46 protein-coding genes (2 of these 46 running past the window's edge) are annotated in these 57,671 nt (G+C 40.2%); 18 read left to right on the top strand and 28 right to left on the bottom strand.

The features are described from left to right. Positions 1–3,345, top strand: the 3' portion of a protein-coding gene (locus QOL76_RS14280; RefSeq protein WP_283413649.1) for an AsmA family protein. It extends 969 nt beyond the left edge of the window; 3,345 of the gene's 4,314 nt are visible here — the last part of the coding sequence; its start codon lies off the left edge, out of view; it ends in the stop codon at positions 3,343–3,345. Between the two features lie 246 nt (positions 3,346–3,591). Here the strand turns inward: QOL76_RS14280 and QOL76_RS14285 are convergent, their stop codons facing one another. From QOL76_RS14285 to QOL76_RS14315, 7 genes are all read right to left on the bottom strand, one after another. Continuing rightward, positions 3,592–9,843, bottom strand: a complete 6,252-nt coding sequence (locus tag QOL76_RS14285; RefSeq protein WP_283413650.1) for a beta strand repeat-containing protein — start codon at positions 9,841–9,843, stop codon at positions 3,592–3,594. Positions 9,844–10,101: 258 nt separating this feature from the next. Continuing rightward, positions 10,102–11,715 (bottom strand): LVIVD repeat-containing protein, encoded by a 1,614-nt coding sequence (locus QOL76_RS14290; RefSeq protein ID WP_283413651.1) that lies wholly within the window; start codon positions 11,713–11,715, stop codon positions 10,102–10,104. A 346-nt stretch (positions 11,716–12,061) separates the two neighbouring features. After that, a complete protein-coding gene (locus QOL76_RS14295; RefSeq protein WP_283413652.1) occupies positions 12,062–14,227 on the bottom strand; it encodes an autotransporter outer membrane beta-barrel domain-containing protein in 2,166 nt (721 codons plus the stop codon). 274 nt (positions 14,228–14,501) lie between these two features. Then, positions 14,502–16,304, bottom strand: a complete 1,803-nt coding sequence (gene rho / locus QOL76_RS14300; RefSeq protein ID WP_283413653.1) for a transcription termination factor Rho — start codon at positions 16,302–16,304, stop codon at positions 14,502–14,504. 206 nt (positions 16,305–16,510) lie between these two features. Beyond that, complete coding sequence (gene recO, locus QOL76_RS14305; RefSeq protein ID WP_283413654.1) at positions 16,511–17,200, bottom strand: DNA repair protein RecO; 690 nt, start codon at positions 17,198–17,200, stop codon at positions 16,511–16,513. A 209-nt stretch (positions 17,201–17,409) separates the two neighbouring features. Then, positions 17,410–17,994 (bottom strand): thymidine kinase, encoded by a 585-nt coding sequence (locus QOL76_RS14310; RefSeq protein WP_283413655.1) that lies wholly within the window; start codon positions 17,992–17,994, stop codon positions 17,410–17,412. A gap of 8 nt (positions 17,995–18,002) precedes the next feature. Then, positions 18,003–18,329, bottom strand: a complete 327-nt coding sequence (locus QOL76_RS14315) for a 2Fe-2S iron-sulfur cluster-binding protein (protein WP_283413656.1) — start codon at positions 18,327–18,329, stop codon at positions 18,003–18,005. 33 nt (positions 18,330–18,362) lie between these two features. Here QOL76_RS14315 and QOL76_RS14320 point away from each other — a divergent pair, with 33 nt between their 5' ends. From QOL76_RS14320 to QOL76_RS14330, 3 genes are all read left to right on the top strand, one after another. After that, positions 18,363–19,481 (top strand): hypothetical protein, encoded by a 1,119-nt coding sequence (locus QOL76_RS14320; protein ID WP_283413657.1) that lies wholly within the window; start codon positions 18,363–18,365, stop codon positions 19,479–19,481. 150 nt (positions 19,482–19,631) lie between these two features. Continuing rightward, positions 19,632–20,192, top strand: coding sequence for a Pycsar system effector family protein (locus tag QOL76_RS14325; RefSeq protein WP_283413658.1), 561 nt, complete (start codon positions 19,632–19,634; stop codon positions 20,190–20,192). A gap of 21 nt (positions 20,193–20,213) precedes the next feature. Beyond that, positions 20,214–20,789, top strand: coding sequence for an HD domain-containing protein (locus QOL76_RS14330; RefSeq protein WP_283413659.1), 576 nt, complete (start codon positions 20,214–20,216; stop codon positions 20,787–20,789). Here QOL76_RS14330 and rodA read toward each other — a convergent pair. The 5 genes from rodA to QOL76_RS14355 are packed head-to-tail and all read right to left on the bottom strand — an operon-like array spanning position 20,786 to position 26,245. Beyond that, positions 20,786–22,060, bottom strand: coding sequence for a rod shape-determining protein RodA (gene rodA / locus QOL76_RS14335; RefSeq protein ID WP_283413660.1), 1,275 nt, complete (start codon positions 22,058–22,060; stop codon positions 20,786–20,788). The genes QOL76_RS14330 and rodA overlap by 4 nt on opposite strands. After that, positions 22,060–23,862 (bottom strand): penicillin-binding protein 2, encoded by a 1,803-nt coding sequence (mrdA, locus tag QOL76_RS14340; protein ID WP_283413661.1) that lies wholly within the window; start codon positions 23,860–23,862, stop codon positions 22,060–22,062. Before mrdA ends, rodA begins: the two co-directional genes overlap by 1 nt. Continuing rightward, a complete protein-coding gene (locus QOL76_RS14345; RefSeq protein ID WP_283413662.1) occupies positions 23,862–24,383 on the bottom strand; it encodes a rod shape-determining protein MreD in 522 nt (173 codons plus the stop codon). The genes mrdA and QOL76_RS14345 overlap by 1 nt, the downstream gene beginning before the upstream one ends. After that, positions 24,373–25,209: a rod shape-determining protein MreC gene (gene mreC, locus QOL76_RS14350; protein ID WP_283413663.1), complete on the bottom strand. Its 837-nt coding sequence runs from the start codon at positions 25,207–25,209 to the stop codon at positions 24,373–24,375. The genes QOL76_RS14345 and mreC overlap by 11 nt, the downstream gene beginning before the upstream one ends. A 7-nt stretch (positions 25,210–25,216) precedes the next feature. Further along, positions 25,217–26,245, bottom strand: coding sequence for a rod shape-determining protein (locus QOL76_RS14355; RefSeq protein ID WP_091695686.1), 1,029 nt, complete (start codon positions 26,243–26,245; stop codon positions 25,217–25,219). Between the two features lie 319 nt (positions 26,246–26,564). Between QOL76_RS14355 and QOL76_RS14360 the strand changes: the two genes are divergently transcribed. The 5 genes from QOL76_RS14360 to QOL76_RS14380 all read left to right on the top strand — a co-directional run bounded on the left by QOL76_RS14360 (position 26,565) and on the right by QOL76_RS14380 (position 33,425). After that, positions 26,565–27,041 (top strand): ribosome maturation factor RimP, encoded by a 477-nt coding sequence (locus tag QOL76_RS14360; protein ID WP_283413664.1) that lies wholly within the window; start codon positions 26,565–26,567, stop codon positions 27,039–27,041. 5 nt (positions 27,042–27,046) lie between these two features. Beyond that, positions 27,047–28,291, top strand: a complete 1,245-nt coding sequence (nusA, locus tag QOL76_RS14365; protein WP_283413665.1) for a transcription termination factor NusA — start codon at positions 27,047–27,049, stop codon at positions 28,289–28,291. 62 nt (positions 28,292–28,353) lie between these two features. After that, the gene (gene infB / locus QOL76_RS14370) at positions 28,354–31,245 is read left to right on the top strand and encodes a translation initiation factor IF-2 (protein WP_283413666.1); all 2,892 of its coding nucleotides are present in this window, start codon (positions 28,354–28,356) and stop codon (positions 31,243–31,245) included. A gap of 384 nt (positions 31,246–31,629) precedes the next feature. Then, positions 31,630–32,175: a hypothetical protein gene (locus QOL76_RS14375; protein ID WP_283413667.1), complete on the top strand. Its 546-nt coding sequence runs from the start codon at positions 31,630–31,632 to the stop codon at positions 32,173–32,175. 143 nt (positions 32,176–32,318) lie between these two features. Beyond that, positions 32,319–33,425 (top strand): hypothetical protein, encoded by a 1,107-nt coding sequence (locus QOL76_RS14380; RefSeq protein ID WP_283413668.1) that lies wholly within the window; start codon positions 32,319–32,321, stop codon positions 33,423–33,425. Positions 33,426–33,436: 11 nt separating this feature from the next. Here QOL76_RS14380 and QOL76_RS14385 read toward each other — a convergent pair whose 3' ends face one another. After that, positions 33,437–35,071 (bottom strand): carbon starvation CstA family protein, encoded by a 1,635-nt coding sequence (locus tag QOL76_RS14385; protein WP_283413669.1) that lies wholly within the window; start codon positions 35,069–35,071, stop codon positions 33,437–33,439. A 226-nt stretch (positions 35,072–35,297) separates the two neighbouring features. Between QOL76_RS14385 and accD the strand changes: the two genes are divergently transcribed. The 7 genes from accD to QOL76_RS14420 all read left to right on the top strand — a co-directional run bounded on the left by accD (position 35,298) and on the right by QOL76_RS14420 (position 42,412). Then, entirely contained in the window at positions 35,298–36,140 is an 843-nt protein-coding gene (gene accD, locus QOL76_RS14390) for an acetyl-CoA carboxylase, carboxyltransferase subunit beta (RefSeq protein ID WP_192347777.1), read from the top strand. Positions 36,141–36,272: 132 nt separating this feature from the next. Beyond that, positions 36,273–37,574 carry an NADH:ubiquinone reductase (Na(+)-transporting) subunit F gene (gene nqrF / locus QOL76_RS14395; RefSeq protein ID WP_283413670.1) on the top strand — a complete coding sequence of 434 codons (1,302 nt, stop codon included), beginning with the start codon at positions 36,273–36,275 and terminating at the stop codon, positions 37,572–37,574. Positions 37,575–37,658: 84 nt separating this feature from the next. Next, positions 37,659–38,810: a formimidoylglutamase gene (locus QOL76_RS14400; RefSeq protein ID WP_283413671.1), complete on the top strand. Its 1,152-nt coding sequence runs from the start codon at positions 37,659–37,661 to the stop codon at positions 38,808–38,810. Positions 38,811–38,897: 87 nt separating this feature from the next. Beyond that, the gene (locus QOL76_RS14405) at positions 38,898–39,125 is read left to right on the top strand and encodes a cytochrome b5 domain-containing protein (RefSeq protein WP_283413750.1); all 228 of its coding nucleotides are present in this window, start codon (positions 38,898–38,900) and stop codon (positions 39,123–39,125) included. Beyond that, positions 39,126–39,968, top strand: coding sequence for an ROK family protein (locus QOL76_RS14410; RefSeq protein ID WP_283413672.1), 843 nt, complete (start codon positions 39,126–39,128; stop codon positions 39,966–39,968). A gap of 86 nt (positions 39,969–40,054) precedes the next feature. Further along, a complete protein-coding gene (gene murQ / locus QOL76_RS14415) occupies positions 40,055–40,867 on the top strand; it encodes an N-acetylmuramic acid 6-phosphate etherase (RefSeq protein ID WP_283413673.1) in 813 nt (270 codons plus the stop codon). A 216-nt stretch (positions 40,868–41,083) separates the two neighbouring features. Next, complete coding sequence (locus tag QOL76_RS14420) at positions 41,084–42,412, top strand: pseudouridine synthase (protein ID WP_283413674.1); 1,329 nt, start codon at positions 41,084–41,086, stop codon at positions 42,410–42,412. Positions 42,413–42,542: 130 nt separating this feature from the next. Here QOL76_RS14420 and trxA read toward each other — a convergent pair whose 3' ends face one another. From trxA to QOL76_RS14470, 10 genes are all read right to left on the bottom strand, one after another. Further along, entirely contained in the window at positions 42,543–42,848 is a 306-nt protein-coding gene (gene trxA, locus QOL76_RS14425; protein ID WP_283413675.1) for a thioredoxin, read from the bottom strand. Between the two features lie 65 nt (positions 42,849–42,913). Beyond that, positions 42,914–43,456, bottom strand: a complete 543-nt coding sequence (locus tag QOL76_RS14430) for an OmpH/Skp family outer membrane protein (protein ID WP_283413676.1) — start codon at positions 43,454–43,456, stop codon at positions 42,914–42,916. Positions 43,457–43,563: 107 nt separating this feature from the next. Next, the gene (locus tag QOL76_RS14435) at positions 43,564–44,094 is read right to left on the bottom strand and encodes an OmpH/Skp family outer membrane protein (protein ID WP_283413677.1); all 531 of its coding nucleotides are present in this window, start codon (positions 44,092–44,094) and stop codon (positions 43,564–43,566) included. A gap of 91 nt (positions 44,095–44,185) precedes the next feature. Next, on the bottom strand, positions 44,186–46,882 hold the full coding sequence (locus QOL76_RS14440; RefSeq protein ID WP_283413678.1) for a BamA/OMP85 family outer membrane protein: 2,697 nt from the start codon (positions 46,880–46,882) through the stop codon (positions 44,186–44,188). A 7-nt stretch (positions 46,883–46,889) separates the two neighbouring features. Then, entirely contained in the window at positions 46,890–47,675 is a 786-nt protein-coding gene (gene uppS, locus QOL76_RS14445) for an undecaprenyl pyrophosphate synthase (protein WP_283413751.1), read from the bottom strand. 35 nt (positions 47,676–47,710) lie between these two features. After that, complete coding sequence (gene porG / locus QOL76_RS14450; RefSeq protein ID WP_283413679.1) at positions 47,711–48,460, bottom strand: type IX secretion system protein PorG; 750 nt, start codon at positions 48,458–48,460, stop codon at positions 47,711–47,713. Positions 48,461–48,564: 104 nt separating this feature from the next. Then, the gene (locus QOL76_RS14455) at positions 48,565–49,440 is read right to left on the bottom strand and encodes an NAD kinase (RefSeq protein ID WP_283413680.1); all 876 of its coding nucleotides are present in this window, start codon (positions 49,438–49,440) and stop codon (positions 48,565–48,567) included. Positions 49,441–49,443: 3 nt separating this feature from the next. After that, the gene (locus QOL76_RS14460) at positions 49,444–50,109 is read right to left on the bottom strand and encodes a CBS domain-containing protein (RefSeq protein WP_283413681.1); all 666 of its coding nucleotides are present in this window, start codon (positions 50,107–50,109) and stop codon (positions 49,444–49,446) included. 92 nt (positions 50,110–50,201) lie between these two features. Beyond that, positions 50,202–51,401, bottom strand: a complete 1,200-nt coding sequence (gene chrA / locus QOL76_RS14465; protein WP_283413682.1) for a chromate efflux transporter — start codon at positions 51,399–51,401, stop codon at positions 50,202–50,204. A gap of 3 nt (positions 51,402–51,404) precedes the next feature. Further along, positions 51,405–52,382, bottom strand: a complete 978-nt coding sequence (locus QOL76_RS14470; protein ID WP_283413683.1) for an isopenicillin N synthase family dioxygenase — start codon at positions 52,380–52,382, stop codon at positions 51,405–51,407. A gap of 75 nt (positions 52,383–52,457) precedes the next feature. On the opposite strand from QOL76_RS14470, the gene QOL76_RS14475 reads away from it, so the two are divergent. After that, on the top strand, positions 52,458–53,225 hold the full coding sequence (locus tag QOL76_RS14475; protein WP_283413684.1) for a hypothetical protein: 768 nt from the start codon (positions 52,458–52,460) through the stop codon (positions 53,223–53,225). A gap of 39 nt (positions 53,226–53,264) precedes the next feature. After that, a complete protein-coding gene (gene serS, locus QOL76_RS14480) occupies positions 53,265–54,539 on the top strand; it encodes a serine--tRNA ligase (protein ID WP_283413685.1) in 1,275 nt (424 codons plus the stop codon). A 79-nt stretch (positions 54,540–54,618) separates the two neighbouring features. Here serS and QOL76_RS14485 read toward each other — a convergent pair whose 3' ends face one another. The 5 genes from QOL76_RS14485 to QOL76_RS14505 all read right to left on the bottom strand — a co-directional run. After that, positions 54,619–55,002: a DUF3037 domain-containing protein gene (locus tag QOL76_RS14485; RefSeq protein WP_283413686.1), complete on the bottom strand. Its 384-nt coding sequence runs from the start codon at positions 55,000–55,002 to the stop codon at positions 54,619–54,621. Beyond that, the gene (locus QOL76_RS14490) at positions 54,980–55,774 is read right to left on the bottom strand and encodes a HipA family kinase (protein ID WP_283413687.1); all 795 of its coding nucleotides are present in this window, start codon (positions 55,772–55,774) and stop codon (positions 54,980–54,982) included. The genes QOL76_RS14485 and QOL76_RS14490 overlap by 23 nt, the downstream gene beginning before the upstream one ends. Before the next feature lie 49 nt (positions 55,775–55,823). Continuing rightward, entirely contained in the window at positions 55,824–56,705 is an 882-nt protein-coding gene (locus QOL76_RS14495; protein ID WP_283413688.1) for a bestrophin family protein, read from the bottom strand. Positions 56,706–56,781: 76 nt separating this feature from the next. Continuing rightward, positions 56,782–57,387: a dephospho-CoA kinase gene (gene coaE, locus QOL76_RS14500; RefSeq protein ID WP_283413689.1), complete on the bottom strand. Its 606-nt coding sequence runs from the start codon at positions 57,385–57,387 to the stop codon at positions 56,782–56,784. Further along, on the bottom strand, positions 57,380–57,671 hold the end of the coding sequence (locus QOL76_RS14505; RefSeq protein ID WP_283413690.1) for a CdaR family protein. Its footprint extends 671 nt past the window's final position; only the last 292 of its 963 coding nucleotides appear in the window; its start codon lies off the right edge, out of view — the gene reads right to left on this strand; it ends in the stop codon at positions 57,380–57,382. The genes coaE and QOL76_RS14505 overlap by 8 nt, the downstream gene beginning before the upstream one ends.

The raw sequence follows: 57,671 nt of genomic DNA on the forward strand, positions 1-57,671 counted from the left end.
GTTCAGGAATTATCTGTCAATAATGGGAAATTCAGTACCTATAGTTTGGTAGATACGCTCAAAAATCGAATTGATATTCAGAAGCTTGACTTCAAGATGATTAATTTTTATTTGGGAGCTGATGAATCCAGAAAATCCAATCAATTTTTCTATGGCGAAGATGCGGCAATGGATATTCAAAATGCAGACTTGTATTTATCAGATGAAGTTCATGTGATCTATGGAGACAGAGTGAGTGTTTCTTCGTTCAAGGATGAGATTATCGTGGAAAATATCCGGATAGAGCCTAGGGAAGATGCCTTGAAAAGTGGACAGGCAAATCACATCATGAGAATTTCCCTGCCTAAACTCGCGTTAACGAAAGCCAACTTGAAGCAGCTATATAATGAGGGCGTTTTTAACGTTGATGAAATGCTCATTCAGTCTCCAAAGGTGGAAATAACAGAACTTAGACAAAGCAAAGAGAATTCAGAGGGTGTGCCGGTGAAGGAGCTTTTGACCGGGTATATGGATGAGCTTGCTATCGGAAAAATGGATCTTAGAGATGGGGAGGTTCAGTTTAAAAATGATAAAGGTGTTCGAAGTGATGATATTGGTTTTGAGAAATTTGACCTATTGCTAGAAAAAGTCTTTTTACAACCGAATTTGTACAGTGATGTCAGAAACCAATTCCTAGCGGAGGAGATGGTTCTTAGTTTAGATAAGTACAGATTGAAATTGCGAGATAACCTGCATGTGTTTTTGGCAGACAGAGTCTTGATAGATAGTAAGAACTCACGTGTTGTGGTGAGTAATTTCACCCTAAGACCCGAAAATCCAGATTCAGTACAAACCATTCTGGATTCCTATGGTAAATCTGTGATTTTGGATATTTCAGTTCCGGAATTCCGTGTCGAGGGCATAGATTTAATGTCAGTTTACATGGATGAGAAGCTGATCATCAATCAAATTCTTGTCCCTTCTCCGGTGGCTAGTCTCACTCGTTTTAGAAAGAAAAATGCTGGATCTGCTGCGTCCATAACTACTAGTCAACTGGAATCATCAGATGAAATTAAGGAGTTGCTGACATCCTATTTTTCTTCCATTCAAATTGATTCCATTAGTTTCAGCGATGGACAGGTTCAATACAGAAATTTTGCTGGTAAGAAAGATTTAGCCTTGAGTGAAGACAGTCTTTCATTGAGTCTAAAAGGATTTTACCTTGAAAGAGGGCTTGAGAAAAGCCCGGATAGGACATTTTTTTCGGATGAAATTGACTTGAAATTAAGAAAGTATGATTTCAGTGTAGCGGGAGGGAATTATAAGGTAGATACTGACGGACTTCGCTTTAATTCTCGCTCTAAGACCATAGAGATTGAAAACCTTACGCTGAGTCCAAGTAACTCGATAAGCAGTAAAATCGCATTATCTTTAAAATTGCCCAGAGTTTCTTTTGAAGGGGTAGATATTGAATCTTTTTTGTTTGAAAATGAGCTACAGCTAGAAAAACTTGCAGTGGATGGAAGTACGATTAATCTGGAGATTAATCGGGATTTTCAGAGGGAGAAAACTGGAGATGTAGCTGGGCCAGTTACTGAAAAAACACTTCCAAAATCTATTCAACTTGTTTCTATTGGAGCAATAGAGGCTACAAATTCTAAATTGAGTTTGAATTACAGAGTAGGGGAAAGTGGGTTTGAATCTATACAAACCGATTTTGACTTAGAGATAAAAGGCTTAATCTTAGATTCTGCTGCAAATGCGAGGGAAGATATTGCAGGCTTGTTTGATGAGATCAGCCTCAATCTCAATGATTTCTCCTATGCATTGCCGGATAGTATCCATACGATACGTTTCTCAAATTTCTTTGTTGATAATACAGCAGACGAGACGATTTTCTCAAATTTTGAAATTATTCCTAGTAACACTTTTGGCAATCCAGGCTCGCCCATATTTTCTGCCAAAATCGATGAGTTGGGCGTGAGGAATAATAGAATCAGAGATATTCAATCAACAGGCATAGTTGACCTGACTCAGCTTCGTCTACTAAATCCTAAAATCAATGTATATCTTGATACCGCCCAAAAATCTCCTAAGACTAAAAAATCATCAGGTAACTCTAGCCCAAAAAATCTAGGGCTAATTGAGTCGGTATTGCTTCAGGATATATTAATCAATAATGGAGATATTAGAATTCATAACAAGGAGAGTGGTCAGATTCCAAAAATGGCATTTCATAAAGTCAATTTTGGATTACAGGAACTCAACTATGATCTGATGAATAAAAATGCAGAGCTGAGTCCTCAGTTTCTGCTGGAAAAGGACCTGAGTCTTTCTATTTCAAACTATCAAATTTATACAAATGATAGCATGAATAAGTTGAAGCTCGGAAAAGTAAGATACCTGGATAATACCATCGTCATCGATAGTATTTATTTCCAGCCTGCTTTTGGGCGCTATGATTTTTTGCGTAGAAAAGGGTATCAGGACAATGCAATGGATGCTTTTATTCATCAGATCAGGCTTGAAGACATAGATTTTGATTCTTATTTCATAAATAAAAACCTGAAAGCCCATGCTTTAAGAGTTAATGGTTTTGAGGTGGATGTTTTTAGAGATAAGAGAATCCCACTAAAAGAAGGTGTAATCAAACCTATGCCTCAAGCATTAATGCAGAACTCCCCATTTGATTTAGAGTTTGATTCTGTGATTTTGAATAATGGGGTTATACGATATCAGGAGTTTGCTCCAAAAGCTATGCTCCCGGGTTCTATAAGGTTCGAAGAGGTTAATGCTTCTATAGCTCCTTTTGTGATGCGCAAGAGTAGTGAGGAGTTTCCATTGAAGTCCAGTATGTTGTCAGCCACTGCGAAACTTATGGGAGAAGGGGATGTTAAATTAAATGCAAATATGTTTTTTGGCGCACCGTACCCTATGGATGTAGATGTTGAGCTGGGAGAATTCGATCTTTCTCTTCTTAATACTATGCTTGCGAATAATGTTTTTCTAAAAGTGGTAGATGGGCGTGTTACTGACGGAAAGTGGAATTTCAGAATGGATGATGATGTAGCTAGAGGCAAAATGAACTTTAGATATGAAGATCTAAAGATTGAGTTTTTGGATTCTTTGACCTTAGAAAGGGGTAAAGGAAAACTTGGGATCATGACCTTTCTGGCAAATGCATTTACAAAAAGTAATAATCCCAGAAAATTCTTTAATCATCGGGTCATTTCTCGGGTTTACTTCGAGCGGGATAAATCCAAATTCATTTTCGGGGGCTGGTGGCGTGCTACTTTTAGTGGCTTGAAGGGAAGCATAGGACTAGGACAACCAAAAGTACCAAAGCGAAAAGAGGAAGACGAGTGATCAGCTTTCAGTGGTCAGTCGCAGTTTTCCGTTGTTAGTATATTTTCTTTTGTATGATGCAAATAGCTTTTCTGGTTGACAATTTTACACTTAGAGATAGAAGATTGGTACTTGAAAACTATGTTCAAAGTCATGTTTCTTAGGAGATTGGAAAAGGAGTGAAGAGGTACCATTGCTAATTACAAAACGAAAAGCCCTTATGAGATTAATTTCATAAGGGCTTTTCTGATTTATCTACTAAGAGTTTTACCTTCTTAGGATTTTGAGTTGTTCGCTTTGTGGTCCCCAGATTAGTTGAACAATGTGAACCCCTGGGGCTGCTTTTTCTAGGTAATCATTGACAACTAGACTTACCTCTTCTACTGATCTGACAGAATAGGAGTTGAAGACTCCTTTTACATCTGATATTTTAATATGTATTTGCTCGTCTCTAAAGCTTCCTCTGTCGAGTAGATCTACTGTAACGTAGTTTCCTGGACTACTTGGGTTAGGATAAACCACCCAAGTGGATTGGCCTTTGAGTCCTTTCACTTGAATCGACCGAGTAACACTATACGCAAATGACCCATCCACATCGATTTGTTTCAATCGATAAAGAATATTTCCTCCTGCTGCTGGTAGATTTGTGTCCTCAAATTTGTATTCAGTAGGAGAGTCACTGTATCCTTGACCTGTCACTTCTCCGATTTTAGTCCAAGAAGTCAAATCATTAGATGTAGCTCTTTCTATTTCAAATCTATCATTTTCCCATTCTTGGGAGGTAGCCCAAGTGAGTTCGCCGGTTCGGTTGTCAGGGTTGTATTCAGCTTTGAAATAGAGGTAGGATACTTCTAGGATGCGGTAGTTGAAGAAAGAAATATAGACGACTCCATTTCCTCCTTTTCCACCTCCGTTGTATCCAGCGCCTCCACCTGACCCGGAATAAGGTACACCAGGGTATCCAACTCCTCCGTTTGCAGTAACAATTAAATTTCCATCACCTCCTAATTTCTGTCCACCAGCAATACCACCTATTCCAATTTTATCAGTACCATTGAATAGAGCTCCTATACCTCCTCCCCCGGCGCCATAGTTTATTATTGTTCCACCAAAGTTTATCGAAGCACCTTGCCCCCCATTTCCCCCTTCACCTTGCCCTTGCCCTGCGGCCTTTCCATTTTGACCTATTGCCAAAGCAGGGTCAGTATTTATTCCACCTCCGCCACCACCTGCTATTGCTGTTTGTTGATTATTTTCACCATTCCCTCCTGCTCCGCCTGCATATACCAACCCTCCAGTACTTCCTGCCGAGTTTGGAGTCCCTCCATTTCCTTTACTTCCACTATTGGCGGCTCCACCACCACCAGCAGCTCCTATGTTCCCTACGTAATTTCCAGTTGATGCTGATGCTCCACCTCCACCTCCAATAGCAGTCATAGTTATACTGCTTCCATTTACTGAGCCTGTAAATGATGATGAAGAACCATTTGCTCCTTTGATATTAACGCCTGTTGAACCCACCCCTCCTATGCCTGTTGTAATTGTATAATTTGATCCAGCAGGCATTCCGTATGGATTGGAAATGCTATAAGATTGAGTTACTAAGGAGCCTGCTCCACCACCACCACCACCATTTCCAGAACCGCCACCGCCACCGGCTCCACCTACTAGTACAGAAAAGTCAGTTAATCCTTCAGGTGCATTCCAGACACCATCACAGATATATCGAATAATCGTGGTTCCTGTAGTTGCTCCATCATCTACATATTCCACACAATCAGTTTTATTAGCATCAGGGCAAGAATAAGATATTCTTATTTGCCCCTTATTACCCGAGTTGTTTGAGTCGCCTCCTTTTCCAATTGTTGATCCTAAAGGGCCTCCTGCATTGCCCCCAGTAGATATAGTTCCATCTGCTCCATTGGAACCTCCTGGGTATCTTGAGTCTGTTTTTCCTCCATTTGCATTTCCTGCTCCAGATATACCGCCTTCTGCATATAGCAAACTATTGCCAATTTGATTTGCAATATTAGAGTCTCTTGTTACATAGGAAGTTCCACCATTTACTTCCTTGCTTCCTCCTGCACCTACATAAACTGCTATTGCTTCACCTGGGGTAACTGAAATAGTTCTAGTAGAATAGCCGCCACCACCGCCGCCTTTTTTACCAGCTCCGTTTTCTCCTCCTCCTCCGCCGCCATATACCTGAATGGTGACGCTGTAAATATTAGGTGGAACATAGAATGTTGTATTTGTTGTAAAAACGGCTGAGCATGCTCCGAAATAGGTGGTTGGAGGAGAAGCTGATAGATCAACCCAACACGCATCTGTTATTTTTCGAATACTTACGATTTGAACTGTATAGGTATCTGTAAGACTATTAATTGGGGTAATACCATAACTGCCTCTTCCATTGTTTATTGTGAAATTACTAGATGTAGTAATTGGGCCAAAAGAACCTACACCTTGAGCTATTTGATATTGTACTTGATATGTGCCATTTGTCACAAGTAGTGGATCGGCATTAACAGTAACAGTTGCGGTACCACCAGCGCTGGTGGCCGATACAGAAGATACAGAAGATAATTGATAATTTGGTGTCACATCAATTGTTCCTGTTGCAGGACCTGTAACACATGTTCCGGTCAAAGGAATAGAATAGGAATAAAGGCCAGTGGTAGTTGCTGTACCAGAGAAAGTAATGGTGTTTCCAGAAAATGTAGCAGAAATACCTGGTGGTAAACCATTAACTCCAGGTACTCCAGGTCGATCAATCGCCGTGACACCTGAGGTGGTTTGAGTAAATGGAGTTAGAGCTGGACTACTTATACAAACGCTTGGGAAAGCTACGGATGGAGCAGAAACTGTAGCTAGAGGATTTACCAAAACTGTATAGTTTTTAGTTGGTCCAGGACAACCATTTGCGGTTGGAGTAATTATATAAGTAACTGTGCCTTGCGTTGTTCCGGTTGTAGTGATAGTTTGAATTGGTATCGGTCCGGAACCACTTGCTGTAAATCCAGAAACGCCTGCTGTTGCACTAGCTGTCCAAGTAAAAGTGGTCCCTGCCACACCTGATGTAGGTGTTACTGCAGTTGTACTGCCACCACTACAAATGGTTTGTGATAACGTTGAGTTTGTGACGGTTGGTTGTGGGTTCACCAATACCGAATAATTTTTAGTTGGACCAGGACATCCATTTACAGTCGGAGTAATTACATAAGTTACTGTTCCTTGTGTTGTTCCAGTAGTGGATATAGTTTCTATTGGAATTGGTCCAGATCCACTTGCCGTAAATCCAGAAACGCCCGCCGTTGCACTAGCAGTCCAAGCAAAGGAAGTTCCCGCTATTCCAGAATTAAGGGTGACTGCTGTTGTACTTCCACCAGAACAAATGGTCTGTGATAATGTCGAATTTGTTACCGTAGGTAAAGGATTTACCGTTACCGTTATGGTGTATGGAGCACCTGGACATGACCCTGTTGTAGCAGTAGGTGTAACAATATATTGAACTGTGCCAGTTGTTGTATTGGTTGGATTAGTTAAAGTTTGATTGATGGTTGCACCTGATCCTGCACTTGCTCCAGTTATCCCACCTGTGATAGTTCCAATCGTCCAAGAGAAGCTACTCGGAGCACTTGCAGTCAATGAAATATTTGGACCTGTTCCGCTACAAGTAATTGCTGTAGCTGGATTGGTTACAGCTGGTGTTGGATTTACCGTTACAGTTATTGAGTAGGGAGCACCTGGACATGACCCTGTTGTAGAAGTAGGTGTAACTATAAATTCAACTGTACCAGCAGTTGCATTGCTCGGGTTAGTTAATGTCTGATTGATGGTTGCACCTGATCCTGCACTTGCTCCAGTTATCCCGCCTGTGATAGTTCCAATCGTCCAAGAGAAACTACTTGGGACGCTTGCTGTCAATGAAATATTTGGACTTGCACCACTACAGATACTTGCTGTAGCTGGATTTGTTACAGTTGGAGGTGCATATACTGTAAATGATCCAGAGACTTCTGTAGGAACAGTTCCACAATTACTTGAGGCTAAGGCATAATAATAAAAGGTGCCTATTTCGTCAGATAAAGGGGTGTAATCCTCGCTAATAGCCCCTGATATTAAAGTTCCCCCGCTGTTAGAGGCAGTAGTATTTTTATACCATTGATAGCTTACACTCCCTTCCCCAGATGCTAATACTGATAAAGTTGGGAATGCTTCTCCTAAACACTTCGATTCATTAGACGTTGATGGGGATGTGTCAATTACAGTTTTAGGAGGGTTTACTCTAAATTCACCTGAAACAGTTGATGTTTCTGTTCCACAATTTCCTGTAACAACTACGTAATAATAGGATATTCCTTCAGTGGTGGAAGGTGGAGTAAAGGTGGCGGAAGTTGCTCCAGCTCCAGGGATTGCAGTTCCTCCTGTATTTGTCTGTGTTGAATTGCTATACCATTGATAAGTGAGATCACCGCCAACTGCAGTTACCGATAAAGGATTGAATCCATCCCCAAAACATTCAACTCTATCGGAGGTGTCTGGTTGAGTGGTTATAGCTGTTATATGATCTACTATAAATGCACCTGATATATTTGAGGTGGCAACTGGACCACAATCGCTGTTTACGACCACATAATAGTATAAAGTCCCAATTGTAGAAGCATCAGGAGTATAGGTCGGGGAATCAGTTCCAATAGGCGATCCTCCAGAATTCAGAGGATTTGTATTACTATACCATTGGTAAAATAACGTTCCTGTACCGCTAGCAGTAACTGAAATTGGGGAGAAGGATGTTTGACCAAAACAAGCTGATTGAGCTACTAAATTTTCGCTATCAATTGAAGTTGCGGGGTTAACAGTAATTGTACCGGTAGCATTAACTCCGGAGCTAAGGCATCCCTGAACAGGGATCGAATAATTAAAAGTACCGGAAACGGACGGTGTACCGAGGATTGTAATTGTGTTTGCAGACCATGAAGCAGTAACACCAGTCGGCAATCCGGTAGGTGCTCCAATCCCGGTTGCATTTGTAGTAGCATGAGTAATTGAAGTTGCTAGAGGGGAATTGACACAAAGAGTAGGAGCTGAAGAAGCTGCGGCAACGGTTTGGTTTGGGGTAACAGTAATTGTACCGGTGGCATTAACTCCCGAGCTAAGGCATCCCTGAACAGGGATTGAATAATTAAAAGTCCCGGAAACGGACGGTGTACCGACGATTGTGATTGTATTTGCAGACCAGGAAGCAGTAACTCCCGCAGGCAATCCGGTAGGTGCTCCAATTCCAGTTGCATTTGTAGTAGCATGAGTAATGGAAGCTGCTAGAGCAGTATTGATACAAACAGTAGGAGCCGAAGAAGCTGAAGCTACTGTTTGGTTAGCAGTAACAGTAATTGTACCGGTGGCATTAACTCCCGAGCTAAGGCATCCCTGAACAGGGATTGAATAATTAAAAGTACCGGAAACGGACGGTGTACCGACGATTGTGATTGTATTTGCAGACCAGGAAGCAGTAACACCAGCAGGCAATCCGGTAGCTGTTCCAATACCAGTTGCATTTGTAGTAGCATGAGAGATGGAAGTTGCTAAAGCAGTATTGATACAAACTGTAGGCGCTGAAGAAGCTGCGGCTACGGTTTGGTTTGGAGTTCTCGTGATAGTTCCAGTTGTAGTTAAACTGACTCCGTATGAGGTTGTTACCGAGATTGTGTAAATGCTGGTAGTTGTTGGGTTTCCTGTAATCGAAATTATACCTGTACCACTATTGTAAGACGAGGTAACTCCTGTAGGTAAGTTTGTAATATTTACTGTAGGCGATCCTGTTGGTGCACTGTAAGTAATTGTAGTGATAGCAGTTCCAGTACAAACTGTTTGAGCGTCTGTATTTGTGGCGGAGGTTAGGGCTATATATGAAATTCTAATTTGACCTAGACCACCAATAGGCCTTGTATTATTTCCATTTCCAGATCCACCACCACCGCCTCCTGAAGGATTTCCAGGTGAACCTGCTCCTCCTGCTCCAGCTCCTCCAGTGCCCCCACCATTTGCAGTATTCCCCGCATTTCCCCCATCTCCTCCGCTATTTCCGCTTCTAGTATAACCATCTAATCCACTTATAATTGATTCATTGCCAATAGTTGCTGTTCCTCCAGTCCCGGAAGCCCCTGAATTATCGCCACCTTTTCCTCCCCCACCAGCTGAAACAAGTGCTGGCCCAGATCCAAAAGTTGTAAGACCTCCTGCAGAGTTGTTTCCTCCAGAACCTACTACATAAGGGTATGAAGCTGCAAATGGGCCTGTAATTGATGATCTTGCGTATGCCCCGCCGCCCCCGCCAGCACCTCTGTCATTTCCCCCTGATCCACCGCCTCCCCAAGCTTCTACCTTCATAACCTTAGTATTAGCAGGAACAGTAAAAGTAGTCCCAGTAGTTAAAATTCTAGGGTTTTGCCCATAAGCATTCCAGCCGATCGAAATCAGCAAAAGAATTAGTATGCTTTTGAGTAGCTGTTTAACCATATTTTGAGGTTATGAGCGAAATGAATTTTAACACTATAAAAATGTATTTCAAATATAGTGATTTTTATTTATTTGAATCCTCATATTTACTATAACTGCCTATAAATAAAAGTCTTCTCAAAGTGGGGAATAATAAAGCATTCAGGAAAAGTACTGTTTCCTATTCGAAAAATGGGTGTATTCCATTATTATCTTAAAACTGGAAATAAAAAAAGCCAATCTATATGCAGATTGGCTCTTAATAAAAGAATGATTGTATTATTTCAATTTACCTTCTGTATCGGTGAAATTCCCAATAATTTGTGCGCCGCTATTGATCGTAACTGTACCATAAACTGTAATCGTATTGCCTTCACCTAGGAATTCCAATGTGCCTCCACTGTTTAGTCTCAGGTCACCGTAGATCACCGTGCTTCCATGCAATTGAAGTTTGGATTGGCTATTAATGTTAAGGGAAGTATTTTTATTGTACTGTCCAAAAGCAAAAGACCCGTTAACTGTCATCAATCCATTACTGTTGACATTCAAATTTTGCTCTATAGCTAACGAACCACAGAATAAGAATGTACCTCCGATGTTGACGTTTTTCAAAACAGAGGAGCCAGCATAAGCTTGGGATTCGTTGCTGTTTACATTCAAGTTTGCATTGCCGCTATAGGCAGATAGACCTTCGCATGAGGTATCAGCAGGTGCTTCAACTTTATTGATTTTTAAAATCTGAAGGCCACCAAATCCCGTGGCTACAAATACAAATTCTTCCTCATTTCTTACAAAATTTGAAGATCCATCCAGGTCTAATACACCAAATTGCTTAATTGAAGCTAGATCGGAAACGTCTGAAATTGAGATTCCAGCGGCTCCATTGGCCATAAATAACAGGTTGTTGTCCACTGATACTGCATTGGTAACGATATCGCCTTCGGCTACATCTTCTGGGCGAATTGGAATAGCTAGTTTTTGCACCAAACTACCATCTACCATTTTGTAAATACCTGCACCATTTGCGCCTTCAGAGACGTAAAGATTACCATTGTCAATGTCCATCGTTCTTTTTGCGCCAGCTACATCTAGCGTAAGCGGGATAGAAACTACTTCAGAAAGACTGTTCGGATCCAGAATATGAACACCTGTAGTACCACTTAGTACAGCTAGTTTGTCGGTTCCAAAGGCTACAGCTCTTAAATCAGTAATTTCAGAAGAATTGCCTAAAGTTTGCGTGCCATCAAATAAGCCTATAACTCCATCATTTCCACTGGTTACAGCAGTACTGGAATTGGTATTCGCTACATCGGTAGCAACAAAACCTGGTAGAGAAGTATAGACAAATTCTGAGGTGAATCTCCCACCTGAAACAGAAACTGTGATCAAGTTTGCCGGGGAAGTAACTTCATCATTTTCGTCGATATTAACTGCGGCAGCTAAGTAGAGCTTTCCATTCTTATATTCAAGAGAGCTGATATCAGTGTCTGTAAAGACTGCCTGCTCAGTGATCACAGGGCTATAAATATTTGTAATATCGAAAATATCAACTGCCCCTAAGTAAGTATCTCCTTCAGTATTATAAGCTACATAGGCATAATTACCGTCTATATCTACGTGTGTTGCTTTAAGAGTTTTACCATCTAGAACTGGTGCGTCCACTTGAGAAACTAGAATAAGAGGTAAATCTGTCGCTTCTTCGAGAACCCTTCCTTCAGGAGCATTTGGATCAATCAGGCCAATGACACCGGCATTGTCTAAGTTCACACGTGCTGTTAGTGATTGACTATCGGAATTAATAGTAATCGGACCATCATTGATGGGATTCGAAGTGTCATTACAGGAGTAAAGAGCCATTGCTAGCGCAAGGCCAAAGACTAGATTTTTTTTCATGATTTTTAAAATAGAAGAAGAGCTGTATTTGGTCTATTAAAAACTGTTTTTCAAATAGTGTATTTAGAATTTTATTTCGAATGAGTGTAGCTATTAGACGATCATATCGAAAAATAGATTCATTTGACACAAAATTGAAATAATATTTTGATTTATATCAATAGCTAGGATAGTTATTTTCAACTCTCAATTTTTGGTTATGAGAGTTTAGCTGGTGTTTTTCTATTGCTTTATTTTTGTAAAAGGCTCGGAAAAAGAGCTCAAATATTCGAAGAATTCCTATTAGGAAGATGATGGTTTTAAGATTTGGAAGAGAGGGGGATTAAATGTTCGGGGTGATCTACTGCTAATTCCGTAGCAATTTTATTTGCTGAGAATAAGAACCCCAGCGAATATCAAGTATATAAATACCTGCTTTCTTATTTCTCATCCATTCTGAGACTACTTGCGTAACCTCTTCCGGGGAAGTAAGTATGGTAGATTTACCATCACCCAGCATATTGACTAATCGTATAGAGATAGATTGGTCCTGATAATTTTGAAGTTGTGTAAGTTGTACACTTACATCAGATCCTGACGCACTTGGGTTAGGGTAAGCTACCCAAGTTGAATTGCTATGAGTAGCTTCTACCTGAATTGCTTTTGTTCTGCTGTAGCTATATTTACCTGAGAAATCTACTTGCTTTAATCTGTAGAATATGTTTCCTCCCGATAGAGGAAGATTAAAATCAGAAAAGTTATATTCGACAGGCTTGCTTGAGTAGCCATTTCCTTCAATTCTCCCAATAGTTTCCCATTCTTTTACAGAATTTACAGCCCTTTCAATTTCGAAGTGAGAGTTTTCCCATTCTTTTGAGGTGGACCATTCTAAAAGAACGGATCTATCTTTAGATTGGTAAGTCGCCATGTAATACAAAAATTCTACGGGTAAAATTCTACATCCACCATAATAGGCAGGAGAGGAACCGACACTAACTCCACTAGAGCCAGAACTAGGAAAGGACCCAGTAATCGAACCAGCAGGTAATCTTTGATCACAGATTACTAATTGACCTGTTCCGGAAACGCCTATATTCCCGCCACTCTTAGTAAGGTTGCTAGTTATTAGAACATCCGCATTATCATTCACGATAAATTGAGCACCCCCTACATTTGGTAAACTAACGTTTCCATCGAATGTAACATAGGCATTATCATTCATTCTGATCGGACTTTCTACCGAAGTGTTTCCACCAACATAAAAATTAACATCATCATTAATGACTAGTTCGCTAGCGACATTTGGTAGAATTAAATCTTTTTTGATGTTAACCGAAGAAGATCCATTTACATACATTGGTTTATTTAGTGTTAGAGTGCCTCCTACTGAAAGGTTGACATTATCTGAAAGAGTAATTGAATTATTTCCATTATTTTCAGTTTTGAGATCGCAGGAAATGTTTATTGTGCCATTATCTTCAGCAGTAATGTGCTTATTTATTGAGGCGCTTCCAGTAACATCTAATAAGCCATTCCCGATAATCTGAATTCTTGTTGGGCTAGCACCTCCGTTATTTCCTACTATTAATGAGTTTTTACATTCACTTACAGGATTTAGATTGGTTCCAGTCCTAAAATTCCCTTCAATATTTAATTGAGATACACCGCTTTGCAAATCTGTAATATCTTTAACATTAAAAATGGTATTAACCCCAATGTTTAAGTTACTTGCAGTACCGCCATTATTTTGGAATTCCAAATTATTTACAGAAATAGTTGCGTTTGGAATGAGGTTACCTGGGTTTGTGACATTTATGATTGTGTTTTTTGAAATTGAAAGTTTTTGGCCAACGGTCAGAGAAGCTGCTCCACTAATAATCACAGACCTAACTGTATTGTTATTATAAAAAGTTAAATTATTTGAAAATGTGGAAGTTCCATTTAGAGTAATTGTGCCAGATATTGTGGAAGAATTAGTGACATTTAATATACTTGCTGAAGTATTGTCAAAAACCATCCCTGAGTTATTGTTATCAAAATTTAGGCTGCCAAGGTTTAATGTCCCTGAGTTTGTGACTAAAGTGCCGTCGTTAATTGTAAGGTTGCCAGTACCTATGCCAGAATTTAAATATGCTGATCCATTACTTAATGAAAAATTACCACTAAAGGATCCATAATTTTCGAAAACGCTATTTGTTGATGTTAGGCTCCAGTTGATACTAAAACTTCCACAATTAATGATCCGCACATTATTTCCAATATTCGTTAAATTTCCAGTGAAATTTATACCCGAAGGGATGTATAAAATTAAACCTGATATGTTTTGCATATTTATAGTGCTACTTCTGTCAGCCCCCAAACAAACTACATCGCCCGAGGATAGAGAGGCAGGAATTGCACTATTACTGTTTAAAGTTCTTGCGCAGCCGCCAAGGCTAGCTACATTTGGACAACTTTGCCCCCACGCATCCCCACCCCAAAACATTTGGGCGCAACAAAAAATCAGAAAAACGAATAGGATTCTATTCTTCATCAAGGTACTAGTTGGGTTTTAGGGCTAGGGTGAGCCCAATTGTTTAGTGATTAAGCTATTAAGGGTAGTGCAAAGGTAGCTAGACTTTTTTTGATATTTCAATATTTATACTTAAAAATGTATTTCATATACATTTCATTGATTTGAATTATCTCAGGAAACACTTAATTATTTTAAGATCTACTTGTTTTCCCTGCAATTTGGATTAGACAGGAATCAAAAAAGCCCTTGAATTGTTCAATTCAAGGGCTTGAGAAAATTTTAATAAGGGGTTTTACCCATTCATGCTGATCAAAAATTCAGCATTATCTCTGGTTCCCTTCATTCTTTGTAAAAGGAATTCCATAGACTCCTGAGAGTTCATATCGCTCATCAGCTTACGAAGGATCCAAACTCGTTGCATCTCTTCTTTGTCCATCAATAGATCCTCACGACGAGTACCAGAATTAAGTACGTCGATAGCAGGATAGATTCTTCTATTGGATAGCTTACGATCCAATGCAAGTTCCATGTTACCAGTTCCTTTGAATTCTTCAAAGATTACCTCATCCATTTTAGAACCTGTTTCCACAAGAGCTGTAGCGATGATGGTTAAAGAACCGCCATTTTCTACATTACGAGCTGCACCAAAGAAACGCTTTGGCTTATGGAGTGCATTTGCGTCTACACCACCGGAAAGGATCTTTCCTGAACTTGGTACCACCGTATTATGGGCTCTGGCAAGTCTGGTGATGGAATCCAAAAGGATTACCACATCATGACCTACTTCCACCATACGCTTTGCTTTTTCCAAAACTATATTAGACACTTTCACATGTCTATCGGCTGTCTCATCAAATGTGGAAGATATCACCTCAGCATTTACAGAACGGGCCATATCAGTCACTTCTTCAGGACGCTCATCGATCAACAAGATCATCAAGTGTACTTCCGGGTGATTTCTAGTAATCGCATTTGCGATCTGCTGTAGCAATACGGTCTTACCAGTTTTTGGCTGAGCGACGATCATACCTCTTTGGCCTTTTCCTATAGGAGCAAACAGGTCTACAACTCTAGTGGAGAATTTATCTCCTGAGGTAGATAGGTTTAATCTTTCTTCAGGGAAAAGTGGAGTGAGGTATTCGAAAGGAACGCGGTCTCTGATTTCGTCTGTAGTTTTACCGTTTACGGTAGCGATCTTTAAGAGAGCAAAATACTTTTCACCTTCTTTCGGAGGGCGAATGGATCCTTTGATATGATCTCCTGTTTTTAAGCCAAAAAGTTTTACTTGGCTTGGCGATACGTAGATATCGTCTGGAGAAGCTAGGTAATTGTAATCCAAAGAGCGAAGGAAGCCGTAGCCTTCTTGCATCATTTCTAGCACACCTTCATTTTCGATCACTCCGTCAAATTCACGTGGATTTACACCAGGACGTCTTCTATTGGAATGAGGCGTAGTTTCAGCTGAAGGAGCCATCACCTCGTCTTGCGACTTGAAGTTTCTTCTTCTTGGAAGTTCCACTTCTTGCTCAGGCTTTGCTTGTGCTGGTTTATTTGCTGGCTTGTCTTCCTTAGTATCAGAAGTAGATTCTACTTCTTCAACGGCTTTTCTTCTTGGTCTGAAAGTTTTTGGCTCATCCCCAGTTGACTCTGCTTGAGGCTGTGGTTTTCTTTCTGGACGCTCTTGTTGACCTTCTTTTTTAGCTTTCCAATCTGGCTTTTCAGGCTTCGTTTCTTTGTTTCTAGGCTCCGGAGCTTTTTTAGGCTCTTCTGCAGGAGTTTCTTCAGCTTTTGGAATGGCCGTTACATTTTGTCTCTTAAACTTAGGCTTGTATTCCGGTTCTTCTACTGGCTTTGTGGCTGCCGCAGGTTTTGGGGTCTCTGCGGGTGATGCCGGGGCTTTTGCTGCTTCTGGGGTTTCAGCGGCAGAAGGTTTCTTTTTAGGCAATGATTGCTCTGGGGTGATAGCTTGCTGATCGAGGATAGCATAGACGAGCTCGTCTTTCTTTAGAGTTTTGCGGTTTTTGACACCTAACTCCTCAGCGATTTCCTTCAGTTCAGATAATAACCTGAGTCTGAGTTCTTCTATGTTGTACATAAAGAGGGGATGAAATAAATAAAATGTAGTAAATGCGGTATTTGAGATCGTGGATGAATTTCTGAGGTAAAAAGATCTGCAAGAAATACTCAAGTCAAAGTGGGCTGACTTGCTCATTCACGGTGATGTCACAATATTAACCTATGCGTTTGTATTAAGCAAATAATTATTAATCATAGAGCGCTTTTTCACCTATATAATTGGCTTTAGCTATTTATTTGCCTCAGAATAGCTAAGGATTTCCAGTTTCCAGGATTATCTAAATGCTGACTGTAAAAGTCCAATAGATGATCCAAAAGCTTTTGGCGGAGCGATTTACTTATTTTGGTTTCATTGGAAAATGAATCGCGCATCAGTGCCGTTAGGTAATTCTCCGCTAAAGTGAGCTCTGATACTGAGAAAGGTTGAGACCGGCTTTCTGCTAAAAAACCTGTAGCTTCTTCTGGCGCAAAACCCAGAAAACTGGATTTCTCAATCAGAAAAACCAAAGGGAATTGCCCAAGATGAACTTCTTTACTGTCCAAATGAAGAATGCATTCTTTCAAGAAATCAAATAGTGTCTCATTTTGATAATTCTCATAAATGGACTTGCTGATGACCTCGGTGATGAAAAGCGCAATACCTGTTCTAGTAAAATCAAATGGGATAAGTTGGTGGGCTCGGTGTAATTGCGCCTCGGATATACGCTGTAAACCGCCATTATCTTTGTCATAAACGACAAGTTCAAGCAAAGTCAGCGGTTGATATAATGCTGTTTTCGATTTGTTACCTTGAGTCCGTACTCCATTTACCAAATAGGATTTCAGGCCCAGTTCGCGAGTAAAGATCTTCACGATAATACTCGTTTCCTTATATCGAATGGCACTGAGAACTATCCCTTGGGTCTTTTTGAGCATTGGATGTAATAAAAGAATTTCTTTTCTGATTTTTTTACTGCAATGCCATTGAGTTCGCAGAGCAGGCCGCGAAGGATTGCGTGTCCTGAATTTATACAAATACTTGAAGTCTTCTTTGAGCGAACATCTTTGTGCTCTTTGGGTGTCAGCGGTGAAAAATCAATTATTTGATAACTCAGAACACCGGTCACCCGACACCCAGCATCCTGTTACTTTTTATCCTCATAAAAACACTTTCTGCAGCGAGCTTCATAGCTTTCTTTCTCTCCCAAAACCACTTTTTCTTTAGCATCCGAAAGGCGGAAAGAGAAAGCGGCAAGGTCCCCGCATTTCATACAGATGGCATTTACCTTGGTTACATATTCTGCAATTGCCATCAGCTTTGGCATTGGCTCAAATGGATTTCCTTCAAAATCCATATCCAATCCTGCTAGAATTACACGCTTTCCCTGCACAGCAAGCTTTTGTGCAACGGCAACAATCTGTTCATCGAAAAACTGTACTTCATCTATTCCCACCACATCGCAGTCCCCACTTAGTAAGAGAATATCATCTGCGAAGTTGACTGGAGTGGATCTTATGGAGTTTTCATTGTGCGAGACCACATCGTTTTCATCATAGCGCTTGTCTATGGACGGCTTGAAGATTTCTACCTTTTGCTTTGCGATTTTGGCACGATTTAGCCGACGAATCAATTCTTCCGTTTTTCCAGAAAACATGGACCCACAAATCACTTCGATCTGACCTTTATTTCCTGAGGACTTTCGCTTACCAATTGAAGGTTCTATAAACATGCCTTATTCTATTCGCTATATTCTATATGTGGGAACTTATTGAAGTCACCAACTCGAACAACAATTTCACCTGATTGAAGTTCGGCTTGGCATGCTAGTCTTTCTCCCACTCTTAATCTTCCTTGCTGTAGGAAATCAAGTTCTGGTTTGGTAGGAGGGGTGAGGTTTTCTTCACCTGATTTCAGAATGATTTTGCAGGTGGTACATCTGCCTTTTTTCCCACATGCATGCATCCAATCGATACCGTTTTCATGAATAATTTCGATAACTTTACGAGGAACGCTAATGGAATTAATTCTCAGATTAAATAGATTTTCTATGACGATATGAGGCATTTGTTCGTTGACTTTTGTAAACACCACTCTTCAATGACTACTCAAATTAACAGCAATTATTTAGAAAAATACGCCGAAGATTATGCCGCAATTGTTTGTGGGCAGTTTTTCGCTTCCAAACAATACATGACTGGACAAGATATTGTTCAGTTAACTAACAGTGCACAGGTGAATTTCTTTGTTATCAAAAGATTATTCGAGCTGTGGCAGGGAGAACTCGAAAAACTCAAGAGTAACCCTTATTTTGATTACCGGGATATCACGGTTCATGAGGCACTTACAGAGTTCATGAACGTGCTTTCACGAAGAATCAAGGTAGAGAAAGAGCAGCTTCAGCCGTTGTTAGAAACTGCGGTGAGTCAGGCAATTCAACTTGCAACTGATCCAGTTACATTTTACCAAAATGAGATAGCTAAAGCTCCTGCGGGGCATATCAATGAATTTCTGAAGGAAAATAAAAAGTATTACAAATGGCATGCTCAAGTTATTTCTTTTTTAATAGATAAGGCCGGATTTGGTCATGATGAAAGTGCTTACCTACGAGCCATTGCAGCAAATTATCAGGCAATCAAAGAATCTTTAGAGTCTGTGAATTTGCTTCTCGCGACATTTGGAGATGTAAAGTCATTTGATTTAGATGCATATTTAATTCAGGAAACTGTAGAGCCTACACCCACTTTCAATCCATCAACTGAAATTACTAAGGAGCAGGAATCTAGAAGTTCATTTTTTGATGAGGTAGAAAATGAACCTCCAGTTAGTAAGCCAATTAATTCCGGACCTGAGAGATTAAATGAGCCTGAGCCTGTCAAGGTTGAAGAAACACACTATACTAATGGTGCTGCGGGAGCATTAGATCCTTATAACCTCAAGGTTAAGTTCGAAACCCTCTCTTATAAAGGTATGAAGGGTATTATGGGTGAACTGTCTGAAAGTGTAGCCATCAATCAGCGTTTTATGTTTACCAAGGAGCTATTTGATGGAAATGCAGATTTGCTCAAACATGCATTAAAATCCATCGATAAATGTGATTCATTTGAAGAAGCGATTACCCTAGTAAATTCCCGCTATGTGGGTGAGTTAGACTGGAAACCTGAGACTGAGCCAGTACAAGAGTTTCTTTTGCTGGTGTACAGAAAGTTTGAAGTTTGATGAAATATTGAAATAAAGAGAACAAAGAGCTGGTTTACAGCTCTTTTTTGATTTTATAAAATGAAATCCCCTTAATTTATAGGAATTGCTTAATTCACAGATTATCTTGTTTTTACCTATTGATATGGTAGAGTAAGCTTTTTTTAATCAATGCGTAAGAAACTTCAAGACCTGAAAGACCTTCCTCCATTAGATCCGGGCATAGACGCCGTGGATAATTATTGGTACCTAATCATGTATTTGCGTGATTTAATCAAAGCTTCGGAGATCAAAGCTGGCTTAGTCTTGTCTTTTTATGGCTTGTTGATGAACGTATTTTTCCAATTTTATGAGCATTTGATCGAACTAGCCTCTTCAGACTACTTGACTTATGGCTTCATGGGCACTTGGTTTGTGTTTAGTGTCATTTCTATTTATTATAGTTTTAGATGCTTTATGCCTCAGATAGAGGCTAATTATGATAAGAGTGTATTCTTTTTTGGAAATATAATTTCTTCCTATGGCCCTATCAAAGAGTATGTGAAAGAGTTGGAGAATGTGAGTACAAATAGACGTCCACTCTTTGATCAGTTAGGAGAGCAAGTGTATATCAACGCCAAAATCACGGCAACAAAATTTAGAAATGTCAATCTTTCCGTACGATACTTATCATTTAATATTGGCCTAGTGTTTGTTTTTATACTGTATTACGCAATAAAGACCGCCTTTTAGCCTAAAGCCTGTTTCAATTCCATGAAAGGATATCGAATTCTTCGCAACCGAGTTTTATCTGATCTTGAAGCAAATTTGCCCAAGACATTGACTTACCATGCGCTTGAACATACGCTTGATGTGTTAAATGTTTGCAATCAATACATCAAGCGTGAAAAGATACCCTATAAAGAAAGGTATCTATTGAAAGCTGGGGCGATCGTCCATGATATGGGATTTCTCAAAGGTGCAGCAAACCATGAAGAAGTGGGAGCAGGGATGGCTGAGATCATTTTAAATGATTTAGGAATGAACCAAAGAGACATTGATGTGATCAAAGGATTGGTCATGGCGACAAAAATCCCGCAAAACCCTCAGAGTCATTTGCAACGAATCATCTGCGACGCTGATTTGGATTATTTAGGCAGAAATGATTATCCGGAAATTTCTCAGAAATTATTTCAGGAATTAAAGAATATGAACGTGATTTCTACAGCCAAACAATGGAAAGATCTTCAGATTAATTTTTTGAAAGCACATAAGTTTCATACACCGTTTGCTATCAAGAATAGAGAACCAAAGAAACAAATTTGGCTGAAAAAACTTTTGGACTCTTAACCCATTCTTCCTAGCTGAAGTGCTCTGGCACTATCCATTTTGATGAAGATGAAAAGCAAAATGGTAAATGACCATAGAGAAGACCCTCCATAACTAAAGAAAGGCAAAGGAATACCCACAACAGGAAAAAGTCCGATAGTCATGGCTATATTGATCATGAAGTGGAACATCAGGATAGAGATTACACAATAACCATAAATTCGGTTGAATCTATTTTTTTGGCGCTCGGCCATAAATACTAATCTGGTAAGCAAGGTGACAAAAAGCGCGATAACTACGAAGCTTCCCAGCCAGCCAAACTCTTCTCCCAACGTACAAAAGATGAAATCTGTATGCTGCTCTGGAACAAAGTCGAACTTAGTCTGAGTCCCCTGCAAATATCCTTTTCCTGCTAGTCCTCCAGATCCAATCGCAATTTTAGATTGGGTCACATTCCAGCCAACACCTAAGGGATCAAGATCTGGGTTGAACAGAACCATTATTCTGTTTTGTTGGTGTTCTGGTAGTTTGGATACTACAAAATCGAGACTGTAAGTAAATGCGATTAACCCAAGGCCAATAACACTAAACCCTATAATTTGTTGTGGGGTCTTTTTCCCCATTAGGATGAGTATCACGACGATTACTACGATCGCACCTGCCAAGTAAAGATTGTTTTCAATGCCTAAAGCAAGTAAGGCTATTGCAATGATGCCAATGCCCAGCACGTAATATTTTTGCGGAAGTCCTTCTCTATAGAACATGATAAGCATGGAGAAATAAACCATGGCTGTCCCTGTATCTGGCTGAAGAATGATCAATATTATAGGCAATAAAAGCACACCAAATGCCTGCAATTGATATTTAGTTTTGGAGAGATCAAAGGTAGGTCTCTCCATAAACTTGGCTAGTGCAAGGGCTGTCGCAAATTTGGCAAACTCTCCAGGCTGAATACGAAAGGAGCCAAAGCCAATCGTGAGTATCTGCCCATTTACTTCTTTTCCAATAAATGGAGTGAGTAGCAGTAATACCAGCATTACCAGGTATATGGGAATAGCAAGATTTTCGAACAATCGATAATCTGCTGCCATGATGACAATGATGATGGCTATCGCTGTACCGATCCAGACGAGTTGAATGCCAGAATTGATCGAAGTATCGAAGATGCTTTTGTCCACTTGGCCATCATAGACAGCTGCGTATATATTAAACCAGCCTATCATCACCAATACGAAATAGATCATAACGGTGATCCAGTCCACCCGATTTATGTTAATATCCTTTTCGCGCATTAGTAAATGAAATTTCCAGCTATTACATATTCTTCAAGTGCAGGTCTGGATATGCTGTCTTTTAGGTATTTTTCTATCATGAGAGAGGCAGTACTTGCCGCAGCTCTACCACCCCAGCCTGCATTTTCCACATAGACTGCAATAGCTATCTTGGGATTGTCTTTAGGAGCGAATGCAATGAATACAGAGTGGTCTTCTCCGTGAGGATTTTGGGCAGTTCCAGTCTTGCCTGCAATCTGGATATCCTTCATTATGGCTCGGGTCGCCGTACCATATAGGGCTTCGGCCATGGCATCTTGTACCATATCGAAATGATGAGCATCTACGCCTACTTCGTGCTTGATTTGATATTCTAATGGTATTTTGGTGTTGTCGCCGTCAATTGCCCGAATCAAATGAGGAGTATAATAGAACCCTTTATTTGCAAAGATTGCAGCCAAATTTGCCATTTGAAGAGGGGTTACTAAAAGCTCACCTTGACCAATGGATAAAGAATAAATAGTAGAATATTTCCAGCGGCCTTCTCCATAAACTCTATCGTAGTATTTACTTGATGGTACATCCCCAATTTTTTCATTTGGCATATCCACACCCAGTTGACCACCAAGACCGAATTTCAAAACATGGTCGCGCCATGCATCTAGACCAATTTTGGTGTCCTTAAAAGTATTGCTGGAAATTTCCTGATTGATGATTTGACGGAAAGCTTGATGATAATATGGGTTACAGGAGTTTCTAATGGCTCCGAACAGATTGACAGGTGAAGGATGATTATGACAGGCAACCAAAGATTTGTTACAGGCAAAAGTGGTTTCGGGGGTAAGAATTCCTTCCTGTAGACCAATCAGGCTTTGTACAATCTTGAAGATAGATCCTGGAGGGTAGGTGGCCATTATCGGCCGATTGAAAAGTGGTTTTGTCTCCAGTTTATTTAGTTCCGTGTAATTTTTTCCAAAATCCGAACCAGTTAGACTATTTGGATCGTAAAATGGGGCAGAGATCATGGATAGTATTTCACCGGTTTTTGGCTCTATCGCAACTACAGATCCGGTTTTTCCCATCATGAGCTTTTCCCCGTACTGTTGCAGCTCCATATCAATGGATGAGTTGATGTTATGACCAGCCACTGAGGCCGTATCATATTCACCATCCTTGAAAGGACCTTTATCGATCCCACGCACATTGACCATTTTGTATTTCACGCCCTTCACACCGCGAAGTTCATCTTCATAGAATCTCTCCATACCGCTGAGGCCTACATAGTCTCCTTGGACGTAATATCCCGAACTATCCCGTTCCAGCTGTCTGCCACTGATCTCACCGATATAACCAAGAGCATGTGATGCGATAGGATTTGGGTAGGAGCGTACCGATCTAGTCATAATGAATAGACCTGGGTAGTCAATTAGAAAGTCTTGGATTCTAGCAAATTCATTGGTTGATATTTGCTTGATAAAAGTGGAGGGTTTTACAGAGCTATATTTTCTTGCTGCCTGATAGGATTCAATCAGTTCTTCTTTAGTAATCTTAAACAGTTCTAAGAAACGTGTAGTATCACCTACCTCAAATTCCTTTGGAACTATCATCAAATCAAAAATCGGATTATTGTAAACTAGAAGTTTCCCTTTTCTGTCATAAACTAACCCACGATAAGGATGGTCGACTATTCGTTGAATAGCATTCCGCTCAGCTCTTTTCATAAAGCTGTCGTCCATCACTTGTATCATGAAAAGTTTAGTCAGAAGGACAGCTCCTACCAAGAAAACAAAGATGATTATTACTACGGGCCTTTGGTCGTTCATCAGATTCCTCTCCTGCGTTTGAAGAACAGTAGTTGTACAATTATAGCCAAAATGACTGTAAATATCGAGGAGAAAAGGCTTTTGTTTAATACTCCAAACAATCCCCCTGTGCCCCATTGATCTGCAGTGAAAAACAACAGTGAAAATGCAAAAACTAATGGTAATGAATAGCTTATATACCAACCTATTCCCATTTCACGTAAAGTAGGTGTGTTGCTGTCATCATAGCCTCCATTTGGGCTAATCGCCTTTAGCCAGTAGGGACGAAGAAACGCTAGGAGCGTAGCGGCAGCTGCATTGAGGCCAAGTGTGTCGTAAAAGACATCAATCAATAACCCTAGCCCAAAGCTGATCAAGATTAATGTAAAGCTTCGTATACTAATGGGAAAACTCAATATAGCCAATAGATAAATGAAGCAGAATGCCACACCAAAAAGAGCTACATTTTTCAATAGCAAAATCTGTACAGTGCAAAGGCAAATCACCAGAAAAACAAAGGTGATTAGGTTTCTAAAATTCATTTTCTATTTCGGATTGCTGTTGCAAAGAATCTATTTCGTTTAATTGACTGTTTTCTACCAAATAGACATAATGGGCCTTGCTGAAGTCAACACTTAAATTGACAACTATATCCAAATAGTTAGGATCTGCCCCTTGATTGACACTCTCGATGATTCCTACTAAAATTCCCTCAGGAAATACTGCACTGAATCCCGTTGTAACGATTGTGTCTCCTGGGTTGGCAGTCACATGCCTTGGAACATACAGGAGTTTCGTTTTATTGGAATTTTTCCCATCCCACTTTGCCGTACCAAAGGAATCGTTGTTTTTGATCTTGGTCGAGAGGTTCAATTCTGTATTCAATAAGGAGAAGGCGACCGAATAATTTTCTGAAACTGATTTTATTCGTCCGATTACGCCTTGGTCATTGAAAACGCCCATTCCAGGTTTTACGCCGTCTTTCGAACCCTTGTTCAGAGTCAGGTGATTTTGTGCAAAACGTAAGGAATTGCTTATGATTCGGGCTCCCTTAAAGTCGTATTGTGCCTCAAATGCTGAATCCAACTCTAATGTCAAGCTATCAGGGATGGCATTGATTGTTTTAAGTTGTTCAAGTAATAAAGCGTTTTGACTTAGGAGCGCTTCATTATCTTCCGCAAGGGAAAAGAAATCCACTACGTCTGACCGGGTTTTGAGAACTGTTCCGGTTAGTGCATTTGAACTATTGAAGAAAGCTGCACCCTGAGGGGAATTATTGGAGACAATTAAACTTATCGCCAATACTTCAAGCAAAACAAATAAGAGAAAAGACCTTAGGCTATAAAGGAATTGAAGGATGCGTAGCATTCGGGGTTTAAGTCATCAATACTGTTCGGAAATTCTGTACGTTTTTCAAGGCAGTGCCTGTTCCTCTCACTACAGCTCTTAGTGGATCCTCTGCGATGTGAATTGGAAGTTTTGTTTTCTGGTGCAGTCTTTTATCAAGACCTTTCAGTAATGCTCCACCTCCCGTAAGGTGAATTCCATTGTCATAGATATCTGCAGAAAGTTCAGGCGGCGAAATCTCCAATGCTTTCAAAACTGCTTCTTCGATTTTCGAAACGGATTTGTCAAGAGAGAATGCAATTTCAGAATAAGAAACTTTAATCACCTTAGGTATACCTGTCATCAAGTCACGACCTCTGATTTCATAATCCTCAGGAGGCTCGTCCAATTCAGTCAAAGCTGATCCGATGGCTATTTTCACCTTTTCTGCAGAGCGCTCACCAATCAGCAAGTTGTGCTGACGGCGCATGTAGTCTAGGATATCTTTAGTAAAGGTGTCACCAGCAACGCGGATAGATTGATCTGCCACAATACCAGAAAGTGCGATCAACGCGATCTCAGTAGTACCGCCTCCTATATCCACGATCATGGATCCCATCGGCTTCTCTATGTCGATTCCAATACCAATTGCGGCAGCGATCGGTTCGAAAATCATATATACTTCTTTTGCGCCAGCATGCTCTGCAGAGTCACGTACCGCTCGTTTTTCCACCTCTGTGATACCAGATGGAATACAGATCACCATGCGGTGGGACTGCGGGAATAAGCCTTTTTTCTGACCCGGGATCATTTTGATCAAACCTCTGATCATTTGCTCTGCGGCATAGAAATCAGCGATTACCCCATCTTTCAATGGCCGGATAGTTTTAATATTTTCATGCGTTTTCTCATGCATGTTCATTGCTTCCCTACCTACCGCTAATACGCGATTGGTGGTTTTATCAATTGCAATAATTGAGGGTTCGTCTACTACAATTTTATCTTTATGAATGATCAGGGTATTTGCGGTACCGAGGTCAATTGCAATATCACTTGAGAAAAAGTCAAATAATCCCATTTTTAGGTATTGATTGTATTTACTGGAGTTAAGAGTTTAATATACTACGCTAAGTATTCATATTAAACGGGGGTCGACAAAATTATTATCTTAACGGGACAAATTTGATAGAATCAGGATATTTTTTGGTAACAATATTAAATGAGTCTAAGGCAGACTTAGTTTGTCGGACTTTTCTAATCTGAAATGAAATCTAATTAACTCTAAATCTTGATTTATTTACCTCATTGTTTTTAGTGTAAAATTATTTTACCTTTGCGTCGTATTCGAAAGTTTCTGGAGGGGACACCATATGGTCCCCTTTTTCATTATGTATACTATGACTGAATTGAAACAAGCTATCGAAGAGATCGTAGAGAAGCATCTTCCGGATGAAAATCATTTCGTAGTCGAAGTGAAATTATCTGAGAAATCAGGGAAAACGCTCCTCAACATCCTTTTGGACGCTGATGAAGGTGTTACTATCCAGGCTTGCGCTAAGCTAAGCAGGGCGGTTTCGGAAGAGCTGGAGGCAAAAGATATGATGCCTGAAGCTTATATTCTTGAGGTTTCTTCCCCAGGGCTAGATTTTCCTTTGAGTAGTAGAAGGCAATTTCAGAAGAACATCAACAGGGAGCTTAAGATTTCTTTGACTTCGGGAGAAGAAATCCAAGGTAAACTATTAGAAGTATCAGAAGCTGGTGTGAAGCTATTAGTGAAACAGAAAAAGGAAAAAGGCAAAAAAGCCACCGAAGAGGAAATTTTTCTTCCTTTCGAAGAGATGAAGAAATCAATTGTACAAGTATCTTTTAAATAAATCAAATGGATGCCAAAGTCTTAATAGAATCCTTCGCTGAATTTGCGAGATCTAAAAATGTGGATCGACCTACTATGATCCGTATCTTGGAAGATGTGTTCAGAGCGATGATTCGCAAGAAGTTTGAAACTGATGAGAACTTCGATGTGACGATTAATGCTGATCAAGGTGACCTTGAGATATTCCGTATCCGGGAAATTGTTGACGACAATTCTGAAGATATATGGGATTTAGACAAAATCAGCTTTACTGAAGCTCGTAAAATCGAGCCTGATTTTGAGATAGGAGAAGAAGTATACGAGAAAATTGAGTTGGAAGCTTTTGGAAGACGTGCTGTGCAGATGGCTCGTCAGACATTGATTCAAAGAATAAAGGATCTTGAAAAAGATTTACTTTATAATAAGTATGAGGAGTTGGTAGGTGAGATTGTAAGTGCTGAAGTTTACCAGATTCTAGGAAGAGAAATCCTGTTGATGGACGGTGAAGGCAATGAACTTATTTTACCGAAAGCTGAGCAAATTTCTAAAGATCGCTTTAGAAAAGGTGACACCGTGAAGGCTATTGTGCACAGAGTGGACATGTCTAATGGAAACCCTAAGATTATACTTTCCAGAACCTCACCGGTATTCTTGGAGCGTTTGTTCGAGAATGAAGTGCCTGAAGTGTACGATGGATTGATTACAATTATAAAGATTGTAAGAGAGCCAGGGGAAAGAGCAAAAGTTGCGGTGGAATCTTATGATGATCGTATTGATCCAGTAGGAGCTTGTGTGGGAATGAAAGGATCTAGAATTCACGCTGTGGTAAGAGAATTACAGAATGAAAATATAGATGTGATCAATTACACTGAAAATCTGGATTTATATGTCACTCGTGCTCTGAGCCCAGCTAAAGTATCTTCCATCACTGCGAATGAAGAAACAAAAAGATTATCTGTATTCCTTAAGCCAGACCAAGTTTCCTTGGCAATTGGCAAAGGAGGATACAATATCAAACTTGCCAGCAGATTGGTTGGTTATGAAATTGACGTATTCCGTGAATTGAACGAATACGAAGAAGAAGATGTCGATTTAATGGAGTTTGTCGATGAAATCGACAGCTGGATTATCGACGAATTAAAGAAAACAGGTTTAGATACTGCTAAAAGCGTATTAAGCTTGACTAAAGAGGACCTGACTCGTAGAACAGAGCTTGAAGAAGAAACTGTTGACGAGATATTCAGGATACTCGGACAAGAATTTGATCAATAAAACGGGAACTAACCCCCGTTTAATACCCTAATTATTTAAGATTTCGAAAGAAGTTTTTGCTTATGTCAGAAGAAAAAATGATGCGTTTAGGCCAAATAGCCAGAAAACTCAACGTGGGAACGGCAACCATAGTTGAGTCTTTGGCCAAAAAGGGCTATGAGGTGGAGAATAATCCGAATTCAAAAATCAACATGAGTCAAGTTGAGATGCTGAATAAGGAGTTCAAATCTTCTGCCCTAGATAAGGAGGAGGCATCGCACCTCTCGATAGGGAAGCGCCATGAGCCTATTTCTATAGAGCCTGAAACTCCAAAAGAAGAGCCAAAGCCTGCTGCTGCACCTGCACCAGCTCCTGAACCAAAAGCACAGGAAGCGCCAAAACCAGCAGCTCCAGCTCCAGCTCCCGCGCCTGCTCCTCCAAAAGCAGCCGAAGAGCCAAAGCCCGCTCCTTCTTCAACGCCTACTCCGTCTGCCGATACGGAAAAAGTTTCTACAGAAGCTCCAAAACTAGAGGGTATTAAAGTCTTGGGTAAAATTGACCTGAGTAAGAATACCAGTTCGGTTCCTAGACATAAGCAACAGCATGGCCAGAATAAGCACGGTCAAAAGCATGGTGATTCTAGGAAGCCGCAACAAGCGCCTCAGCAGAATAAGCCTCAGCCAAAGCCAGTTCAGGAAGATAAAAAGCCAATTGCTCCTCAGGCACCACAGGTGAAAAAGGAACAGCCAAAACCTGCACCGCAGCAGCCTGCAGCTCCAGTGCCGCCAGTAGCTAAGGATCAGGTGATTTCTGCAAAAGCAGATTCATTGAAAGGACTTACTGTTTTAGGTAAAATAGAACTTCCTGCGGATCGACCTAAGAAAAAAGGAGGTCCAGTAGCTTCTTCTGACGAAAGAGGAAGAGATAAGAAGCGGCCACGTAAACGTATTGATAAGCCAGGAGGGCCAGGCCAAGGTAACCGCGCAGGTGGTGGCCAAGGAGGGCGACCAAACCAAGGTGGTGGAAACCGACAAGGAGGAAACCAAAGAGGAGGGGCTCCTGTTAGAGCTCAGAAAGCTGAGCCAACTCAAAAAGAAATTCAAGATCAAATCAAACAGACCTTAGCTCGTCTTCAGGGCAAAAGCTCTGGAGGAGGAAAAGGCAAAAGTCGTAGAGACAAGAAAGCCGAAAGAGAGAGAGACGTAGATTTTGAAGCGGAAGAAACAAAAATCTTAAAAGTAACGGAGTTTATCTCTGCAAACGATTTGGCAGCATTGATGGATTTATCTGTTAATCAGATTATTTCTGCGTGTATGTCACTTGGGATGTTTGTGTCGATCAATCAGCGTTTGGATGCAGAGGCAATTACAATTATTGCTGACGAATTTGGCTATGAGGTGGAATTCACCAAATCTATCGAAGACGAAGTCGAGGTGGAGGAAGAAGATTCTCCGGAAGAATTGGTTGAAAGAGCTCCGATCGTAACCATTATGGGTCACGTCGATCACGGTAAAACTTCCTTACTAGATTACATCCGTATGTCCAAAGTGACTGCAGATGAGGCAGGAGGAATTACTCAGCATATTGGTGCTTATGATGTAATGACCAAAACAGGTCATAAGATCGCTTTCCTAGATACCCCGGGTCACGAAGCATTTACAGCGATGAGAGCACGTGGTGCAAAAATCACCGATGTGGCGATTATCGTGATTGCGGCTGATGATAGCATCATGCCTCAGACTAAGGAAGCTATCAATCACGCTCAAGTAGCTGGTGTACCAATGATTTTCGCTATCAACAAAATTGATAGACCAAATGCTAACCCTGCAAAGATCAAAGAAGAGCTTGCGAACATGAATCTCTTAATAGAGGAATGGGGTGGTAAATATCAGTCTCAGGATATTTCAGCTAAGACGGGTGAAGGTGTGGATGATTTGTTGGAGAAAGTTCTCCTTGAATCTGAGGTATTGGAGCTTACTGCGAATCCTGATAAAAATGCTGCTGGTACAGTAATCGAAGCATCCCTCGATAAGGGACGTGGATATGTATCTACTATCATGGTTCAAGCTGGTACATTAAGAATCGGTGATATTATCCTTGCAGGTCAGCATCACGGTCGTGTGAAAGCGATGTTTGATCACAAAGGTAAGAAGCTGAAAGAAGCCGGACCATCTACGCCAGTTCAGGTGTTGGGTCTTGGTGGAGCTCCTCAGGCAGGTGATATCATAAAAGTTTACGACACTGAGCGTGAAGCTAGAGATATTGCCAACTCAAGAGAGCAGATCCAGAGGGAGCAAAGCTTAAGAACTAAGAAGCATATTACGTTGGATGAGATCGGTCGTCGATTGGCAATCGGTTCATTTAAAGAATTGAATATTATCATCAAGGGTGATGTGGATGGATCAGTAGAAGCACTTTCTGATTCCCTACTGAAGCTTTCTAAAGATGAAGTGAAAGTAAGTATTATCCACAAAGGTGTGGGGCAGATCTCCGAATCGGATGTCTTGCTAGCTTCTGCTTCTGATGCTATTATCCTTGGATTCCAGGTAAGACCATCTTCCAACGCTAAGAAATTGGCAGAACAGGAAGAGATTGAAATCAGACATTACTCGATCATCTATGATGCGATCAACCAGATCAAAGATGCTATCGAAGGTATGCTTGAGCCAGAATTTGAAGAAGTGATCACTGGTAATATCCAAGTTCGTGAAGTATTTAAAATCACTAAAGTGGGTACCGTTGCTGGTTCTTACGTTACTGATGGCTTCATTACTAGAAAGAACAAGATCCGCGTGATCAGAGATGGTATAGTAATCCACGAAGGCGAGATCGATCAATTGAAGCGATTCAAAGATGATGTAGCTGAAGTGAAAGCTGGATACGAATGTGGTATTTCGATCAAAGGTTTCAATAATATTGAGATTGATGATACTATCGAAGGCTACGAAATGAAAGAAATCAAGCGTAAGAAATAATTTCGCTTAGATATATAGAAAAGAAAGGGACAGCATTGCTGTTCCTTTTTTAGTTTTACGGCATGTTATCAGCGGTGTATATTCTTCTTTGGATACTGTTTTTCTTTTGTCTTGCCAGTCTAGTTGCCGGTTTGATACGGCCCGTTTTTGTATTATGGTTTTTGGATAGAATGAATCGCCTTAAAGTCCTAAAATTTTACGGATTATCTTCTTTAATACTTTTAATGATTCTGATGCTGGCGAAATATTATTTTGTCTGATTTATTTGTATAGTAAATAATTTGGCTTTTGTGTTTATTGAGGAAATTTATCGTTATTTTTTTTAGGTAACGTTGGTTTTGCAAATTGAATAGTTTTATTTTTCGAATTGTAATAAACCCAGAATTGAAGAATCACGTTTCCATATTTCTTTTACTTTGCTTTGTGATGTACCACTTTGGGTACTACGCATTTTATTTTTCCTACGATTCGCATCTGGAACGTAAATGGGAGGCTATAATTTTTAGTGAAAGCTCTCTCGTACCTGAAGAAACTTTAATGGAAATCCCACTTTCTGCACCCTATATGGCTAATCAGGAGGAGTTTCAGCCCACAAATACTTCCTTTGAGAAGGATGGCCAATTCTACCGGGCCATCAAGCAACGCTATCAGAATGACACTTTGCAAGTGGTGGTAGTACCAGATACCGCTCGTGGAGTACTAGATACTACGGTGAAAAAGTGGATTTCCTTCCTGACCAGCGATGAACTTCCTCAAGATCAAAATGGTAAATCTCTGCTTCAGCTTTTAGTCAAAGACTATCTTCGGGCAGAGAAATTTGCAATGGGAAACATTACTACCAGTTTTGATTTTGTTTCTCCTGGTTTCACTTCCATCTATTATAGTAATCCTTTTTTTCAACAAGTAAGTCCTCCTCCCCAGTTAGGGTAATTTCTTATTTCTCCTGCTTGAAGACCTTACCAGATATAGTTCTGGATTGTTTGTTATACCCTTTTGTTAAAACGATACAGTTAGTAGGGTTTGGTTTTAGTTTAAGCACACTTAAAAATTCACAAGAAATTACTCTATTTACTATGAAAAAATACTCTATACTTACCCTATTCATACTTACATTTTACTCTGCTTCTTTTGAGTTATATGCTCAAGGATGCGTTGCTATTCGCCAGTTTTCTGGACTCGGAAATGCTGTCGGTCAAGGAAATATCCTCAATAAAGGGGAGTGGAACGTAAGTGCCAATTACCGTTATTTTAAGTCATTCAGGCATTTTCGTGGGACGGAAGAAGAACACAATCGTCTAACAGATCACACTGAAGTGATCAATAAGCAACATGGGCTGGACATCAATATTAGCTATGCATTCTCAGAGCGGCTGTATGGGATTGTTTCCCTGCCCTTACAATACAACGAGAGAAGTTCGCTTTACGAGCATAATAGAACTGACAGGCATACGTCCTATTCTAAAGGTTTTGGTGATATGAGGATAGGTGCTGGTTACTGGTTGCTTTCTGGCGAAAAAGCTCAGAAGGGCAATACTGCAATTGGCCTTGGAATCAAATTCCCAACTGGAGATTATGCTGCTACAAGTACATTCTACAGAGGTCCTGAAAGCACACCGACGGAGATGACTGTAGACCAATCCATCCAATTAGGAGATGGTGGAACTGGTTTAATTGTTGATTTTCAGGGTCTTTGGAATATCGGGAGCACTAACTTCTGGTACTACGATGGGTTTTATATGTTTAATCCTAAGGAAACCAATGGAACTCTTACCAATCGTAGCCGACCAAATGAAGCAATAATGAGTGTTCCAGATCAGTTCGCACTTAGGACTGGTGTTTTCCATGCATTTGAAAAAATTCATGGTCTGGGAGCGTCACTGGGAGGAAGAGTTGAAGGAATTCCTGTCCATGATGCGTTCGGTGGAAGTGAAGGTTTTAGAAGACCAGGCTATATTATTTCTGTTGAGCCTGGAGTGAGCTATATGCTTGGCAATGTGACTGGTACGCTGAATGTGCCGATAGCTTTATTCCGAAATAGAACACAAAGTGTGACTGATATCGAAAATTCCACTCCAGATAATGAGGTTCATGGGGATGCGGCATTCGCAGATTACCTGATCAATTTCACTGTAGCCGTGAGAATTCCTAAGAAAGTTAAAGAGGTTTTTAACTCACTATAATATTCAGAAAGTCAAAGAGCCTTTGCAGGTTCTTTGACTTCTTTTTTTAAGCTTTTGGTAGCTAAAACCATCAAGGAGATTGCCAAAACGAAAAGAAGTGCTGCGATGATAGAAAGCACATACACTTCGTCTTGGAAATTTTTCCAGGCAAAAAGCCCTAAGGAAGAAAGGGTTACAGTAAACATGAAAAACATGGGTATCGTAACAAAGAGCGCATTGATTTTTTTCTTAATGAGCCAGACAGCTATAGTCAATAGCGCAAGAGCTGCAAGAAGTTGATTGGCTGAACCGAAAATTGGCCAAAGTGTAGTGAATTCACCAGATAGTAATAACAGAATAGAGAATAAAACTACGATTCCCGTGGATACATATCTGTTTTTTGCCAAGAACTGACCTGCTGCCTGAGGCACATCTTCGAAGTATTCCTGCAAGGTAAATCTTGCCAATCGAGTGCAAGTATCTAAGGTGGTAAGTGCGAAAGCTGATACGGTCAATGCGACAAAACCAACCGCAAACTCTTCTGAAATTCCCAAAGTTGCGATCATTCCACCCAGGCCAGTGGAGAAAAGTGCGACAGGACCTTCACCTGTAAGTCTTGCTGCATATTCTGACCTGGACAAAATCACCACTGCTCCAACCGAAATAATTGCCAAGAAAGATTCAATTAGCATGCCTCCGAATCCCACTAATTTAGCATCAGACTCCTTATTTAATTGTTTGGAAGTTGTGCCTGAAGCCACGAGAGAGTGAAATCCGCTGATTGCTCCACAGGCGATCGTCACAAAAAGTACTGGGAAAATATAACCGAGATTTTCATCAGAAACGTGGATCTCATTACTCATTTCGATAGCAGGATTGGCAATGAATACACCGAGAACAGCGGCGATAATCAATCCATAGAGCAAAAAGCTATTGAGGTAATCACGTGGCTGAAGAAGCATGCCGACAGGAGTCACTGAAGCTAAAAATGCATAAGCCAAAAGTGCCAAAACCCAGATTTTATAATCCAACACGAAAGGAAGTTTCATCCCCAGGTACACAAAGAAGTACATCAAGATCACACCTATAACCGTAATGATAATAAATGCGGTTTTCCTATCTCCTATTATTTTATTGACAATTCCGAAGCCCACTGCCAATAAAATAAAGAGTATTGAAGCTGATGCTACGCCTGGATTGGTAACAAAGGTCTTAGCAATAATGTCTGCAAAAACACCGATAACAAGGATTAGAGTAGAAAAACTGAAGATAACGAAGAGCTGTTTTCCTTTCATCCCAATTTGATTTCGGATGATTACTCCGATTGATTTTCCTTCTGTTTTCAGCGAGGTAGCCATACTTCCCAAATCATGCACCGCTCCAAAGAAGATTCCACCAACCAAAATCCAGATCACAGCGGGAATCCAGCCAAAGGTCACTGCGATGATCGGCCCTACGATCGGTCCGGCTCCAGCAATCGAAGCAAAATGATGCCCTAGAACCACAATTGGCTTGCTTGGCTCATAGTCTACACCATCTCGATGGGTGTGGGAAGGTGCTGGATTTTTATCATTTAAACCGAATTTCCGGTACACATACCTTCCATAAACCTTGTAGGCTATAAATAATATCACTGCGGAACTGAGGAGAAGAACGGCAAGGTTCATGTGTCATTATTTGGGTAAATGTATGTTCTTCAATGCAAAACACACTCATTAGTATTCTAAATCAAAATAAGGTAAATATTAATCCTTGAAAAAGCGATTTTCAAAAATGCTTGGATTTCCTTTGCAATGCGGAAATCCTAACCAATTTTCAAGGAGGTTTTATTTACGGGATTTAACGACTAAATTTGTAACCTTTGACTCGTCAAAAACAACCTAAAAACTCAATATGGCTTGGTTTAAAAGAACTGACAAAGGCATCAAAACATCTACAGCTGAGAAGAAAGATGCACCTGATGGCCTTTGGTTTAAGACCCCAAACGGAAATATCATTCATACCCGAGAGCTCAAGAACAACGCTTACGTATGCCCAGATGATGATTTTCATGTGAAAATTGGTTCGAAGGAATATTTCGAAATTCTTTTTGACAACAATAAATTCAAGGAGCTTGATGCTAATATGACCTCAGGAGATCCTTTGAAATTCACAGATACTAAACCCTACGTTTCCCGCATAGAAGCTACGATCAAGAAAACAGAGTTGAATGACGCTGTTAGATCCGCTGTGGGTAAAATGAATGGATTGGACATCGTTATTGCTTGTATGGACTTTAATTTTATCGGAGGATCCATGGGGTCTGTAGTAGGTGAGAAAATCGCCCGTGCTATTGATCACTCCCTAAAGAATAAAATCCCATTTTTGATGATTTCCAAGTCAGGTGGAGCACGAATGATGGAAGCTGGCTTCTCTTTAATGCAAATGGCGAAAACATCTGCCAAGCTTGCGTTGTTAGATCAAGCAGGTATTCCTTACATTTCTATGCTTACGGATCCTACGACTGGTGGAGTCACGGCTTCTTATGCAATGTTGGGGGATTTCAACATTGCTGAGCCAGAAGCATTAATTGGTTTTGCTGGTCCAAGAGTAATTCGTGAGACGATTGGTAAAGATTTACCTAAAGGTTTCCAAAGTTCTGAGTTCGTTTTGGAGCATGGATTTCTTGATTTCATTGTTGATCGTCGTCAGTTGAAAGGCCGATTGACCACCTTGCTGAACCTTTTAAATAACTAAAAGAGTTACTATTAAAAGGATTTCATTATTCCGGCCAAATTTGAACTGTGATTTGGTCTCTTTTAGTGATTAATAAATATATTTGTGCTCCCGTATTGGGCCAATCCATAAGAAAAATTAAACCAAAATTTCATGGGTTCAGTAATTATTACATCCATCGTAGCTTTTACAGTAATCATATTGCTACTGGTATTTATTCTCCTTTTTGCCCAGTCGAAACTGGTCAACTCAGGTGATGTCAACATTATAATTAATGGTGACACTAGTTCTCCAATCGTGACTGCAGCTGGTACAACCCTGCTTTCTACACTTGGGGGGCAAAAAATCTTCCTTCCATCCGCTTGCGGTGGTGGTGGAACTTGCGCTATGTGTAAATGCGTGGTCGAAGAAGGTGGTGGAGAAGTTCTACCTACCGAAGTCGGTCACTTGAGCAGAGCTGAGCAGCAAAGTAACGTCCGCCTCGCGTGTCAGGTGAAAGTGAAAAATGACATGAAGATCCGCGTTCCTGAGGAGATCTTTGGTATCAAGAAGTGGGAGTGTGAGGTTATCTCTAACTACAACGTTTCTACCTTCATCAAAGAATTCAAAGTGAAACTCCCTGAAGGAGAAACTCTTGAGTTTGAAGCGGGTGGATACATTCAGATTGACGTTCCTGTAATCACAGTGAATTTCAAAGGAATGGATATCACTCCGCATCCTGATCTAGGTCACCCAGCAGATGTTTACCAAAGCGATTGGGACAAATTCGGTCTTTGGGACTTGACCATGAAGAATGATGAGGAGCTTTTCAGAGCTTATTCCATGGCTAATCACCCAGCAGAAGGTAACATCGTAATGCTTACGATTCGTATTGCTACTCCACCATGGGATAGAGCGAATAACAAGTGGATGGATGTAAATCCTGGTGTTTGTTCTTCTTATGTGTTCTCTAGAGTTCCTGGTGATAAAGTAACTATCTCTGGACCTTACGGTGAATTCCACATTAATCCTACCCAACGCGAGATGGTTTACATCGGTGGTGGTGCAGGTATGGCTCCATTGAGAGCACAGATTTTCCACCTTTTCCATACTGAAAAAACCAGCAGAAAAGTTTCTTACTGGTACGGTGGTAGATCTAAAAAAGAGCTTTTCTATGTGCCTCAATTCAGAGACATTGAGAAAGACTTCCCTAACTTCCAATTCAACATTGGTCTATCGGAGCCACTTCCGGAAGACAATTGGAAAATCAAGAAAACTCCGGAAGATGAAGGTGACGGTTACGTTGGTTTCATTCACCAAGTATTATATGATAACTATCTAAAGAATCATCCTGAGCCAGATGAGGTGGAATATTACCTATGCGGCCCTCCTTTGATGAACTCAGCAGTTTTGAAATTGCTAGATGATCTGGGAATTCCTCAGGAGAACATCCGATTTGACGACTTCGGAGGTTAATCAAAAACAAAAGATCCCGCTTCGGCGGGATTTTTTATTTAAGAACCATTTTTGATTATTTTTACCCTAGACTATCACCCCTTTATGAATATCCAATCTTATTTTGACCCAGTAGCCGAATACCTTTGGCAGAAGAAGTATCAAAACAATTCATTCTTTAAGCAAATCCATTTTTTCGGAGAGGAATTTCCTGATCTCAAAGGTGTACAAATAGCCTTAGTCGGAATCAAAGAAAATCGAGGTTTGGGCAAAGTGGAAAGTGCGGATAGAGGTAGTAGTGAGATTCGTGAGAAACTTTATGAGCTGAAAAAAGGCTTTGGGGCATATAGAGTAGCTGATTTAGGAGATTTGATTTCAGGAGAGAAATTGAGTGACACGTATCAACGAATGCAGGAGGTAGGAGATTACTTGATGAAACATCAGATTCTGCCAATTTACTTTGGAGGTTCGCACGATCTGGACTACGGGCAGTATTTGTCCTATCAAAAAATGAAAAAGCTGGTCAGCCTGTTGACTGTAGATGCCAAATTAGACATGGAAGAAGATGGTCCACTTGCGGATCAACATACACAGGAGATCATTCTTCATCAGCCTAATTTTCTCTTTTCATCTGCCCATCTTGCTTACCAAAGCTTTCTAGTTGATCCATCGCTGATCAATGTGGTAGAAAAGCTTTATTTTGAGCATGTGCGCTTGGGAGAATTGAGAAGTGAGTTTAAAGAAGTAGAGCCTTTGATTCGAAATGCAGATTTGTTAAGTTTTGATTTGTGCGCTATTCAGTCTGCTGATGCTCCTGGGGCTGTGAATGCTGAACCTTTCGGACTGACAGCCGAAGAAGCGTGCCAGATTTGCTGGTTTGCGGGGACAAATGAAAAGTTGAGTTCCATCGGAATATATGGTTACGAACCTTATTATGATGATGCTGCAAATAAGACAGCCAAGGTGGTTTCTGTAATGATTTGGTATTTCTTAGAAGGGTTTTACTCCCGCAAGGATAGCCTTTCTTTTAAAAGCAGTGATTATACAAAGTATACAGTTTCCTTGGATACGAAGCCAAATACCTTGGTTTTCTACAAAAGTAAGCGAAGCGGCAAATGGTGGATGGAGATTCCACATAATGAAACAGAGAAATTTGACCGAGTGAGTACAGTTCCTTGTAGCTACGCGGATTATCAGATGGCTCAAAAAGGAGAGATCCCTGAGCGGTGGATTAATGCTCAGATCAAATTGCTTTGATGAAATTTGAGCATGGCCAAAGCGTCAAGGGCAGTAAGCTCATTAAAAATGAGAGATTCCATTTGGCCAAAAAAATATTATATGGACATGAATACTTATACAAAGCAACAATTGGCACTTCGAAATGGCCAGGATAAGCCTGAAATTTGGGTTGCTTACCAAGGTGTCATATATGATGTCAGCAGGTCAAGACTTTGGAAGAAAGGCATGCATTACGAGCATTGGGCAGGACAGGATTTGACTGAGGAATTGCCAGATGCACCACATACAGAAAAAGTATTTGAGAAATTTGAAGCCATTGGGCAACTAGCATAAATGATTTTAATCGCAGATAGTGGTTCCAGCAAGACGGACTGGAGAGTTATTCATTCTGACCATAAAATTAGTCAGCATCGTGGAATAGGGTTTAATCCCTATTACCAAACCTCCGAAGAGATGGCTATTCAAATGAAAGATGACTTTCTGGTTAATCTGGAATCTGAAATAAAAGAAATATATTTCTATGGAGCCGGCTGCTCGAGTCCTGATAGGAAGAATGAAGTTTCATCAGCACTAAAGACAGTTTTTCCAACTGCTAAAATTAGTATTGATCATGATCTTGCGGCAGCTGCTAGGTCCACATGTGGTCATCAGCCTGGGATAGCTTGTATTTTGGGTACTGGTTCAAATAGCTGTGACTACGATGGTGTTCAAATAGTAGCCTCTCGTCCAGCACCAGGCTACATCTTCGGTGATGAAGGAGGAGGAGGCTATGTAGGAAGAAAACTTCTAAAGGATTTTATCAATGATGAAATGCCAACTGAAATCAAAAAAGAGCTTGTAGAAAACTTTCATCTTACAAATACTGTGATTCAGGAACATGTTTATCAAAAGCCATTTCCTAATCGATACATGGCCAGCTTTTGCAGATTTATCACTGAGCATAAATCCAATTCCTATTGCTATATGCTCTATTACAATTCCTTTCAGGATTTCTTCCAACAACATGTGATGAAGTATAAGGATTATACGGAAAAGCCTGTCAATTTCGTGGGTTCTATAGCCTATTATAATAGTGATATCCTTCGTAAAGCTGCCTCAGATGTCCATATTAATGTAAATTTAATCATTGAAAGCCCCATAGCTGGCTTGACACTTTACCACCAAGAGAACTTATGAAATCGAGCATGACACAAGCCTCACACATTGTGGTGATTATTTCATGCGAAGATTCCATGTGGCCTTAAAAGTCAAATTATATACACATGAAGGTAACTGAAAGTACTTCTCTATATGACAATCTAGAACAGATGGATGTCATTTCTATTCTTCAAAATATTAACCGGGAAGATAAAAAAGTAGCCCTTGCGGTTGAGAAAGTTATTCCGAATATTAATGGATTGATCGAGCAGATTGTGCCGAGGATGGAGAAAGGCGGAAGATTGATTTACATAGGTGCTGGGACCAGTGGTAGGCTAGGCGTATTGGATGCATCAGAGTGTCCGCCAACCTATGGTGTGCCATTCGATATGGTATTAGGACTTATTGCGGGAGGAGATAAAGCGATCAGGAAAGCTGTGGAAAATGCGGAAGATGATGCGGGTCAGGCTTGGAATGATATTCTGGAATACGGCTTTAACGAAAATGATACGGTGATCGGAATAGCTGCGTCTGGTACCACTCCTTATGTAATTGGTGGCGTAAAAATAGCGCGCGCGAGAGGTCTTTTGACAGGGAGTATTACCTGTAATCCGGATTCGCCGCTTTCAAAAGAAGTAGAGCACCCCATAGAAGCAGTGGTGGGTCCAGAATTTATCACAGGGAGCACACGAATGAAATCAGGCACCGCGCAGAAGTTGATTCTTAATATGATTTCCACTACTGTGATGATTAAGCTAGGGAAAGTGAAAGGAAATAAAATGGTGGATATGCAGCTTTCCAATGCTAAGTTGGTACAGCGTGGAACCAAAATGATCATGGAAGCTACAGGATTAGAAGAGGAAACAGCTTACAAACTATTGCTTAGTGAAGGGTCAGTGAGAAAGGCGACTGAGTATTTTTATAAGCATCTGAACTAGATTTCAGAAAACCTTCCAGGTTTACATGATGGAGTAGTGATGAATTATGGATTCCTTAGTCTTTTATAGAAACCTGGAAGGTTTATGAATTAGGAATATTTTTGAATGCAATGATTAGATATCTCAAAAGAGGCTGTATCTTTGCAGCCCGATTAAGGGATTGAAAACCAATCGCTTAATCACACACAATCAATCCAGCAGTGATGCTGCAAATCTATGAGAGATAACAATTCGAAAAAGCCGTTTTTCGGCGAAGGAAAAAAAGATTCCAACTCTTCCAATTCTGGCCAAAGAGGTGGATACAAAGGGAAATCACAAGGATTCAATAAATCCAAAGATTCTGGATTTTCTAAGTCTGGCTCAGCAAAGAAGCCCTTCAGCACTAGTGAAGATGACTTTTCTGATTTCAATAAAAAGCCAAGAACAAATAAAAAATCGGGGTTTAAAACCTTAGGCGAGAAGAAATTTGGTTCTAAATCGAATTTTGGAACTAAGAAAGACCAAGGTGCTGACTTTACTGAAAAGAAAGATTTTGGTGCTGGCAAGAAGCAATTTTTCGCCAAAAAAGAAGAAGCCGATCGGCCAAAGCCATACAATAGAGATTCTAAAGGAGGTAAGCCGCAATCTTCTGAAAAACCAGAAGGACTTATCTACAAAGGCCGTGGAAAGGACCAAAAGCCAGTTTTTGCAGCTGGAAGACCGACCTACAAGTCTGATAAGAAAGAGAACAAGGGTTTCGGTAAGAAGCGTTTTGTAGATCAGGATACCAACGTAGAGCGTCCGGATTACAACTTTGACTCTCTTCCTCAGAAAAAGAAGAAGTTGGAGAATGAGGACAACCTTATTCGCCTAAATAAATACATCGCTAATTCTGGTATTTGCAGTAGGAGAGAAGCAGATTCTTTGATTAGCCAAGGTCTTGTTTCACTGAACGGTGAGGTATGTACTGAGCTAGGTCGTAAAGTGAAGAAAACTGACCGTGTAGTTTATCAAGGAAGAAAGATCAATCCTGAGAAGCCTACTTATGTGTTGCTGAATAAGCCAAAGGATTTTATCACTACGACAGATGATCCTATGGATCGGAAGACAGTAATGAACCTAGTGGGAAATGCCTGTGAAGAGCGTATTTTTCCTGTTGGTAGATTGGATAGAAATACGACTGGGCTTTTGTTATTCACTAATGATGGCGAATTAGCGGCTAAGCTTTCCCATCCTTCCAATGAGATCAAAAAGATTTATCAGGTGACTTTGGATAAGCCACTTACTAAGAAAGACGAAGAGGCAATTATCGAAGGTTTAACACTTGAAGATGGCAAAGTTGAAGTAGATGATATGCAAGTTTTATCCTTGGATCGTACGATTCTAGGTTTGGAGATTCACGTTGGTAGAAATAGAATAGTCCGTAGGATCTTTGCCCACTTGGGCTATGAAGTTACTGCGCTGGATCGAGTAGTCTATGCAGGCTTGGATAAAAAAGATTTGAAACGAGGACATTATCGATTCCTTTCTGAGCAAGAAGTGATTCGATTAAAGTTCTTCATATAAGTAAAAAAAGCTCCCGATTTGGGAGCTTTTTTATTTCAATTTACACGTAATAAGTGTAAAGAACCATGCTGAGAGCGCGGTTTTTCTGTTTCAGTTAGCTTGCTTCGCCAGAAGCTGAACAAAGCGATTTTTACACAAATCCTTTTAGCCCTTGCTTCAAATCCCTTTTAGTAATCAGTCCTCCCTTTCTCCATAGGATTTTCCCTTTTTTGAAAAGTATGTAATTAGGGATGGAGCGCACTGCGAACTGTTGAGCCAATTGTGGACTTTTATCAATATTGATTTTCAGCAACTTAATTTTTCCTCCCAATTCTGTTAATACTTCATGAATGATAGGATCCATTGTCTGGCAGGGTCCGCACCAGTCTGCATAGAAATCTACGAGGACTGCATCCTGACTCTTGCTAATGATAACTTTGGGGTTCTTTTTTGGCATAGCTGGAAAACAAAGAAGCCGCTAATTCGAGATCGAGTTAGCGGCTTCTAGTTACTAGTGGTTAATTAATTGGCTGCTGGAGCAGCTGGCATTTCAAGACCTAATTTCGTCAAAACTAGCTCGGTGAATTTATCTTCTTCTTTAGTGTAGAGAAGGATAGGCGCTTGTCCAGCAGATTCAGCGAAAATATGTGTATAGTTATTTTCAGCTGCTACTGCGTTAATAGCATTTACGACTTTAGTTTGTACTGGACCTAGAAGTTCACCTAATTTTCTCTGGTAGCTGATCTGAGAGTCTGACTCCATTTTCTGCAAACTATTTTGAAGAGCAGTCAGCTCATTTACTTTTGCAGCTCTAGCTTCTTCAGTCATGGACTGTGATGCTTGCTCAAATGCCTGAACTTGGCGCTGGAAATCTTCACCTTTTAATTGCATTGTGGTTTGCAGCTGAGTTTCGTAGTCTTTGATATCAGCAGCAATTTGCTCCATCTCTGGCATTAAATCCATGATAAATTCTACGTTGGTATAACCAATCTTTACTTCTTGAGCCTGAGCTGCGAATCCTACGCAAAGCAATGCTACTGCGGAAAGGATAACTTTTACTTTCATATGAATTTGTTTTGTTTTTAAATGGTCACATGGAATCTCGCATCGTTTAGAATCAGTAAGTTATTGACTCTTAAGTTTGCTCGATTTCATCATTTCTGTGTTTCTTTTTATTTGTTGTCTTCTATTCCCAATTCCTCCAATACGAATTCCGAATAATCATGTCTAGGATCTGTCCAGATAATAGCCGATGGTTCGGCCGCTTTATCAAATAACATTCCTAGGTTGTTTCTTCGCGTTACTCGCTCTATAGCATCATAAATTTTGGATTGAAGTGGTTGCATTAATTCCGCTTGTTTTTGGAAGTACTGACCATCAATTCCGAAAATTCTGCTATTGAATTCCTGGGATTCTTTTTGTTTCAACTTTATGTCTTCCAGCCGTTGCTGGTACATTTCTTCTGTGAGAAGAACCTCTTCTGCTTTAAGCTGCACAGAAAGATCTTTGATCTCTTTATCCAAATTTTGTGCCTCTTTCTTCCATTCAGCGCTTATGTTTTCTAGCTCTTGCTGGATAACCTTGTAGTCCGGATGCTTATTTAGAATATACTCCGTATCAATGTATCCAAACTTTTGTGCTACCAAAGGGGCTGCTTGGAGCAGTAGAAGCAGCAAAAATACAATTTTCAGTGGTTTATTCATGAGGTTGGGGAATTTACAAGGACCTATTTTATTAATTTCTTAGCACGTCAATTTTTGCATAAATTAACTATTACCCTCCCTAAATCCATACTTATCTTATCTGCTGGCCAATTGTGAAGTGGAATTGTGAACCACTTCTCTGAGTAGTACCTGGAATCGCATCGAATCCGTATCCCCAGTCAATCCCCAAAAGTCCAAATGCCGGCATAAAGATCCTTGCTCCAGCTCCTGCGGATTTCTTAAGATCATATGGATTAAAGTCTTTGTATGAAGCCCAGTTGTTTCCTGCCTCAGCAAATCCAAGTACGAAAATGGTAGCTGATGGGTTAGGGGATATAAGGTATCTGACTTCCATCACATATTTATTATATACAATCCCTCCATAAGGCTCTGGATTAGCTGTACCTCTACTATCTCTACCAGGAGTAATCGATTGATCTTCGTAGCCACGTAGGCCGATGATTTCTTGTCCTAGCGCAAAGTTGTTCATAGACATACCATTTCCACCCATCACGAATCTTTCCAAAGGAATAACGCCTATCTTTTGGCTGTATGATCCAAGAAAGCCCATGTGAGCTCTTGCACTGGCTACTAACTTGTTTGAGCCAAAAAGAGGGGTGTATATAGATGCGTCAAACATCCATTTATGATATTCCAACCACTTATATTTTTCCTGGTCGGTGGATTCTTCATCAATATTTTTATTCAAAGAAGAATACGGAGGCGTGAAAGCTGTAGAGAGGATAATATTGGATCCAAATCTAGGGTATGTTGGATTGTCCAGGTTATACCTTGCAATAGTAGTATTCCAAGTAATACTGTTAGATGTACCAGTAGGGTAGCTCAAACCAAAGGAGGTACCGAATTGATCAAACTCATAAATTTGGAACTGTAAGGAATTACTTATGCTAAAGTTATCATCCGGCCAGGTCACTCGCTTGGCTAGACCTAGCGTTACTCCTGTAATTTTGAAGAAGCCTAATTCATCTCCGAAACTGGCCTGATTATAAAAATCTACTTGGCGCTGTACAGAATGGTTAAATGAGAAGCTTAATGCATTTGGCTTTTTGCCACCGAACCAAGGTTCTGTCAAGGATACTGAATAGTTCTGGAAGGAACGACCGTTGGCCTGCACTCTAAGTGATAGCTTTTGACCATCTCCTACGGGAAGTGGATCCCACTTAGAGAAGTCTTTTATGTTTCTGATCGAGAAATTGTTAAATGAAAGTCCGACTGTTCCTACGAATCCGTAGAAACCGCCCCATCCGCCTGATAGCTCAATCTGGTCATTTGGTCTTTCCTCCAATTCGAATGTAATATCAACAGTCGCTGCTTCGAAGTTTGGTCTTAGATCAGGATTGATTTTCTCAGGGTCAAAATAACCTAAAGTAGAAAGTTCACGAATGGTACGAACCAGAAGTTCTCTGTTGAACTTTTGACCTGGAAGAATACGGATTTCACGCATGACGACATGATCAGACGTACGCTCATTTCCACTGATATTTACACTGTTTACAGTTACTTGAGGTCCTTCAAAAATCCTCATTTCCAAATCAATGGAGTCTGCAAATACATTTACCTCAACTGGGTCAATCTGAAAGAAAAGATATCCGTCATTCTGGTAAAGGGAACTTACATCATCCCCCTTAGTTGGGTCGTAGTTTAGTCTTTTATCAAGCTTTTCCTTATCGTAAACATCACCTTTTTGGATACCTAGTTTGGCTAAAAGGACTTGGTCTGGATGAATGAAGTTGCCGTTGAAAGTAATATTTCTATAGTAGTACTTTTTGCCTTCTTCCAGCGCGATGTCAATGTTTATTTTATCTTCACCAAAGTTGTAGATAGAATCTGCGACAATTTTAGCATCTCGATAACCTCTACTTTGATAGAAATTAATGACATTATCTTTGTCGTTTCTGTATTCCTTAGGAATGTACTTTGAGCCGTTAAAGAAGTTAAGTTTGAAGTTTTTGTTGATGTATTCCTTTACATCGTCTTGAGATGCAGAATCTGTGTAAAGTATTGTGTTCTTAATATCTTCTGCTGAAGCATTTGTCAACCGGGAATATCCGTCTTTAAAAACGCTTACTCGTGCGTGTTCTTTGGTTTTTTTAAGCTTCTTTTTGAGTTTAGTATCATTCAGTTCCTCATTGCCATAGAACTCAATCGCGTTGATTTTAACTTTAGAGTTTTGCTGAACGTCGAAAATTAATTTAACTGAATTAGGCAGAGTGGTGTCTCTTTCTTGTTTGATTTTAACATCCGCGTTCATGAAACCTTTGTCCAAATAATATTTTTCAATAGTTCTTTTGGCATTATTCAGAACATCATCTCTAACGACACGTCCACGGATATTTACTTTGTCGCGAAGCTCACTTTCCTGAGTTTTATTCATTCCGGTAAATTCTACTCTTGAGAATCTAGGTCGCTCAGTCAAATCAAGAAGTAGCGAAATGTCATTTCCTTCTATTTTGGTCACTAAGATTTTTACATCCCCAATGATTCCTTGCCCCCAAAGCTTTTTCAACGCATTAGAGATAGCATCTCCCGGTACCTCGATTTCATCATCTACTTTCAATCCTGATAAGGAAAGAATGGCGATTTCATCCAAGGTGGTAAGACCTACAGCTTTTATTTCTGCGATTCTATAGGTTTGAGGCTTAGCGTAGTTCAGCTCCAAAATATCGATTGGCTTGCTTGTGGCATAGCGACTTTGGCCCAAACGTATTTGCGCCATTGCTGAACTTGCCCAAACCAGACAAAACAGAATCAGTAAACTTTTTTTCATTAATTACTTAAGATTTAACTTGCTCACCCGTTTTGCCAAATCTCCTCTCCCGTGATTGGAAGTCGGAGACCGCAGCAAAGAGATGCTCTCTTCTAAAATCCGGCCATAATACAGGTGTAAAATACAACTCTGTATAAGCCAATTGCCAAAGTAGAAAATTGCTTATTCGGTATTCCCCGCTAGTTCTGATCATTAATTCTGGATCAGGATAGGCAGTTGTTTCCAAATGCTCAGCCATTACTTTTTGTGTAATGTCCTCCACATTCAATTTTCCTTCTGAGACTTTTTGAGCAATGTGTTTAGCAGCATGAGTGAGCTCCCAGTGACCACTGTAGCTTAACGCCAAGATCACTTTGAGGCCTGTATTTTTAGAGGTGATTTCCTTTACTCTCATCAGCGTTTTGTATGCTGAGGGTGGTAAACTTTCTACATCTCCAATACTTTCTAATTTGAAGTTGCCATTCATCAGCATAGGGATCTCATCGGACATGGTCTTCACCAATAGCTCCATCAATCCATCGACTTCAGCTTTTGGTCTGGACCAGTTCTCAGTAGAAAAAGAGAATAAGGTCAGGTATTTGACTCCTAAACTATCTGCTCCTTCTATAGCTTCTCTTACTGCCTTAGTGGCGTTCTTATGCCCAAATATCCGCATAGCGCCTTTTTTAGTGGCCCAGCGTCCATTGCCGTCCATGATAATAGCAATATGCTTTGGGATGTTGTTATTTTCAGATACTTCCTTCATTCCAGCCGTCTCCGGTTCCTTACTTTTTTGGAGGTACAAAAATGCCATTTCTTTTCCAAATATTAGCCCTAGGGCTCGATTTATTAATATGCGTAGCATTTGGTAGTCGTGATAGTATAGCTGATCGTTACGCCTAAGAAGTAGTACCAATCCTTATCGTAAGCATTACCAAAGTTAATTCCATAGGGTTGATCTGGGTTATCAGGATCAGGAAACCTGGGAATTGTTGGTTCTTTACTATCTATTTTGTCTAGGTAGTCTGTAAAGGTAGGCCGAAAGCCTAATTCTGCGGCTAATGTCCATCGTTCATCAATCTGGTACTTGACTCCTCCTCCAAAAGGAATGACTACTGTACCCAAATTATATCTTGAGGATACATTATATTGGAAAGTATTTCCTTTTGCGAAAACAAATGTATAGCCAACACCAAAGAAAGCATATGGTGAGAAGCGAAACTCCGAGCTTAGCGACAGATAATCAAGGAAGTTAAATTCCATTACTGCAGAAAACTCCAATACCCCAGCTCTAAACCTGCCGTCCCTAATGTATGCTAATTGATCTATAGGTTTAATACTATCTGCTCCATATAGGAACGCAGCATTTCCCCCCGCTCTAAGCGACCACACATTGTCAAAATTTCTCCTGCCAAACAACGTGACTTGGGACCCTAATTGGCCCGGGTCAATTTTCCTGATGATGTCACCTGAATAAGCAGCGACTCCTACCCCTCCTCCTATATCGTATTTCTGTGCGCTGATTTCTCCGTTAAGCCCGAAGAAAAGAAGCAAGAGTACAAGTAAGTAGTTGGAAATCTGAAAATTGACCTTTTTCAAGACGCTGCAAGATATGAAGTACCTAACGTTTAAAAAACGCATCTCAGTATTTAGCGGGTTAATAATTGTTAAGCTCAAATTGACTTGGTCTTAAAGACATTGATTCAATTTCTCATGTCAAAACCCCAATTCAGCTTTTGTCTTAATGTGTCAAAGAAATGATAATGAGGCAACTTTACCAATTTTGCTGAAAACTTTTCCTTCTTAACACTAAGCTTCACTTCCGAGGAAATTGACGTTGATCGTGAGTCCAAAGATATTAAGAATTTTTCGGCCCTTCCCTCTATTTCAAAACTGATCTCACTTTCATCAGAAACAATGATAGGGCGCACATTTAAATTATGTGGACTTACTGGAGTAATCACTAGGTTTTTTGCCTCAGGTGAGATTAATGGCCCTCCGCAACTTAAAGAATAGCCTGTAGATCCAGTTGGGGTAGAGACGATCAATCCATCCGCCCAATAACTGTTCAAATATTTGCCATCAATGTACGTATGAACTGTGATCATGGATGAGGTGTCCCGCTTATGAATAGTAAATTCATTCAAGCCAAAATTTAACCCATTAAATAATTTCCGATGACTTTCCAGAGAGATTAAGGTCCGGGTTTCCAATTGGAAATTACCCGTAGCCAAATCAGCTATGGCATCTGAAATTTTTTCTGTCGCTACTGTAGCTAAAAATCCAAGTCTTCCTGTATTCAGGCCTAAGATGGGAACTTCAAGATCACCTACTTGGGTAACTGCGTCTAGCAACGTGCCGTCTCCACCTATGGAAATCATAAAATCCATAGCAGCCATGTCCTCTCTGCTTTCAAGTACCCAATAGTTTAAGACCTTGTTGCCATGCATACGAAGCTGCCGATCAAATTGCTCAGTGGCGAAAATCTCGAATTGATGCTTGGTGAGTTCGTTAAAAAGTGACTGAACGTCTGAAAATAATTCTGTTTTCAGAGCTAAGCCATGAAGGGCGACTTTCATGTCCTAAATATCTAAAAATCTTAACAAGTTACCGATTCTGTCTTCTTCCCCGCTTACACCTGACTCTTCTTGATAATGATCGATGATTTTATAGCCAAATCGTTCAAGCGTTGCTTTTATATGTCTCAACTCTGTTTGATCAAGTTTCAAAGTGAGCTTGATCTTGCTGTCATCTAAAGGGTCTGTTGTGATAAAAGAACTTAGAATCTTAGTGTTCTCAGATTCGATAATTCGAGATATTTCTGCTAAACTATAATCAGTCATTGCAAGAGAGAGGATTACAACACTCCCTTGTGATTTGATGGAAAGACTATCTGCGAATGCAGAAATAGAATCTTCCATAGTTACAATGCCAAGGTAATTTGATTCTCTGTCTAAAACAGCTACAATATTTGAATTTTGCTCTGAGCTAACGCGCAAGACATCATAAATATGCTTGTCGGAATATACCCAGCAATTCGGATTGGAAGGTTGGATATCAGAGATTAAAGTTTCTGGATTGTTAACCTCAAAAATTGTTTCTTCTTTAATGAGGCCTAAAAAAACTCCTTTATCAATAATTGGAAGTACGTCAGTTCTGATTTCTTCCATCCATGCTAATGCCATTCCTGTTTTATCAGAAAGCTTCAGGGGTGGGATCAGATTGTTGATGTATTCGTAGGCGTGCATAAAAGAAAGATAGGGAATGAATTTAGATTATGAAACGCCTGAACCCCTATTCTTGTTCCTTTTTAGCGAAATTAGCGATGGTTTCTTTAGTATTACAAAAGGAAATAATTATAAATTATCCCTAAAACCACACCACCTGCGATGATTATGGGCGATGAGATTTTGGTAAACTGTAGCAATACATAGGTGGCCAGGATAAAAAGAATATTTAGGCCGTTTGCCTCCATAGGCTCAAAAAGTAAGTAGGCTGCTGCAATTAACATCCCACACGAAACAGCGTTGATTCCTTCCAATGCCGCTCTTACTGGGCGGTATTTTTTTAATTGATCCCAAAATCTGATGACAAAGAATATTAGGAAAATCCCAGGAAGAAAAATTCCTGCCGCTGCGATAAATCCTCCCATAAAAAAACCAGCAGTTCCAAATTCTTTCATCGATAATGCACCTACGTAGGAAGAAATGCTGAAAGTTGGTCCTGGAATACCTTGGGAAATTGCATACCCGGTAAGGAATTCCTCCGAGCTGAGAAAATGCTTAAAGTCAACAAATTCTGTGTATAAATAGGGGACAAGGACTTGGCCTCCGCCGAAGATCAAACTTCCGTTACGATAGAAATTCTCGAAAAGTATCAGAGGTTGATATTTAGTAACAGCACCCAGTCCAGCTGCCGCTATCAAAACTCCCGCCCATAGGTAGAAGTTAGCCCATTCAATTTTCAGAGGAGCATCTTTCTCAAGCTTGGGTTGCTGTTTGTATTTGATGGAAGTGCTCAGACCACCAATAATTAATAGAACTGGGAAAATATAAGGTGAACTATAGAAAAATGAAACGAAAGCTGAAATCAAAACCAGTACCATTGCCTCGGTAGTTTTGATTGTTTTACCAATTATTTTTTGCGCAGCAAAAATGATAAAACCAATTGCCATCGGCTGAATAAACCGTGCAAAATCCAATGCTCCTGGCGTATTTTCCTGAAGAAAATAGATGAGCATTGCAGCAAAAATCATGAGAAGTGTTGCTGGTAAAATCCAAACTAGCAATGCGAGGTAGGCTAAATTCGGTCCTCCCACACGATAGGCAATCGCACAAACCAATTGTGTGGAAGATGGACCTGGGAGCATATTGCACAGTGCATTAAGCTCCCAAAGTTCATCTTCCAGAATGTAGGCTCTACGTTTTACCATACGCTCCAGCAACATCGCAAGAAAGGCCTGAGGGCCTCCAAAGGCTGTAAGAGAAAGCGTGATAGTGTCTTTCAAAAATACATAGTATCGGACTTTCTTTACCGACATCCCTTATTTTCTCAGTCCCAGTTCGCGAAGTCTTTCTTCTAGGAATTCTCCTGCGGTAGCATCTTCAAACTGTTTTGGGTGGTCTGAATCGACACAGCTTTCCAGACAAGTAAGATCCATTTCAGATCTTGGGTGCATAAAGAAAGGAATGGAATACCTACTTGTGTTCATTTTTTCCCGAGGTGGGTTGACCACGCGGTGGATGGTAGATTTCAATTTTTTATTGGTGAGTCTTTCCAGCATATCACCTACATTCACTACGAGTTGGTCAGGCAGTGCAGTAATTGGTATCCATTTTCCATCCATACGCTTCACTTGAAGTCCATCAGCACTTGCTCCCATTAGCAAAGTAATCAAGTTAATATCGCCATGTTCGGCAGCTCTTACGGCATCGGCAGGTACCTCATCGGGGTTTTCAATTGGGAAATAATGGATTTGCCTCAAAATTGAATTTCCATAAGCAACCTTGTCTTCAAAATAATTTTCATCCAACTCCAAAGAAAGCGCAATTGCCTGAAGCATGGATTTTCCAGCGTTTTCAAGCGTACGGTATGCTTCATTTGCATCATTTTGAAATTCTGGAAGCTCAGTAGGCCAGATGTTTGGAGGATATTCAGATTTGATAGGGTCAGTGTCGGGAATTCGGCTGAGTTCTTGCCCTACATGATAAAATTCCTTTAAATCTCCAGTATTTCTGCCTTTGGCATGCTCTTTTCCCTTCCCAGTATAGCCTCGTTGAAAGCCGATTTCCGGTTTCTCATATTTGGCTTTAACATCGTCTGGAAGTTTGAAGAAATTTTTGATCGATCCGTAAAGTCTGTCTTGAAGATCCTGGGATAAGCCATGGTTCTTAATAGCTACAAAACCAATGTTTTGGTATGCTTCCCCAAGCTTTTGTACAAATGCAGCTTTTTGTGCAGGCGTACCCGCCGTAAAATCAGCTAAATCCAAACTTGGGATCTCATCAAATAGGATGTCCATATGCTTAATGTATTATAGTTCTATTTCTAATTTATCTTTAAAATTAAATATCTTTAATCTCAATTTACACGCTGTATGAATAAAATCCTGACTTTACTCTCATTCATTTATCTTTTTTCAGCTTGTAGTTCCGAGAAAGAGAGGGTTAATGAGGAAGTAGTTGAATTACCGAATAGTCAAGGCACAGAAGATGTAGCTACTCCTCAGGTAAAATTCTTTCAATATGAGGGGCAAGCTGCCTACCCTGATGCAATTCTTGAATTATATACACCTTTAGGAAATCAAATTTTTAAGCCAGGAAAAGTTCCGTTCGAGTTTAATGTCAAAAACTTTCCTTTCGATCTAAACGAAACTAAGGAATTTAAGCTTTTCAATATTTTAAATGGAGGCGATCCTGCCGGGTTTTATTCTCCGATTTTTCAAAGAGATCTTACAGAAGGAAGTTACCGGGTCGTCGCTTATTTGGTAGATGAGGAAGGACTTGCTCTGAAAAATTTCGGAAATTATGTTGATAGAGATTTTCAAGTTGGAGACTCTAGACCTTTTCCATATTCAGCGGAGCCTTATTTGGCTTTGAATTATCCAAGGTCAGATCAGGTTTATGAATCTGGTAGCGAAGTAGTTATTGATTTTTTGGTGATCGGTGGAGATATGAAACTTGATGGACTTAAAGTCGCTATTCAGCTAAATGATCTAAGCTATGAAATTGATCACATGGCTCCTGTCCGAGTAGAAAATCTTCCTGTTGGAAATTACCAGGTGAAAGTGAGATTGCTACGATCCGATGGAAAAGAACTTGACGGACCATTTTCAAGTGTGAGTAAAGACATCATTGTTCGCTAACATGGTTATCTTTGAGACTTCAATTTCAACTATGTTAAAATGCTTTTAGTTAATCAGATTCGTGAAAACTTCGCCGGCGTACTTGCCGGTCTACAAAAGAGAAATTTCCCAAATGCAGAGGCTGTCTTAAATCAGGCAGTGGCTCTTGATGAATTGAGAAAATCCACTCAGTCGGAGCGTGATCAGATTCAAAGTGAATCAAATGCTATTTCAAAAGAAATCGGAACGCTTATGCGTGAGGGAAGAGCCGAAGAAGCAGTCAAGATTAAAGAGAAAACGGCTGAGCTGAAAATTCAAGTGAAGGATCTTGAAGAGCAAAATTCGAAAGCAGAAGCAGATTTAATAGCCTTACTTTATACTATCCCTAATGTGCCACATATTTCTGTTCCTGCAGGGAAATCTGCTGATGACAATGAAGTAGTCTTGGAGAATGGCGCTATTCCTACGCTGTATGAAGGCAAGCTTCCTCACTGGGACTTGATCAAAAAATACGATATCATCGATTTTGATCTGGGCAATAAAATTTCTGGTGCTGGATTTCCAGTATATAAAGGAAAAGGGGCTAGGCTGCAGCGAGCTTTGATTAATTTCTTCTTGGATGAAGCACTCGAGCAAGGTTATTACGAAATCCAACCGCCAATTTTGGTAAATGAAGACTCAGGCTATGGAACTGGTCAACTTCCAGATAAGGAGGGGCAAATGTATTATGCAGGTGCTGATAACTTGTATTTGATTCCAACTGGTGAGGTTCCAATCACCAATATTTACCGTGATGTGATTCTTTCTGAAAGTGATCTGCCTATCAAAAACGTGGGACATTCTCCATGTTTCCGTAGAGAAGCAGGAAGCTGGGGTGCTCATGTGAGAGGATTGAATAGACTTCACCAATTTGACAAAGTGGAGATCGTGCAGATAACCCATCCTGATAAATCCTATGAGACATTAGAAAGCATGAGCACTTATGTGCAAGGACTATTGCAAAAGCTGGAATTACCTTACCGTGTTTTGAGACTTTGTGGAGGTGATATGGGCTTTACGTCTGCGCTGACTTATGATATGGAGGTATTCTCTGCGGCACAGGAAAGATGGTTGGAAGTTAGTTCTGTTTCTAACTTCGAAACCTATCAGTCGAATCGATTGAAATTGCGATTCCGTGGGGATGATAAAAAAACTCAATTAGCTCATTCTCTGAATGGGAGTGCATTGGCATTGCCAAGAATAGTAGCTTCCATCTTGGAAAACAATCAAACTCCAGAAGGTATCATGATGCCAAAGGTTCTTCAGCCTTATTTAGGATTTGATAGGATCTCCTAATGGATAGACCCTACTTATAGCGTGAAGATTACTTCTTCACGCTTTTTTTTGTCTACTCTCTTAAGCCTTGATTCTTTCCTTACCCTACATTTTCCTCAAAAAGACATTCCAAAGTTTTCTCCAAGTCCTCGGCAGTTCCAGAATGGGGCCGTGAAGTTTGGATAATGGAGCTTCTTACAGCAGTTAGCCATCTAAACCTAGAGGCTAAATCCATGGATGCAATATTACCCCCTGCTTCTGAACCAGTGCATATTTTTTCAAATGAGGCCAAATTAAGTGCAATCATTTCAACATCAGCATGAGGATCCAGCATCAATAATTTTTGAGTATTCAAATGTATCTTACAGGCAAGGAAATTTCTTTTCCAATGGCAGATCACTACACCAACATTGATGAATTCCTCCCTTTCCACCCGCGGCACTACACGGATGATCGCGTATTCATATAAGTGCTGTTCTTGCATCTTGAGCTTCTTTTATGAATTGATCAGAATAGGAAAGGCGAAGATTTAGAAAGTCTTGGTAAACTTTTCTCACTTCATCTGCATGCTCAGAATCGCCACCCGCTAGTAGCCATTCTTCTGGAATCGTATTTACAATTGCGCTGATTTTCTCTGAGGTCAAAACCTTTTTAAAAGTTGCATTTACAGTTTCTAGCTCTGAAGCCGCTGGAAGCAACACATGATTTTTTATTATAGGAAAAGGGCTTTCCGCATTTTTCTTCCAATTCACCCATGCATGCTGAAATAAGAAAGAAGCCCCATGATCGATTAACCAAAGCTCTCGATTCCAGATTAGCATGTTTGTATTTCTAAAAGTTCGATCCACATTCGTGATGAACATGTCCAGCCAGACTACTTGCGAAGCTAGCAGAGGATCTGTATTCATGGCCACGGGATCGTAGTTGATCGCTCCAGATAAGAAATGCAGGGCTAGGTTAAGGCCTTGGCTACCTTTGAGCAGGTCTTGAATTTCTTCGTCTCCCTCAGATCTACCAAATGCAGGATCAAGGTTGGCGAAGACTAATTCCGGGATTTTTAAACCTAAAGCTCTGGCAATTTCTCCACCCAAGAGTTCGGCGATAAGTGCTTTTTCCCGCTGACCAGCTCCTCGGAATTTCAAAACATACTTGAATCCGTCATCTGCATCAGCAAGAGCAGGCAGTGATCCTCCTTCTCGTAGGGGGAGAATATACCGGGTTACATTTACGTTGCGTAAACTTAATTTTTGATCCATTTGATACTTATAATGCAAGCCTTGATTGTCCAAAGTTAAAGAATCTGATTTAGATCAGTTCTTCTACATGCTTTTGGATGTTTGAAGATAATTTCCCCATAGGTAGGTCATTGGCATCGGTGCCAAAAGGCTCTTCGATTTCTTCGGCTATCAATTCTAAACTGGCTAATACGTAAAATATAAAAGTCACGATCGGAGCAGCATAATATCCTAGTGAAAATACATAGCCTAGAGGCAAAGTGACTACATAAGCCAAAATGAATTTCTTAATAAAAGAGCTGTAAGAGTAGGGAATTGGTGTGTTTTTGATTCGTTCACATGCACCGCATATATCTGTGAATGACATTAACTCCTGGTTCAAAACGATCAATTGATCGCCTGTAATTTTTTTGGCTTTATACAGATCATTCACCTTAGCAAACATCAATTTAGCTACTTGGTTGGGAACATGTTTTTCTGGATCGATCTCGGGTTTTATATCCTCATCTTCCTTGTCATCCAGCATGTAAAGTGTCACTTTGGATTGCAAATGTTCCTTTAGGGCGAAAGCATAAATGGGGATTGTTCTTCTGAAAAATTTTCTGGATTCTTCATCAGAATTATCAAGCATTCCGGCCAGCTTTAGGGCTAGATTTCGGCTATTGTTTACCAATTGCCCCCATAGTTTCCTACCTTCCCACCATCTGTCATATGCAGTATTCGTTCGGAAGACCAATAACATGGAAATCACAAAGCTCAGTAAACTGTGCATGATTGGGATATTTTTCACCCAACTGTTTTCGCTAATTTTTAAATAGTCAATTTCCAGCCAAGCCATTCCTATGGAATAAGCAAAAATCAGGAGCATAAAAGGGCCTAACTTGACTAAGGTGTCAGACTTTTGAATAAAAAATAAAACTTTAAACCATTCCTTTGGATTATATCCTTTCATGTTGTTAGCAAAAGTGTTTTGAATGAGTTAGAAGAAAAGTGACAATTTAGTGAGCCCTATTACAGCACGTGATAGTCTATTTGTTGGTAAGGAGATGCTGATGTATTTTTAAAACCTGTGGGATGAGCAACTTATTGTCTGTGTTCTTGATCACAAAATCAGCTAGTTCATTTTTCTGCTCATCTGGAAGTTGCTGGTTGATTATCTGATTTACCTGCTCTTCCTTACGAAATGGATCACGCATCAATATTCTGGCAATACGGACTTTCAAGGGAGAACTAACATTGATGACTTTATCTAGCGTTTTTTCACCTCCACTTTCAAAGATTAAAGCAGCTTCTTTTAAGACATAAGGGGCATGTTGCTGCTCTGTCCAAGCAAAAAAATCTTTTCCAACGGCCGGATGTACCAGCGCATTAATCATTTTAACCTTCTCCGGGTCTGAAAAGACTTCATTAGCTAAGAAGGTTCTATTTAAGCTACCGTCAGCGGAGAAGGATTCTGGCCCAAAGGCATTGGTAAGCTGCCTCTTCAATTCCTCATCATTTCCCATAAGCCACTTTGCTCGATCATCAGCTGAATAAATGGGAATTCCTAGTATAGAAAAAATCTTTGCAACAGTAGATTTTCCTGAGCCAATTCCACCAGTTATACCGACTAAGATGGGAGAGTTGTTACTCATACTTTAATTTTAAGATTTCTGGTTGAGCTACAACTTGTTCGAGGTAGTCAGGCATTGGTTTTACCTGTACGGTGATAGTACTGTCCTCTTTATTCCTTTTGTAATAATCTAAAATTGCTTCGAATTCTAAGTCTTTTAATTCGGATGATTTACGTTCATCCACCAAATATGAAATCATGATTACGACTTCTTCATTTTGTAAAGAAACCGACTTTGGGAAGTTTAATTTTTTAATTTTTAGCCGCTTATTTCCTTCAAGGAATTCAACAACGTCAAATTTAACC

This window comes from Algoriphagus winogradskyi (assembly GCF_900182815.1).
Classification (GTDB): Bacteria; Bacteroidota; Bacteroidia; order Cytophagales; family Cyclobacteriaceae; genus Algoriphagus; species Algoriphagus winogradskyi.

Coding starts and splice junctions, on each gene's coding strand:
- QOL76_RS14285 (WP_283413650.1), bottom strand. CDS start 9,843: ATGGTTAAACAGCTACTCAAAAGCATACTAATTCTTTTGCTGATTTCG.
- QOL76_RS14290 (WP_283413651.1), bottom strand. CDS start 11,715: ATGAAAAAAAATCTAGTCTTTGGCCTTGCGCTAGCAATGGCTCTTTAC.
- QOL76_RS14295 (WP_283413652.1), bottom strand. CDS start 14,227: ATGAAGAATAGAATCCTATTCGTTTTTCTGATTTTTTGTTGCGCCCAA.
- rho (WP_283413653.1), bottom strand. CDS start 16,304: ATGTACAACATAGAAGAACTCAGACTCAGGTTATTATCTGAACTGAAG.
- recO (WP_283413654.1), bottom strand. CDS start 17,200: ATGCTCAAAAAGACCCAAGGGATAGTTCTCAGTGCCATTCGATATAAG.
- QOL76_RS14310 (WP_283413655.1), bottom strand. CDS start 17,994: ATGTTTATAGAACCTTCAATTGGTAAGCGAAAGTCCTCAGGAAATAAA.
- QOL76_RS14315 (WP_283413656.1), bottom strand. CDS start 18,329: ATGCCTCATATCGTCATAGAAAATCTATTTAATCTGAGAATTAATTCC.
- QOL76_RS14320 (WP_283413657.1), top strand. CDS start 18,363: ATGACTACTCAAATTAACAGCAATTATTTAGAAAAATACGCCGAAGAT.
- QOL76_RS14325 (WP_283413658.1), top strand. CDS start 19,632: ATGCGTAAGAAACTTCAAGACCTGAAAGACCTTCCTCCATTAGATCCG.
- QOL76_RS14330 (WP_283413659.1), top strand. CDS start 20,214: ATGAAAGGATATCGAATTCTTCGCAACCGAGTTTTATCTGATCTTGAA.
- rodA (WP_283413660.1), bottom strand. CDS start 22,060: ATGCGCGAAAAGGATATTAACATAAATCGGGTGGACTGGATCACCGTT.
- mrdA (WP_283413661.1), bottom strand. CDS start 23,862: ATGAACGACCAAAGGCCCGTAGTAATAATCATCTTTGTTTTCTTGGTA.
- QOL76_RS14345 (WP_283413662.1), bottom strand. CDS start 24,383: ATGAATTTTAGAAACCTAATCACCTTTGTTTTTCTGGTGATTTGCCTT.
- mreC (WP_283413663.1), bottom strand. CDS start 25,209: ATGCTACGCATCCTTCAATTCCTTTATAGCCTAAGGTCTTTTCTCTTA.
- QOL76_RS14355 (WP_091695686.1), bottom strand. CDS start 26,245: ATGGGATTATTTGACTTTTTCTCAAGTGATATTGCAATTGACCTCGGT.
- QOL76_RS14360 (WP_283413664.1), top strand. CDS start 26,565: ATGACTGAATTGAAACAAGCTATCGAAGAGATCGTAGAGAAGCATCTT.
- nusA (WP_283413665.1), top strand. CDS start 27,047: ATGGATGCCAAAGTCTTAATAGAATCCTTCGCTGAATTTGCGAGATCT.
- infB (WP_283413666.1), top strand. CDS start 28,354: ATGTCAGAAGAAAAAATGATGCGTTTAGGCCAAATAGCCAGAAAACTC.
- QOL76_RS14380 (WP_283413668.1), top strand. CDS start 32,319: ATGAAAAAATACTCTATACTTACCCTATTCATACTTACATTTTACTCT.
- QOL76_RS14385 (WP_283413669.1), bottom strand. CDS start 35,071: ATGAACCTTGCCGTTCTTCTCCTCAGTTCCGCAGTGATATTATTTATA.
- accD (WP_192347777.1), top strand. CDS start 35,298: ATGGCTTGGTTTAAAAGAACTGACAAAGGCATCAAAACATCTACAGCT.
- nqrF (WP_283413670.1), top strand. CDS start 36,273: ATGGGTTCAGTAATTATTACATCCATCGTAGCTTTTACAGTAATCATA.
- QOL76_RS14400 (WP_283413671.1), top strand. CDS start 37,659: ATGAATATCCAATCTTATTTTGACCCAGTAGCCGAATACCTTTGGCAG.
- QOL76_RS14405 (WP_283413750.1), top strand. CDS start 38,898: ATGAATACTTATACAAAGCAACAATTGGCACTTCGAAATGGCCAGGAT.
- QOL76_RS14410 (WP_283413672.1), top strand. CDS start 39,126: ATGATTTTAATCGCAGATAGTGGTTCCAGCAAGACGGACTGGAGAGTT.
- murQ (WP_283413673.1), top strand. CDS start 40,055: ATGAAGGTAACTGAAAGTACTTCTCTATATGACAATCTAGAACAGATG.
- QOL76_RS14420 (WP_283413674.1), top strand. CDS start 41,084: ATGAGAGATAACAATTCGAAAAAGCCGTTTTTCGGCGAAGGAAAAAAA.
- trxA (WP_283413675.1), bottom strand. CDS start 42,848: ATGCCAAAAAAGAACCCCAAAGTTATCATTAGCAAGAGTCAGGATGCA.
- QOL76_RS14430 (WP_283413676.1), bottom strand. CDS start 43,456: ATGAAAGTAAAAGTTATCCTTTCCGCAGTAGCATTGCTTTGCGTAGGA.
- QOL76_RS14435 (WP_283413677.1), bottom strand. CDS start 44,094: ATGAATAAACCACTGAAAATTGTATTTTTGCTGCTTCTACTGCTCCAA.
- QOL76_RS14440 (WP_283413678.1), bottom strand. CDS start 46,882: ATGAAAAAAAGTTTACTGATTCTGTTTTGTCTGGTTTGGGCAAGTTCA.
- uppS (WP_283413751.1), bottom strand. CDS start 47,675: ATGGCATTTTTGTACCTCCAAAAAAGTAAGGAACCGGAGACGGCTGGA.
- QOL76_RS14455 (WP_283413680.1), bottom strand. CDS start 49,440: ATGAAAGTCGCCCTTCATGGCTTAGCTCTGAAAACAGAATTATTTTCA.
- QOL76_RS14460 (WP_283413681.1), bottom strand. CDS start 50,109: ATGCACGCCTACGAATACATCAACAATCTGATCCCACCCCTGAAGCTT.
- chrA (WP_283413682.1), bottom strand. CDS start 51,401: ATGTCGGTAAAGAAAGTCCGATACTATGTATTTTTGAAAGACACTATC.
- QOL76_RS14470 (WP_283413683.1), bottom strand. CDS start 52,382: ATGGACATCCTATTTGATGAGATCCCAAGTTTGGATTTAGCTGATTTT.
- QOL76_RS14475 (WP_283413684.1), top strand. CDS start 52,458: ATGAATAAAATCCTGACTTTACTCTCATTCATTTATCTTTTTTCAGCT.
- serS (WP_283413685.1), top strand. CDS start 53,265: ATGCTTTTAGTTAATCAGATTCGTGAAAACTTCGCCGGCGTACTTGCC.
- QOL76_RS14485 (WP_283413686.1), bottom strand. CDS start 55,002: ATGCAAGAACAGCACTTATATGAATACGCGATCATCCGTGTAGTGCCG.
- QOL76_RS14490 (WP_283413687.1), bottom strand. CDS start 55,774: ATGGATCAAAAATTAAGTTTACGCAACGTAAATGTAACCCGGTATATT.
- QOL76_RS14495 (WP_283413688.1), bottom strand. CDS start 56,705: ATGAAAGGATATAATCCAAAGGAATGGTTTAAAGTTTTATTTTTTATT.
- coaE (WP_283413689.1), bottom strand. CDS start 57,387: ATGAGTAACAACTCTCCCATCTTAGTCGGTATAACTGGTGGAATTGGC.